Origin of the sequence: Deinococcus sp. AB2017081 (genome assembly GCF_034440735.1) — a bacterium.
GTDB lineage: Bacteria > Deinococcota > Deinococci > Deinococcales > Deinococcaceae > Deinococcus > Deinococcus rufus.
The window spans coordinates 3550618-3605876 of the sequence record NZ_CP140098.1 but is presented as its reverse complement, the minus strand read 5'-3'; the positions used below and the strand labels follow the sequence as shown (position 1 = coordinate 3605876).

Here is a 55259-nt window from a genome sequence, read left to right as displayed (position 1 = left end):
TTGCCGCTGTCGATCTGGTTCGGTTCCGGCATCACGCGGTCGAAGACCTCGGTGGCGAGCCCCACCATGCCAGGGTGCGCGACCCACGTGCCGTCGTGGCCGTTCGTCGCCTCGCGCTCCTTGTCGATCCGCACCTGCTCGAAGGCCGCGGCGTTCTTCGCCTCGTCGCCCTTGACCGGGATGAACGCGCTCATGCCGCCGATCGCGGGCGCGCCGCGTTTGTGGCACGTCTGGATGGCGAGCTTGCTGTAGTTCTGCATCATCGGGACGGCCATCGTGACCTTCGCCCGGTCGGGCAAAATCGCGTTCCCGTCCTCGCGGAACTTCTTGATGTAGCTGAAGATGTAGTCCCAGCGCCCGCAGTTCAGGCCCGCGGAGTGCTCGCGCAGCTCGTACAGGATCTCGTCCATCTCGAAGGCGGCCAGGATCGTCTCGATCAGCACCGTGCCCTTGATCGAGCCGTGCGGAATCCCGACGCGCTGCTCGGCCAGCGTGAACACGTCGTTCCACAGCCGGGCTTCCAGGTGAGATTCCATCTTGGGGAGGTAGAAGTACGGGCCGCTGCCGCGCGACAGCAGTTCCCTGGCGTTGTGCCAGACGTACAGCCCGAAGTCGAAGAACGCGCCGGCCAGCGTCTGCCCGTCCACCGTGACGTGCTTCTCCGGCAGGTGCCACCCGCGCGGGCGCACGAGCAGCACGGCGGTCTTGTCATTCAGCCGGTAGCTCTTGCCGTTCGCCTCCAGTGAAATCGTGCGGCGCACGGCGTCCCGCAGGTTGATCTGCCCCTCCACGCAGTTCTCCCACGTGGGGCTGCTCGCGTCCTCGAAGTCCGCCATGAACACCCGCGCCCCGCTGTTCAGCGCGTTGATGATCATCTTGCGGTCGACCGGCCCGGTGATCTCCACGCGGCGGTCTTTCAGGTCGTCCGGGAGCGGCGCGATTTTCCACTCGCCCTCACGCACGCCCCTCGTGCCCGGCAGGAAGTCCGGTTTCTCGCCGGCGTCCAGGCGCTTCTGCCGGGCCTCGCGGGCGTCGAGCAGGTCGGCGCGGCGGCCCTCGTAGCGGCGGTGCAGTTCCGCCACGAACGCCAGGGCGTCCGGCGTCAGGATCTCCTCGTAGCCGGGCTTCAGGGGGCCGGTGATGGTCATGCCGTCCGGAAGGGTCAGGTGGGGGTGGGTGGGGGTCGTCACGGGGCACTCCTTGCGGCTCGGGCGGGGGGCGACTTCCATCTGGTGAAACTGACTTCCACTGTACGGGAGTAGTTCGCCGGCCGCAATTGTCCGCCGCGAGGTGACAGGGCCACACACGGGCACGCCGGCCCCACGCAGAGGGCCGGCGTGCCGTCCGATCAGACCTCAGCGCAGACGCTCGTCGCCGGGAGCCACCGCGAACACGCCGCCCCATGCGCGGTACGTGCTGGTCACGGTGTCGCGCCGCGTCGGCCCCCCCGGGACGGTCACGGTGCGTGTCACGGCCGCCCGCAGGCCCGCAGCGGGCATGTCGATGCGCCGCGCGCCCCCGGCCTCCAGCTCGCGGTCGACCACGAAACTCGGCTCCGGCGCGGGCCGCCGCCGCGTGACGACCGCCTTCCCGATGCTCACCGTGCGGCCGTCGGCGCGGCCGAACAGCGACACGGTCAGGGCCTCCTTCTTCACGTCCCACGCGGCCTGCACGAGCACCGGGCCGCCCGTGTCGTTGCGCCAGCGCAGATCCTTGGCCGGGGCGTACACGGCCGCGTCCAGGCCGGGGTCGCCGTAGTACGCCACCTGATACGAGTGCGCGTGCCGCTCCGTGATCGGCAGGCCCGCCCGGAACGCCGCGCGGAACACCGTGGTGCTCACCTGGCACAGCCCGCCGCCGTCCTCGGTGCTCAGCGTGTTCCCCGTGACCACGTACCCCGGCCGGAAACCGGTCGCGGCGCTGATCGGGCCGATCAGGGCATTGAAGGAGAAGCCCCTGCCCGCCGCCACCCACGCCCCATGCACCCGCGCCGCCCCCACACGGATGTTGTGCACCCGGAAGTCCGGGCTGCCCGCGAAGCCCGACTCGCCGCTGCCGAGGTGCTGGAGCTTCTCCTGCGCCGCCCAGCGCACGGAACGCGCCGGAGCCTGCAACGTCACGGTCAGCGGACTGGCCGCGGCGTCCCCCCGCAGGGCCGCAAGCAGCGCCGCCCCGCTCGCCGCGCGGTCGACCGTCCAGCCCGTGCGCGCCTCGCCCACCCAGCGTCCGCCCCGCCGCACGAACCGCAGGTCACGCGGCGTGCGCCCCTCGACCGCCGCGTACACCCGCCCGAGCTCCGCCCGGATGGGCTCCAGCGTCCCCGCCGCCCGCACCTGCGCGACCTGCGTGGCCGTCAGCGTCAGGGGCAGTTCGCGGTGCAGCAGGGGGCGCTCGACCGCGCCGCCCACCAGCCGCGGCTCCGGCACCGACCAGCGCAGCGCCACCGTCCGGGACGCGGGGGTGGGGAGTGGAGCCGGATCGGCCGGGCGCGGCGTCGCGGGCGGGGCCGTGGCGGCCGGTGTGGCCGCGGGAGCCGACGCCGCACGCAGCGGTGCGGTGGCGGCCACGCCGAGGCCCAGCAGCGTCAGGGAGAGCGCGGCGAACCGCAGGGAGCGGAGGGGAAGTCTGGGCATGGTGAAAGTCCTGTGGGAGAGAACCGGAAACCGGGGAAGCGAGCGCGCGGCTCCCCTCCCCGGTCACTGTGGTGAGGCGGGAACCTCAGGGCATCAGCACCGTGTCGATCACGTGGATCACGCCGTTGCTGGCGCGGATGTCGGCCTGCGTGACGGTGGAGTCGTTGATCATGACACTGCTGCCCATCATGGAGACGTTCACGTTCGCTCCGTTCACGGTCTTGGCCGTGGTCAGGTTCATGACCTGCGCGGCGGTCACGCGGCCGGGCACCACGTGGTACAGCAGCACGGCGCGCAGCTTCTCGCGGTCGTTCAGCAGGGCGTCGAGATCGGCCTGCGGGATCTTCGCGAAGGCGGCGTTCGTCGGCGCGAAGACCGTGAAGGGGCCAGGGCCGCTCAGGGTCTCGACCAGACCGGCGGCCTGCACGGCGGCGAGCAGCGTGCTGAAGTTCGGGTCGTTCGAGACGACGCCCGCGATGGTCGTGCCGGACGGCACGGTGCTGCCGCCTCCGGCGACGGCGGTACTGGTCAGCAGCAGGGTGATGCAGAGGATGATGTTCTTCATAGTAGACCTCCGGAACAAATAGAGAGACGTCGCAGATTGCCCGACAGGGCTGATCTCCGTTCCTGCGTGATCCCATGTGGTTGACACCGTCTCAGAATGCCTGACCGGACAGGTCTCTCACCTGTTCCGACAGTCCTCTTTATTGACGTGGTCAGCGTAACTGCTGTGAATTGTGTGGTGCGTATGTCGCGGCACAATATGTGGAGCGGTTGAGGACAGGATTGAACTGTACGACCCATCTCGATATCGATCCGGAGCGCGTCGCGTCGGTGGCTGGGTCATGCCGCTGCTCGCTCCCACCCGCCGGTCACCCCAGATTCACCGCGATCAGCCGCAGGTCGTTCAGGTTGTGCCCGCTGGGGCCGGTCACGAGCAGGTCGCCCAGTGCCGCGAAGAACGACGCGGCGTCGTTGCGGTTCAGGAAGGCGGCCGAGTCCAGTCCAGCACGGTCGGCCCGCGTCTGGGTGTCCGGTGTCAGGAACGCCCCGGCCGCGTGGCTGCTGCCGTCCACACCATCCGATCCGGCCGACAGGGCATGCACACCCACACCGTCCAGCTCGCGCAGCAGCCACAGCGCAAATTCCGTGTTGCGTCCGCCCACGCCGTTCCCGCGCACCCGCACGGTCGCCTCGCCGCCCGAGATCAGAACGACTGGCTTGCCAGTGGTCAGGGCGTCACGCACCGCCGCCGCGTGACTCCGGGCCACCTCCTGCACGTCGCCCACGAAGGCGTCGCCCAGAATCACGGCCCGCACGCCGCGCCCCTCCAGATGCGTGCGGGCGGCCTCCAGCAGCAACCGGGTGCTGCCGATCACGGTCGTCGACACGTCCGGCAGGGCCTTCGGCGTCTCGGGCACGTCGCCGCGCAGACCGGCGTGGAGGTGGGCGCGGGTCTCGGGGGCGTCCACGCCGTAGCGATCCAGCACGGCCAGCGCGTCCGCGAAGGTCGAGGGATCGGGCACGGTCGGCCCGCTGGCGATGGTCGCGGGATCGTCGCCCACCACGTCGCTGAGGAGCAGCGCCCGGATATGGGCACGGGTCGCCGCCGCCAGCCGCCCGCCCTTGACCCGCGACAGGTGTTTGCGCACCGTGTTCAGCTCGCGGATGTCGGCTCCGGCCCGCAGCAGTGCCCGGGTCAGCGCTCCCTTCTGTTCCAGCGTCACGCCGTCCGGAGCACACAGCAGCGCACTCCCCCCGCCCGACACCAGCACCAGTACCGTCTGACCGGCCTGGTGCGCGGACAGCCGCTCCAGCGCCCGCTCGGCGGCCCGCACGCTCGCGGTGTCGGGCACCGGATGCGACCCCGCGATCACCTCGGCCCCCGGCACGTCCTCCCACACGGGCGGCACCACCAGCGCGGGCACGCCCGGAAACGCCTCCAGCGCCACCCGCGCCATCGGCACCGCCGCCTTCCCGAAGGCCAGCACGAAATGTGGCCGCGTGCCGGTCAGATGCGGAGCCAGCAGCGCCTCCGGCCGCACGCCGTCCAGCGCGGCACGGTAGGTCTCGCGGAGCAGGGCACGGACGTCCATCCGGTCACTGTAGAGCGGGCCGCAGCAGAGCGGCGACCGGACACGCGGAGTGCCGGTCGCCGTGGGCAGGGAAGATCAGCGGTTGCGGTACTGGGGGAGGTTCTTCCAGGGCGTCAGCAGGTTGGGGTACTGGAGTGCCGTGGCGTTCAGACTGTTGGCGGCGTACTGCCATGACACGGCCGTCGTCGGCTGCGTCGATGCCTTGTACGTGGTCGAGACGCCAGGATTGGTTTCCTGGACTATCAGATTCCAGCCGCGCTTGAGCGCGAAGGTCGTATTGATCGCCCCCAGCCCAGTGCAGTTGCCTGTGTACTTCACGGTCGCTGCCATGTTGGAGAACCACCACGTGCGGTAGTTCAGGTTGGATTTGCTCGGGTCGATTTCGGACACGATGCGCTTATTGGTATCTGTGGTCAGGAAGTTGATCGGATAGACCTTGAGACCAGCCGGCACCGTGGTCTGACTGCTCTCACACAACCCGAAGACATCTGGAACGTTGAATAACAGACTCGCATCCGGTGAGGCCGTCATGGTTGCCACGTTCGGCAGAGCCATATCAAACACGCCCTGATCGCTCACGAGGGCCGTGAGCAGGTTGCCGTTGGAGTCAACAAGGCTGCCGCCCTGCGGATCGCTTGCAGGCTTCCCGTTGCCCTCGTAGACCGAATTCGCGTCTCCGGCCTTGAAGGGCGTGAGCTTGCCCTTGATCAGGCCCGCGACCTCGCTGGGGGTCGGGGTGGGCGTCGGATTCGGGGTGGGGTTCGGTTCGGGCGTGACGGTCACGGTTGCACCGCACGCGGCGAGCAGGACGGTCAGGAGGCCGAGCGACAGGAGCCGGGGCGCGGTACGGAGGGGCGTCATGTTCCTCACCCTGACGGGCCGGCGGTGACATGGGGTGGGGTTTGGCTTCAGTGCGCTGACGTGCTTTTCTCACCTTCCGGTCAGGTGGGCGCGGCGGGCAGGCGTGCGGCAGAATGCGGGAGCTTTCTGGAGGTGAGGTGTGGTGACTGCGAGATTCCCCCGGACGCTGTCCGAGATCAACGCCCTGAGTGCCCAGGACTTCGAGGCCCAGTTCGCGGGCGTGCTGGAGCACTCGCCCCGGTATGCGCGGGTGGTCGCGCAGGCGCGGCCGTTTGCCAGTGCCGAGGCGGTGGCCGCCGCCTTCGCCAGCGCCTTCGATGCCGACTCGCAGGAGGAGCAGGTGGCCCTGATCCGTGCCCACCCCGATCTGGCGGGCAAGGCCGCGCTGGCCGGTGACCTGACCCCCGAGAGTGCCCACGAACAGGCGTCGGCGGGTCTGGATCGCCTCAGCTCCGACGAGTACGCCGAGTTCCACCGGCTTAACGCCGCGTACCACGAGCGCTTCGGCCTGCCGTATGTGGTGTGTGTCCGCGAGCATACGAAGGCCAGCATCTTCGAGGGGGCGCGGCGGCGGCTGGCGAACACGCCCGAGCAGGAGCGGGCGGCGGCCCTGCATGAGATCGGCCGGATCGCCCGGCTGCGGGTGCTGGATCTGATCACGGAGGAGGACGCATGACGGACACGCTGCGGGTGAAGGTGAAGCTGGGCGACAACAACTACGGCAAGGCCGACGTCCAGCTGTTCAAGGTGTTCCGGGACACGCCCCGGCACGAGGTGCGGGATGTGCGCGTGCGGGTCGCCATGACCGGCGACTTCGGGGCGGCCCACGCCGACGGCGACAACGCGGGCCTGCTCGCCACCGATACCGTGCGGAACACCATCTACGCGCTGGCGAAGGAGGGCTTCGCGAGCAGCGTCGAGGAGTTCGGCAAGGAACTCCTGGCCCATTTCGTGCAGACCGGCCCGAGGGTCACCGGGGGCTTTGCAGAATTCACCGAGCACCTGTGGGCACGCCTGCCGGGCGAGGGGGACGCCGGGCACGACCACGGCTTCGTGCGGCAGATGCCCAAGCACACGGTGCGCGTCGAGACTACTGACGGTCAGACGTTTGCCGTCACGAGCGGCATTGATGAGCTATCTGTCCTGAAGACCACCCAGAGCGGCTGGGCCGGGTACGTGCTGGACGAGCGCTTCACGACCCTGCCGGAATCGCACGACCGGATCATGGCGACCGTCGTGACCGCGAAGTGGGAGTACGCCGCTGCCAGCTGTGACTACGACGCCGTGTGGCAGCGGGCATACGATCAGATCCAGCGCACCTTCACCGACCACTACTCGCCCAGCCTCCAGAACACCCTGTACCGCCTGGGCGAGGCCGTGCTGGGCGCATGCCCGGAGATCTCGCGCGTGTGGTTCCAGATGCCCAACCGCCACCACCTGCGGTACAACCTGGAACGCTTCGGCCTGGAGAACGACAACGAGATCTTCCACGTCGATCCCGAGCCCTACGGTCTGATGGAGGCGTGGGTGGAACGGGCATGAACAGAGACTCCGGTGAGCCGAAGGCGAATCCGAGCAGACTCGCAGAGATCCGCAGGAGAGCGAGTCTGAGAGGAATACGGGACAGGAGCGGTGGAAGGACAGGCCGATGTGTCCACGGCCTGTGCTGGAATCGCGGAGGTTCCGGATGACCGGCGGAGGCCTGAGCACACACGTGCTGGACACGGCGCGGGGTCGCCCCGCCCAGGGTGTGCGGGTGGAACTGCACGATGTCACGGGGCACACGCGGCGCAAACTGAACGAGGCCATTACCAACGCCGACGGCCGCACGGACGCCCCGCTGATCGAGCGCGGCACCCTCAGCGCCGGCACGTACGAACTGACCTTCCATGTGGGCGCTTACTACTCCGACTTCGCGGCAGCCTCAACCCCGCCCTTTCTGGATGTGGTCACCCTGCGCTTCACCGTCGCGGACGCGGGCGGGCACTATCACGTGCCGTTGGTCATGACGCCGTGGTCGTACTCGACGTACCGGGGCAGCTGAGCAGGGTTCGCCTCAGTCCATCTGCGCGGGGCGCAGGTCGTGTGTCAGCGTGTCGGCCTTGCCGCGCTTGAACACGGCCCCGAGCAGCACGTACGCCAGCGGTGCGGACAGCAGCAGCATGCCGGCCAGCGTCAGGAAGCCCGTGCCCTCCTCGAGAACCGTGCCGCGCACGGCCAGCAGGATGATCGCGGTGGGCAGCAGCGCCACGAGGATCACGCCGGGCAGGCCGCCGGGAATGCGGAAGGGCCGGGGCATGTCCGGGGCCGTGACGCGCAGGGCGATCAGCGCCAGGAACTGGAGGATCAGCGACACGCCGTACAGCAGTACGGTCGTGACCGCCAGCCGCTCGAACGGCCCGAAGGCCAGCGCGGCGTACACCACCGACACCAGGATGATCGACCGGAACGGCGTGCCGTACACCGGATGCCGTTCCACGTAGCGGGCGGGCAGGTAGTGGTCGGCGGCGAAGATGAAGGGCAGGCGCGAATTCGACAGCACCATCGCGTTGAACAGGCCCATGGCGCAGAACATGCCGCCCAGCGCCACCCACACGCCCAGCCAGCGCCCGCCGATCGCGGCGGCCAGCTCCGGGAAGTTCGCGCTGTCGCCCCAGGTCGTCCAGTCGGCCCCGGCGACCAGCCCGGCCAGCACCGGCAGCAGGTAGCCCAGGATGACCAGCGGCACGGCGATCAGCATGGCGCGGGGCACGACCTTCAGCGGATTGCGGATCTCGCCCAGCACGGTGCTGATGCTGTCCCAGCCCAGGTAGTTGTACATGACGATGAACAGCCCCAGCCCGAAGGCCCCGACCAGACCGGTGTCGGGCGGTGTGAGCGGCTGCCAGAACGGCACGGGATTCGCGGCGTATTTCGCGGCGGCCAGGACGATCATGACGATGAACGGCACGAAGACCATGGCCGCGAAGACCTTGCTGGAGTCGCCGACCGCCTTGGCCCCCCGGATGTTCACCAGCGCGAAGGTGATGATCAGCGCCACCGCGACCAGCCAGCCCGCCAGCGGGTTCTGATCGAGCAGCTCCACCCCGAAGGCGAGGTTCAGGAACGAACTCGTGTAATCGCGGAACAGGGCCGCGAAGGAGGCCGCGATCACCACGCCGTACAGCCATGCCGTCCAGCCCTGGCAGAAGCCCCAGAAGCGGCCCAGTCCACGCTTGACCCACACGTAGTACCCGCCCTCGACCGGCATGGCGGTGGACAGTTCCGTGACCATCAGCACGGTGGGAATGCTCCAGATCAGCGGCGTGACCAGCGTGAGCACCAGCGCCATGCCCGGCGCGGACGACCCGACCAGCCCCTCGATCCCGAAGGCGCCGCCGGCCACGGCGAAATAGATGACCATGACCACACCCCACAGCCCGAGTTTTGACGGGGCGGGTGCGGTGCTCACGGAAGAACTCGGTACGGTCATGGGAACCTCGCGGGGGGAGCGGGGGCACACGGGGCGATGGCCAGGGGTTTCATGAAGCCTAAAGGTCAGGTGCGAACCTCGCCTTATGGTGAAGCTCCAATGCGGGCCTCGGATCGCTGGAGGCAGTTCACCATGCAGTGGCGTAAGCTGGGGCATGCCCCGTGGTCTCCGGAGGTGCCCGTGCGTAACCATGACGCCCTGACGCTGCCGTCGCTGGCCGGCGCGCGTGCGGTGGGAGCCGGCGACATGCAGCGCGAGGTGCGGCTGGCCCATGTGGTTGATGTGCCCGAGACGCCGCGCTGGGTCACGCCCGGCACCTTCCTGCTCACCACCGGGCTGTCGTGGCCCCACACCGGCGCGGCCCTCTCTGCGTTCGGCCATGACCTCGCCGCCTGCGATCCGGCCGCCGTGGTGCTGGCGGTTCCGCACTTCTTCGCCACCTTTCCGCCTGAGGTCGCCGCGCCGCTCGCCGCGCGTGGCATTCCCACGCTGGAACTGCCGTACGACGTCCCCTTCGCGCAGGTGGTGCAGGAAGTCCACGGCCACATCCTGCGGGAGCAGGCCGACGTGCTTCGCCGCAGCGAGCGCATCCACCGGGCCCTGACCCGAGCTGCGCTGGGGGGGAGCGTCACGGACGTGGCGCAGACCCTGGCGGACGGGCTGGGATGCGCGGCGGTGGTGTGCTCGGCTGCCGGCACGCCGCTCACGCCCGGCCCGGCCCCGGACGCGGGCGAGGTGCTGGCCGCCCTGGCGCGCCCCGGCACCGGCCCCCGCAGCCTGGCCGGCGGCACGCTGGTGCCGGTCGTGCTGCGCGGTGCCCGCGAGGGCGGCGTCTGGGTGGCGGGCGGGGGCGGGCGTGAGCGGCCGGACGGTGCCCCCGACGACCTGGCCGTCCGTGCCGCCGAGCACGCCGCGACTGTCGTGGGCCTGCTGCTCCTGGCCCAGCGCGACGCCGAGGTGCGCGAGGCCAGACTGGGCTACGCCTTCGTGGACACCCTGCTGGAGGGCCGCTTCACCGGCGACCCGACCGCGCAGGAACGCGCCGCCCGGCTGGGTTTCGACCCGGACGGCGAGTACGCCGTGGGTCTGCTGGTGCTGCGCGATACCCTGCCCCTGAGCCCGGAGGGCTTCGCCGGGCGCGAGCGGGCCGCCCAGGAGCTGCGGGGCGTGCTGTCGTCCCTGGGCGCGTCGCCGCTGGTCAGCGTGAACCTGAACACGGTGTGGTTCCTGCTGCCGGCGTCGGTGCCCGCCGCGCGCCTGTGGGCCCGTCTGGGCTGGCAGGAGTCGGCCACCGCTGCCGGCGGCATGGTGTACTCCCGCACCCGCGCCGGGGCCGACGCCCTGGCCCAGGGCCGCGCCGAGGCCCTGTCGCTGGCCGCGTATGCCCGCCCCGGGATGCTCCGCTCCTACGCCGAGGTGCTCGTGCCGCGCGCCCTGAGCGGCGACCGGGATGCGCAGACCGACCTGACCCGCGGTCTGCTGGGGCCGCTGCGTGACGTGCGCGGCGCAGATGGTCTGGTCGCCACCATCCGCACCCTGTCCGAGACGGGGTTCTCGCAGGTCGACACGGCCGCCCGGCTGGGCATCCACGCCAACACGCTGCGCTACCGCATGGAGCGGATCGAGGCCCTGACCGGACGGCCCCTGGGGCAGCCGGACACCCGCGCCCTGTGGTGGCTGGCCCTGCAACTGGACGCGCTGACGGGCTGAGGGTTTCGCCCGGCCGGTGGATCACGAGCGGGCCCTCCCGTCTCCCTCCTGTCTTCTCCGCCCCCCATTTTCCCAGGAGCTGCCATGTACCACATCACGCTGGGGCACACGCACGTCTCGTTTCCTGACCTGAAGGCGGTACTGGGCCGCGCCAGTCCGCAGAAGTCCGGTGATGAACTCGCCGGTGTGGCCGCCACCTCTGCCACCGAGCGCGAGGCGGCCCGCGCCGTGCTGGCCGACCTGCCGCTGCGCGTGTTCCTGGACGATCTCCTGATTCCCTACGAGCACGACGAGGTCACGCGCCTGATCGTGGACACGCACGACGCGGCGGCCTTCGCGCCGGTCGCGCATCTCAGTGTGGGTGAATTCCGAGACTGGCTGCTGGGTGACGGTGCGACGGGGGAGAGCCTGGCGGCCCTGGCCCCCGGCCTGACGCCCGAGATGGTCGCGGCGGTCGCCAAGCTGATGCGGAGTCAGGATCTGGTGCTGGTGGCGTCGAAGATCGAGGTGGTCACCCGTTTCCGCAACACCATCGGGGGGCGTGGCACCTTCAGCACGCGGCTGCAGCCCAACCACCCCACCGACGACCCCCGCGGCATCCTGGCCAGCACGCTGGATGGCCTGAGCTACGGAGCCGGGGACGCCGTGATCGGCATCAATCCCGCGCTGGACAGCGTGGACAGCACCGTCACGCTGCTGCATCTGCTGGACGAGTTCCGGCAGCGGACAGGCGTGCCCACGCAGACCTGCGTGCTGACGCACGTGACGAACACCCTGGAGGCCATACAGCGCGGTGCTCCCGTCGATCTGGTGTTCCAGAGCGTGGCGGGCACGCAGGCGGCGAACGCGGGCTTTGGCATCGATCTGGCGCTGCTGGAGGGGGCGCACGCGGCGGCGCTGGAACTGGGACGCGGCACGGTGGGCCACGACGTCATGTACTTCGAGACGGGGCAGGGGAGTGCGCTGTCGGCCGGAGCCCACCACGGGGTCGACCAGGGCACGCTGGAAGCCCGTGCCTACGCGGTGGCGCGGCGGTTCCGGCCCCTGCTGGTGAACACGGTGGTCGGGTTCATCGGCCCGGAGTACCTGCTGGGCGGGCGGCAGATCATCCGGGCGGGGCTGGAGGATCACTTCTGCGGCAAACTGCTGGGCCTCCCGATGGGCTGCGACATCTGCTACACCAACCATGCCGAGGCCGATGGCGACGACATGGACGTCCTGCTGACCATGCTGGGCGCGGCGGGCGTGACCTTCATCATGGGGGTGCCCGGCGCGGACGACATCATGCTGAACTACCAGAGCACCTCCTTCCACGACGCGTGGTACGTGCGCCGCCTCTTTAACCGCCCACCCGCGCCGGAATTCGCCGCGTGGCTGGAGTCGGTGGGCCTGACCCGCGCCGGGGTGCTGGCGAACCCGGACACCCGGCGCGTACAGGCCCTGATGGCCGGGTTGGAGAGAGCGTGACCCCCGCCGACGACCCCTGGGCGATCCTGAAGGACTTCACGGAGGCGCGGGTGGCGCAGGGCCGCGCCGGCACGTCGCTGCCCACCCGCGAACTCCTGAAGTTCACGCAGGCGCACGCGGCAGCACAGGACGCCGTCCACGACGCGGCGGATATCGCGGGGCTGCGGGCCGTGCTCGAAGGGCTGGGCGAGACCGTGCTGGAGGTGCGCAGCCGCGCTTCAGACCGGGCCATCTACCTGCGGCGGCCGGATTTCGGGCGCACCCTGCACCCGGAGTCGGCCGCGCTGCTGTCGGGCCACCGGGCCGGGCCACCGCCCGACATCGCCGTGGTCGTCGCGGACGGCCTGTCGGCGGGGGCGCTGGCGCAGGTGCCGGGCGTGCTCGGGGCGCTGCTGCCGGCGCTGCGTCAGGACGGCTTCACGCTCGCGCCCGTCGTGCTGGCCGTGCAGGCCCGCGTGGCTCTCGGGGACGGGGTGGCGCTCGCCCTGGGGGCACGGCTGGTGCTTGTCCTGATCGGCGAGCGGCCCGGCCTGAGCAGCCCCGACAGCCTGGGCGCGTACCTGACCTTTGGTCCGCAGCCGCTGACCCCGGACTCGGCCCGCAACTGCGTGTCGAACATCCGCCCGGCCGGGCTGGACACCCGTACGGCCGCGTGGCGGCTGCACTGGCTGATCGTCAGTGCCCTGCGCCGGCAGCTCAGCGGCGTGTCCCTCAAGGACGAGAGCGGCGAGGTGCCCCGGCACTTCGCGCCTCATGCCCTGCGGTGATTGGCGATGATCTCTGACAGACAGCGCAGTTCACTGTAGATGGCCTCCGGGGTCGTCTGCGGACGGGGCGGATACGCTGACCCGGTCACATCACCGGAGCACCGCTCACTGGGGCCCAAGGAGGCAGCATGACCATCACCACCACCCGCACCGACGACCTCCTGGCCCTGCGGCAATCGGAGATCCCGCGCGGCATCAGTCTCGCGCATCCCATCGTGGCCGCCCGCGCCGAGGGCGTGAAACTGTGGGACGTCGAGGGCCGCGAGTACCACGACTGGGTCGGCGGGATCGGCGTGCTGAACGTCGGGCACAACCACCCGGCGGTCGTGGCGGCCGTGCACGCGCAGCTCACGAACTTCAGCCACACGTGTTTCCAGGTCACGGCCTACGAGCCGTACCTGCGCCTCGCGCAGCGCCTGAACGCCCGCTTCCCCGCCCCCGGCAAGGCCAAGACGCTGTTCCTCAGCACCGGCGCGGAGGCCACCGAGAATGCCATCAAGATCGCCCGCGCGTTCACGAACCGCCCCGCCGTGATCTCGTTCACGCACTCCTTCCACGGCCGCACCCTGATGGGCATGACCCTGACCGGCAAGAAGGCGTACTACGCGCAGAACTTCGGCCCCTTCGCGCCGGACGTGTACCACGCGCCGTTCCCGTACGAGTACCGCGGCACCACCGTGCAGGCCGCGCTGGAGGGCCTGCGCGAACTGTTCCGCACGACCGTGGACGCGTCCAGGGTGGCCGCGATCATCCTCGAACCCGTCCTGGGCGAGGGCGGCTTCCTGCCCGCCCCGGTGGAGTTCCTGAAAGCCCTGCGCCAGATCTGCGACGAGCACGGCATCGTGTTCATCGCCGACGAGATCCAGAGCGGCGTGGGCCGCACCGGCGACTTCTGGGCCATCGAGGCGAGCGGGGTGCAGCCGGACCTGCTGACCTTCGCCAAGAGCATCGGCGGGGGCCTGCCCATCAGCGGCGTCACCGGCCGCGCCGACATCATGGACGCCCCGCTGACCGGCGGGCTCGGCGGCACGTATGCCGGGAACCCCCTGGCGTGCGCGGCGGGCCTCGCGGTGCTCGACCTGTTCGAGGACGGCACGCTGCTGGAACATGCCCGGCACGTCGGCACCCGCCTGCACGACGCCTTCACGGCCCTCCAGGGCGACATCGGTGCCGTGGGCGACGTGCGCGGCCAGGGCCCCATGATCGCCCTGGAATTCGTCAAAGACCGCGTGAGCCGCGAGCCCGACCCCGACCTGGCCACCCGCGTCGTCGAGGAAGCCCGCACGCGCGGCCTGCTGCTCCTCAAGGCCGGCATGTACGCCAACGTCATCCGCGTCCTCGTGCCCCTCACCGTCACCGACGACGAACTCAGCGAGGGCCTGGAGAAGTTCACGGGCGCGGTGCGCGCGGCAGCGGGCGGCTGAGTCGCGTAGACCCCTCTGCTGCGCAGCTCTGCGAGTCCGCCGCTGCGAGGCACCTCAAGGGAAGGCAACGATGTGCTCTTTGGCTCCCCTTGAGGGGAGCTGGCGGCGAAGCCGACTGAGGGGTTAAACCGAAGCGTCCCCCTCCTCCAACTCATCCACCCAAGGAGTCCCCATGCCGTACATCAAGCTGAACACGCCCATTCCCGGCCCGCAGTCCGTTGCCCTCCAGAAACGCCGCGCCGACGCCGTGTCCAGGGGACTCGGGCAGGCGAACGCCGTGGCGGTGGCGTCCGCGCAGGGGTCGCTCGTGACCGACGTGGACGGCAACACCTTCATCGACCTGGCGTGCGGGATCGGCATGATGGCCGTGGGGCACAACCACCCGCGGGTCGTGCAGGCCCTGCACGAGCAGGTGGCGCAGGCGGTGCATCCGGGCGCGCTGGTCGTGAACTTCGAGGGGTACCCGGCGCTGGCCGAGCGCCTGAACGCGCTGACGCCGGGCGACTTCCCGAAGAAGACGCTGCTGGCGAACGGCGGGGCGGAGGCCGTGGAGAACGCGGTCAAGATCGCGCGGGCGTACACGGGCCGCGCCGGGATCATCGTGTTCGAGGGCGCGTACCACGGGCGCACGAACCTGACCATGTCCATGACCAGCAAGTACGGGCTGTTCAAGAAGGGCTTCGGGCCGTTCGCGAGCGAGGTGTATCGCCTGCCGTTCCCGAACCCGTACCGTCCGCCGGCCGGCATGGACGCGGAAGGCTGGATCGACTGGTGCTGCTGGAACCTCGAGAACGCCCTGGTGGCGCAGATCGACGGCTCCGCCCTGGCGTGCATCGTGATCGAGCCCGTCATGGGTGAGGGCGGCTTTATTCCCACGCCGGCGAAGTTCCTGCGCAAGATCCGCGAGATCTGCGACCGGACGGGCGCGGTGATGATCGCCGACGAGATCCAGAGCGGCAGCGGCCGCACCGGGAAGATGTACGCCATCGAGCACTCGGGCGTGATCCCGGATCTGGTCATCACGGCCAAGAGCCTGGGCGCGGGCGTGCCGGTGAGCGCCGTGACGGGCCGCGCGGAGATCATGGACGCCCCGCACCTGGGCGGCGTGGGCAGCACCTACGGCGGCAGTCCCCTGGCGTGCGCGGCGGCCCTGGCCGTGCTGGACGTGCTGCACGAACCGGGCTTCATGGACCATGCCAAGACGGTGGAGCGCGTGGTGCGCGAGGTGTGGGAGCCCCTGCGCGGCGAACTGCCCATCGGGGACATCCGCGGGATCGGCGCGATGATGGTCGTGGAGTTCGTGAAGGACACGCACACGAAGGAACCGTGGATGGACGTGATCGCCAACGCCGTGCCGCTGGCCGTGAAGCGCGGCGTGCTGCTCATCCGCGCGGGCCTGTACAGCAACTGCATCCGCTTTTTGCCTGCGCTGGACATCCCCGAGGACATGCTGCGCGAGGCGCTGACCGAGGTCGCCGACGCCGTGCGCGAGGCATACGCGGCGCTGCGCGAGAAGGAGGCCGTGACCGCGTGACAGGAGCACGCAGCTTCCTGGGCCGGGACGTGCTCGCCGCCCGTGCCGACGGCCGCTACGTGGTCGTACAGGCCCGTGCGGACGATGCCCCCGCCCTGGAGGCCGTGCAGCGCGCGTGCTTCCCCGACCTCTCCGAGGACGAGATCGCCACGGAGCGGCACTTCCGGTCGCACCAAGCGCACTTCCCGGAGGGGCAGCTGGCCGTGCTGGACGCCCATACAGGTGAACTCGTGGCCTCCAGCAGCGACCTGCGCATGAACGTGGATTTCGCGCACTACGCGCACCCGTACCTGGAGGAAACCGGGGACAACCTGTTCACCACGCACGACCCGCACGGCGAGTGGCTGTACGGCGCGGACATCGGCGTGCACCCGAAGTGCCGGGGGCAGGGCCTCGCCACGCTGCTGTACGGCGCGCGGCACGACCTGATCCGCCGCCTGAACCTGCGCGGTCACATCGCCGGGGCCATGCCCAAGGGCTACGGCGCGGTGGCCGATGTGCTGAGCATCGAGCAGTACGTCATGGAGGTCGTCCGGGGCGAGCGGGCCGACCCGGTGCTCAGCGTGCAGCTCAGGCGCGGGTACGGCGTGTGGGGCATCATCCCGGACTACCTGGAGGACGAGTCCTGCGGGAACTACGGGGTGTGCATCGTGTGGCGCAATAAGGAATTCCGGCCGTGAGCACGCTGTACCACGGCGGCCCGATCCACCCGTGGGCGGACGCCCGGACGGTGGAGGCCCTGCTCGTGCGTGACGGGCGCGTGGTGGCCTCGGGCGCGCTGGATGAACTGGACGCCCGCGGCGCGGCCCGCGTCGATCTGGGTGGGGCACACGCCTTCCCGGGCTTCACGGACGCACACGTGCACGTGTGGAAGGTCGGGCAGCTCCGCACGACGCTGCTCGACCTGCGTGAGGCGACGTCGCTGGACGACCTCGCGGCGAGGGTGGCTGAGCGGCACGCGCAGCTTCCGGAAGGCGCGTGGCTGTGGGGGCGCGGGTGGAACGAGGCGCGGCTGGGCGGGTCGCCCACGCGGGAACTGCTCGACCGGCTCGCGCCGGGGCGGCCGGTGCTGCTCACGCGCACCTGCGCGCACATCCACGCGGTGAACACGCCCGCACTGGAGCGGGCCGGCATCCACGCGGACACGCCCGCCCCGGCCGGCGGCGAGATCGATTACGACAGCGGCATCCTCACCGAGACTGCTTATGGCCTCGTGTACGGCGCGATGCCCGAGCCCACCCAGGCGCAGTTCGAGGCGTGGATCCTGGCGGGGCTGGAGTACCTCCGGGCGCTGGGCTTCACCGCCGCGACCGACCCGGCGGTCGATCCGCCCCTGTACGCCGCGTACCGCGCGCTGGACGCGGCGGGCCGCCTGCCCATGCGCGTCAATCTCCTGTACATCCGCCGGCCGGACGGCGGCGCGGCCACGTACCCCCTGCCGGAGAAGCACGTCTCGCCCACGCTGCGCTGCGACTCGGTCAAGTTCTTCACGGACGGCGGCCTGAGCGGCGCGACCGCCGCGGTCAGCGTGCCGTTCAGGGACACGGGCACGCGCGGCGTGCTGCGCTTCGACACCGCCGAGCTGTACGAGCTGGCCCGCGAGGCGCACGTGGCGGGCTTCCGCATCGGCGCGCACGCCATCGGGGACGTGGCCCTGACACAGCTGCTCGGCGTGTACGCGCGGCTGGCCCGCGAGCACCCCGGCGGGCCCCGCCACCGCATCGAGCACTTCGGCCTGCCGGACGCCGAGCACCTGCGGCTCGCGCGGGAACTCGACGTGATCGCGGTGCCGCAGCCGGTGTTCCTGCACGAGCTGCGCGCCAACTACGACCGCTACGTGCCGGACGAGCTGGCCGGGCAGGTGTTCCCGCTGCGGGCCATGTTTGACGCCGGGCTGGACGTGGCCTTTTCCAGCGACGGGCCGGTCGTGCGGGAACTGCGGCCCCTGTCCGGACTGGCGGCCGCCGTGGCCGAACCGTACGTGCCGGGACAGGCGGTCACGCTCGACCAGGCCCTCGGGGCCTACACGCGCGGCGGCGCGGTCGCGCACGGCGACGAGAACGACCGCGGCACGCTGGAACCCGGACAACGCGCCGACCTCACCATCGTGGAGGGCGACCTCTTCGACACTGCCCCCCAGTCGTGGCCGGACATCCCGGTGCGCGCCGGCCTCGTGGCCGACCTGAGCGCCGACCCCGCCCGAACCCCCTGATCCGACTCCTTTCCCGCCCCCGGAGGCTTCCATGACCACCCTGCTGAACGATCCCGTGACCCGCTCCAAGGCCTACTTCGACGGCGGCTGGCACGCCACCCCGAAGACCTTCGAGGTCATCCACCCCGGCACGCTGGAACCCATCGGTTCGGTCGCCGACTGCACCGCCGACGATGCCCGCCGCGCCATCGACGCCGCCGAGGTCGCCCTGAAGGACTGGCGGAAGGTCAACCCGTACAAGCGCGGCCAGATCCTGCGGAAGTGGCACGACCTGATGTTCGAGCACAAGGAGCAGCTCGCGCGCCTCATGACCCTGGAGATGGGCAAGCCGATCACCGAGACGCGCGGCGAGGTGCACTACGCCGCCAGCTTCATCGAGTGGTGCGCCGAGGAGGCCAGCCGCATCGGCGGAGAACGCGTGCCCAGCCGCTTCGACCACAAGCGCGGCTTCACCAGCAGCGAGCCCGTCGGGATCGTGTACGCCGTCACGCCGTGGAACTTCCCGGCGGGCATGATCACGCGCAAGGCCGCGCCCGCGCTCGCGGCCGGCTGCGTCATGATCCTCAAGCCCGCCGAGCAGAGCCCCATGACGGCCCTATACCTCGCGGAACTGTGGCTGGAGGCCGGCGGCCCCGCGAACACCCTGCAGGTGCTCCCCACCAACGACGCGCCCGCGTTCAGCGCGCCGTTCATGGAGGACGAGCGCGTCCGCAAGCTGACCTTCACCGGCAGCACCGCCGTGGGCCGCCTGCTGTACGGGCAGGCCGCGAAGACCATCAAGCGCGTGTCGCTGGAACTCGGCGGGCACGCCCCTTTCCTGATCTTCGCGGACGCCGACCTGGAGAAGGCCGCGCGGGAGGTCATGGCGAGCAAGTTCCGCAACGCCGGGCAGACGTGCATCAGCACCAACCGCGTGTACGTGCAGCGCGAGGTGGCCGCCGAGTTCACCGCGATCCTCACGCGCCTCACGGGCGACCTCGTGCTCGGCGATCCGCTGCAGGACGGCACGGGCGTCGGCCCGGTCGTCGAGCAGGCGGGCCTGGACAAGGTGCGGGCGCAGGTCGAGGACGCCATCGCCCGCGGCGCGACCGCCACGGTGGGCGGCACGCACAGGGAGGGCCTGTACTTCCACCCCACCGTGCTCACGGACGTCCACCCGGACTCCCTGATCCTGCGCGAGGAGACCTTCGGCCCCGTCGCCCCGGTCGTCGTGTTCGACACCGAGGAGGAGGGCCTCGCCCTGGCGAACGCCAGCGAGTACGGCCTCGCCGCCTACGCGTACACCACCAACCTGTCGCGCGCCTTCCGCGTGGCGGAAGCGCTGGAGTACGGCATCGTCGGCATCAACGACGGCGGCCCCAGCGCCGCCGCGCCGCAGATGCCCTTCGGCGGCATGAAGAACAGCGGCGTGGGCCGCGAGGGCGGGCACTGGGGCCTGGACGAGTACCTGGAGACGAAGTACATCAGCATGGGGATCTGAGGTGTGATGGTGTGCGCCTGCGGCGGGCTCCCCCACCCCCAGCTCCTACCCCAACGGGGCAGGGGAGTAGCGCTGCGCTGGGCAAGAGAGTTTTTCAGCGCGGCGGAGTCCTTATAAGCGTTGACATGTCCTCCCTCGATGCCATGCCCACCCCATCGACAGGCCCGTGCGCTCCGCCCATGAGGGAGTGAGCCTCTGGGAACGAACCAGGAGGAGTGAGGGGCCGACCCCGAACGGATGGAGCCACCTCCCGACGGCCGGTGGCAGCTCGCGGCGAGGTGTGAGGCAGGACGATTCGGGAGACCATTCGTTTTTAACAACAAAGAGCAGAAGAACGGCGTGCCGGTCAGCCTTCTTCTTGCCTCCCCTTGAGGGAAGGTGCCCCGGAGGGGCGGACTCGCGGAGCGCGAAGCGAGAGGTTCGCACGCAGCGCTATCAACGTCAGCATCTTCTAACACTGTGCAGTTGCCTCTGACGCGACCCTCGCCCCACTTGGCCCTGCGCCGGCCCCCGTGATACACTCCCGGAGTTTGCCCCGAGACGGGGCGCGCGTGAAGTCGGCAGGCCCGCCAACTGGCCGCCACGCCGCGAGCAAGGAGAGCAGAGATGAAGCGTACCTACCAGCCCAACGTCCGCAAGCGGGCCAAGACCCACGGTTTCCGCGCCCGCATGAAGACCAAGTCCGGCCGCAACATCCTCGCGCGTCGCCGCGCGAAGGGCCGTCACCAGCTGACCGTCAGCGACGAGTAAGCTCCTCGACCAGGAGCCGGCCATCGCCCACACCCCCACCGCCAGCGCCACCCAGGAACGGCCCCGCCGTCCGGTGGCGCTGGCGTCGTTGACGGGCGACCGGGAGTTCCGCAAGGTCCGCGTGCACGGCGTGGCGGTGCGCGACCCGCTGTTCACGCTGCGCGTCGCGGAGTACCGCCCGCGCCACGGTGAGACGTGGCGGCCCCGCGCCATCATCGGGATCGTGATCAGCAAGAAGACCTTGAAACGGGCGGTGGATCGCAACCGCGCCCGCCGCCGCGTGCGCGAGGCGCTGCGCACCCTGCCGGGCGGCCTGCCGCCGTGCCGGGCGATCCTGCTGCCGAACCCGGCGGTACTCACGGCAGAGTTCGCCCAGGTGCAGGCCGCCCTGATCCGTGCCCTGGCCCGGGCACCGGGCCGTGTGAGGGGGCGGGGCGGGAACTCCGGCGGAACGCGGGCCGTATCTGCCCCTGTGACCCCAGATCCCACCCCAGCCGGAGGCCGGGAATGAGCCTTGCGTCGCGTGGTCTGATCCGGGTCGTCCGGCACTATCAGCGGTCGGTATCGCCGCGCAAGCCTGCGCCCACGTGCCGGTTCACGCCCACGTGCTCGGAGTATGCTGCCCAGGCCATCGAGCGGCACGGTGCGCTGCGGGGCAGCTGGCTTGCCACGTGGCGCATCCTGCGCTGCAACCCCCTGGTGCCCGGCGGCTTCGATCCCGTCCCCGAGACCTTTCCCGCTGTTCCCACAAAGAGAACTCCATGAAAACAAGACACCTGCTTTCCCTGACGGCCGTGGCCGCCGCCCTGCTCCTGACGGGCTGCGGCACCACCGGCCCCCTGCCCACCTTCGGCAAGGCCATCACACCCGAGTGGATCACCGCCGACTTCGACGGCACCCCCGGCGACGAGTACATCGCGACCAGCAACCTGCAGGATGTGGTCTTCAACACGCGCGGCGAGGTGATCGGCTGGTACGTCAAGGGCTACGCCGGCACGCCGTACATCAAGCGGCGCGGTGACGGCACGTGGGATTTCAGTGCCCTGAAAGACCAGAAGGGCATCGTGAACATGGTCGCGGGCCGCAAGGCGCTGGCCGTGCAGGCCGAGGGCCTTAATCCGGCCCAGCCGGCGCAGACCTCGGCTCCCACGGGCCTCACGACCGATGTCGCCGCCAACCGGCAGGATGCCGTGTTCCGCTACACGCAGGGCGGCGCGACGGTCACCAAGACCGTGACCCTGCATCCCCGCAGCTTCAAGATCGACCTGAAGACCGAAATCACAGGCGGCCCTGAGCGCGTGAACATCCTGTTCCCCGGTCTGGGCAAGGCCGACAACCCGCGTGTGCAGGGTTACAGCGTGGGGGGCACCCAGCCTGCCACCGCACAGGGCACCGCCACCCTGACCGTGGAGAACATCCAGTACGCGGCGTTGCAGGAAAACCCCAGCCAGGTCGCGCACGCGCTGATCATCCGCCCGCAGACGGGCACGGCGGGCAGCGCGGCCACGCCCGCCAGCGCGGCTCCGGCCGCCGGACAGGCCATCAGCGCCACCCTGACCGGCGGCGCCCAGGGCCTGATCAGCGCATCGGTACCGGCCAGCAGCAACCTGGAGATCTACGGCGGCAAGAACGAACTGATCCACCTGTACCAGAGCGGTTACACCACGCTGCCGGGTCTGTTCAAGCCGAACTTCTTCGGGGACATCAGCCTGTACATCGTCAAGCTCATGGAGACGCTGTACAAGGCCATCGGCAACTGGGGGCTGGTGCTGGTCGTGCTGACCGTGCTGCTGCGGGCGGTCATGTGGCCGCTGATGCAGGCGCAGGGGCGAACCACCGCGCGCATGCAGGTCATGCAGCCGAAGATCAAGGAGATCCAGGAGAAGTACAAGGAACGCAAGGACATGGACTCGCAGCGGGCCATGCAGGCCGAGATGGCGCAGCTGTACCGCGACTACAACTTCAACCCGGCCGGGTGCTTCTCGACGTTCATTCCCTTCCCGGTGCTGATCGCGCTGTGGTCGACCATCCGGAACTTCGAGTTCGACTCGGGCTTCCTGTGGCTGCCGGATCTCGCCGTGCCCGATCCCTTCTACATCCTGGCCGTGATCTACCTGATCGTGAACGTCGGGCAGCTGTACGTCATGACGCGCAAGAACCCGGACATGTTCCGGCAGCAGGCCATGATCTACATCATCTTCCTGTACTTCGCGCTGACCTTCCCGGCGGGCGTGACCATCTACATCATCCTGTCCACCCTGATCGGGATCGTGCAGCAGGTGATCATCAACAAGCAGGTCGAGCGGGAGACCGCGACCATCGGGGTGAAGGTCGAGAAGGCCCCCTCGCGGCAGGTGGCCCGCGCCAACGCGGCCAAGACCATCGACGCGCCGAAGAAGTAAGCGCGAACCGAAGCGCCCGCCTGAACCGAGTGGTCAGGCGGGCGTTTTTACAACCCATTGGATTCGGTTCAACCGCTGACCAACGTGTAATGTTGCCTATCTTGAAAGACGAAGTGTTCGGCCATCAGGTCACTCGCTCCGAGGTCATTCCGATCCAAAGGTTCTAGCCAGAAATCCCAGGCGTTGTACAGTTCGACTGAAGCGCCAGCACGGAGCGCCACCTCCAAGTATTCGTTGAGCTGAACAAAATTCGGGCGGTTATCCTGGAATTCGGCGAGGTCGGCGGCGGTCGGCTGGTTCCAGTCGGGCTCGAAGGCAAACGGGCACCCGCAGCCCATGTGGGTGCCAACCGCATACACGTGAGGCTGGCTGAGAGCCGTCCGAGCGGCCTCCTCTCGGGCGGTGATGGGGCTGACCGTCAGTCCTGGGTTGTGTTCATCCCAGGCGAGTTCAGCGAGTGGCACATTTGAGGCGAAGAACAGACAGTTGCACACCCATCCACAGTAACCAACAGGTGTTCAGGAATCTGCCACATAGCGCCTGCTAGAGCCGGTTCAGATCGCTCCTGGCCTGCGCGAAGTCGGGGCGCAGGCGCAGCGCCTCGCGGTAGGCAGCCCTCGCCTCGGCGGTGCGGCCCAGGCCGGCCAGGGCGCGGGCCCGCCAGTACTGCGCCTCCTCGTGGGTGGGCACCGAGCGCAGCACCGCGCCGGTGAGTTGCAGCACCTTGCCGTACTGGCCGGTGCGGGTGTAGGCCTCCATGGGGCCGAATTCGTACCACAGGGCACGCCACGCCAGACCGCCCTGCACCCAGCCGGGGCGGGTCGGGTCAAGCGACAGATCCGGCCGTGCCGCCCGTGCCTGATCGAAGGCCTGCGCCGCGCCGGGAGCGTCCCCCAGTTCCAGCCGCGCCTGCCCGAGGTTCAGGTACGACAGCGCGTCGCCAAGGCGTGTGGCCTCGGCCTCGGCCACGCGCAGGGTCTCGGCCTTCGCGGCGGCCGGGTCGGCCCGCGTGCCCAGCAGCTCACGCATCTGCGCGGTCTTCTCGGGCGGGGTCACCACCAGGAAGGTGCGCCCGAAGGCCCGCCACAGGTCGTCGAACTTCGCGTAGCCCATCTTCAGCGGCCCCAAGTACGAGTCCAGGGCGCTGAACTGCTGGGCGCTGTCGTCGTAGCCGGTCAGCAGGCGGTAGTGCCCCATGCCGCCCGAGTCGTGTGTGATGAACCACGTCTCGACGATCACCGGGAAGCCGGCGGCCAGCAGGCCGCGCAGCATGGCCCGGTCGCCGCCCCGTGCCAGATGCACGTCCATGCCCTGCGAGCGGGCATACGCGGCGAGTTCATCCGGCGAGACGTTCACGTCGCCCTTCGACGGCTTGAGCTTCGGGGCGATGTCGTACTGCGTCAGGGTCGAGCCCCAGCGGTTCAGCGCCATGCCGATCGTCACCGGGCCGCAGTTGTTCAGCCGCTGGTACTCGTGCCGGATGTCGGGGACGCTGGCCTGTGCGGGCAGCGGTGCCGGCGTGCTGACCTGGGGCGGCTCCACCGTGGCCGGTTCCGGCTCGGGTGTTGCCACCGGTTCGGCCTCCGGCTCCGGCATCAGGGTGACGGCGGGCGCGGTGTCCTCGGTGGGCGCGGCTGCCACCGTGACCGGTTCCAGCGGCGCGGCGTCGGACAGGGGAGTGGTGCTGGACGCCTGTACGTCCGCCAGCACGGCGGTTCCAGGCACGGCCCGGTTCGCCTGGAACCGCGTCACACCGAACGCCGCCGCGCCGACCAGCAGGCCGGCCGTGAGGAGCAGAGCAGGAACACGCATCCTCTCAGCATCCCCCTCCTTCATGATCTGCCCCTGAGCCGGAAACGTGTCCCAGTCGGGGTTTTATGCCCTCTGCCCTCAGCTCTCTCAGACTGACTCCGCTCTATTCCACCACCACCGGGAAGACACCGGTGGTGGCTCCACGCCGCGAAGCCAGTCTGCTGTTCCTGCTCCCTCTGGTCGGATGGCACCGGTTCTCCGAACCGATGCCATCGGAATCCCCCTCAGTACCCCATGACCTGCCGGATCGCCCGCGCCACGCGCACCGGACTGGGGCGGTACACGTCCTCGACCGCCGTGAAGGGCGGATACGGCGCGTCATAGCCGGTCACGCGCAGGATCGGGGCGCGCAGGTGTTCGATGGCCTCCTCGGCAATCACGGCGCTGATCTCGCTGTGGAAGCCGGCGGTGCGGGGGGCCTCGGTGACCACGACCACGCGGCCGGTCTTCTGCACGCTCTCCAGCACGGTCTCGGTGTCCATGGGCACCAGGGTGCGCAGGTCGATGACCTCCACGCCGATCCCGGCCGCCTTCGCGGCGTCGGCGGCCTTCTGGACGACCTCGACCATGCCGCCGTAGCAGATGACGGTCACGTCGTCGCCCGGCGTGACGATCCGCGCCCGGCCCAGGGGCACGCGCACGTCCCCGGTGGGCACCTCGCCCTTCACACTGCGGTAGAGCTTGATCGCCTCGAAGAAGAACACCGGATCGGGGTCGTCGATGGCGGACAGCAGCAGGCCCCGGGCATCGGCGGGCGTGCTGGGGATCACGACCTTCACGCCGGGCACGTGCGCCAGGATGGCCTCCGGGCTGTCGGCGTGCTGCTCGGGGGTGTGGACGCCGCCGCCGTAGGGCGCCCGGATCACCATGGGCAGGTGGTGGCGGCTGCGCGTGCGGTGCCGGTAGCGGCCCAGGTGTGACAGCACCTGATCCAGTGCCGGGTACAGGAAGCCCGCGAACTGGATCTCGGCCACGGGCTTCAGGCCCGCCAGCCCCATGCCGATGCCCATGCCCACGATGCCTGCCTCGGCCAGGGGAGTGTCAAACACGCGCTCCGGGCCGTACTTCGCCTGGAGGCCGTCGGTGGCGCGGAACACGCCGCCCATCAGGCCCACGTCCTCGCCGAAGATGTGCACCGTGTCGTCGGCACCCAGGGCCACGTCCAGCGCGTCGTTGATCGCAGCGACCATGGTCATGGTGCGCGTGCCGGTCTCGGTGGCGGTCACTGGCTGGCCTCCAGGATGATCTGCTCGCGCTGCTTCCTGAGCTGCGGCGTGGGCTCGGCGAACACGTGATCCAGGATCTCCTCGGGCGTCGGATCCGGGTAGCTGTCGGCCTCGGTCAGAGCGGCCTCGAACTCGGCGGCGATCCCGGCCAGCAGGGCGGCCTCGGACTCCTCGGTCAACAGGCCCGCTTGCAGCAGGTGCGTCCGCAGGCGCAGCACCGGATCTTTGGCGTCCCAGCCGGCGCTGTCGGCGTCGGTGCGGTAGCGGCTGGGATCGTCGGCCACGGTGTGCGGCTTCACGCGGTACGTCACGGTCTCGATCAGGGTGGGGCCGCCGCCGCTGCGGGCCCGCTCCACGGCCTCTGCTGTGACGTGGTACGTCGCCAGGGCGTCGTTGCCGTCCACCCGCACGCCCGGAATCCCGTAGCCCTCGGCGCGGCGGGACAGGTTGGTGGCGCGGGTCTGGGCGCGGGTCGGCACCGAGATCGCCCAGCCGTTGTTCTGGAGGATGAACACGCACGGCGCATCCAGGGCGCCGGCGAAGTTCAGTGCCTCGTGGAAGTCGCCCTCGCTGCTGCCGCCGTCGCCGATGAAGGCCATGGCGATGTTGCGCGTTCCCTTGCGCTTCTCGGCCAGGGCCGCGCCCACCGCGTGCGGGTACTGCGTGGCGATGGGGATGTAGAAGGGCAGCACCTTCAGGTCGTCCGGCATGTGCCACCCGTGGGGGGACGTGCGCCAGTACGCGAGGGCCCGCGCGATCGGCAGGCCCAGCGTCAGGGCCGCGCCGGTGTCGCGGTAGGTGGGGAACAGCCAGTCGTCCTTGGTCAGCGCCGCCGCCGTGCCGACCTGGCTGGCCTCCATCCCGCCGAAGGGCGGAAACACGCCCAGGCGGCCCTGGCGGTACAGCACCCAGCCGCGCTCGTCGAAGTGCCGCGCACGGCGCATCTGCCGGTACAGCTCCAGTCGGATCTCCGGCTCGGGCAGCAGCTCGGGCCGGGCCACCGTGCCGTCGGGCGCGACGATCTGGAACATGTCCTCGGCGGCCTGGGCGGTCTCGTAGGCGGCTCTGGCGGCGTCGTGGGCAGAGGCCGTATCGGCGGACTCACGCGGACTGGGGTCGCGGAGGCCGGAGTCATGGGGGCTGGAGGTGGGCTGGGTCATGGGGGCTCCTGTGCAGCGGGGTCGGGATCGCGGGGGGGCGGGTCTCCGGACGGCGCGTCAGGGTGCCCGCCGCTGGTTCAGCAGGCGGCGCGGTGGGCTGGGCGCGGGGCGCGGCATCATCGGCATCACGGGGCAGGGGTGGGCGCGGCGGCCCATACAGGGAACTGCCCCCCAGCGTAGCAGCGGGAGGGCAGCGAACCAAACGGGCGTTTGATGGGGCGGGGGTGCCGGGGGGCGTCCCACCGGCCTACTCGCCGATGCTCACCTGAAAGTCCTGCGTGTATTCCGTGACATTGCCCGCACCGTCCGAGACCTGCACGGCCACGGTGTGGGAGCCGTTGTCGAGCGCGGTGAAGTACTTGGCGTAGGAGTTGTGGGCGGTCTGGTCCTGCACGAAGGCCTTCCCGTCGATGGTCATGACCACCTGGGCCACGTCCGTGTTGTCACGGGTGGACAGCTGGAAGAACACGTTGCCCGCCTCGCGCAGGGTCTGCGGGAACATCACCATGGTCACCGTGGGGGCCTGGGTGTCGGCGTGCCCGGCGGCATGGACGGTCTGGCCGTCCATCCGGGGCGAGGGCGACTGGGTGCTGCCGCAGCTGGTGGCGAGGCCGATGATCAGAGCAGAGAGGAGGAACGCTTTCATGGGGGACTCCGGGAGTGGTGGGAACACGTCACGGCCCGAACCACGCGGCTACCAGAGGCGCGGGGGTGGTCGGTGTGAACAGGCACTCGGGCCGGCCGGGCGTCGGGCGACACCGGGCTGAGCCTGGGGATGGAACGGGAGGCAGCGGCGCGGCCGGCGGACGGAGCTGTCCGGAACGGGAGGCGCGGCGGGGCCGGGGTAACGCTGACCGGAACGGTCAGGTCACGCGCACGGGCTCACTGCACTCGGGCGTGGCGCCACTCGCCGGTCAGGGCGGGGCAGCTCGGGAGTGGATCTGGGGGAACAGGGGCCGCCGAAGCGTGTCTGTGCATCTGGGAACTCCTCTTGCAGCCGGGGCCGCAGAGTATGGGCCGAACCACCTGCACGGGGCAGACGGTCAGGCAGTCGAAAAGCCGGTCGCACCACTAGCTCCACGCGTCCCAGGTGCCCGAATACAGGACAACGCTTCATCGCTTCTTCCCGCCTGATGTTCTCCAGCGAGGCTTTGATGTTGCCGCAGACCCTCTTACAGCCGTGTGACGGTCAGGAACCGGTTCCTGACCGTCCCGGAATACACGCTTCATGAAGTCCGTAACGGCCATGACGCCAGGGTCGAGTTTTGTCCTCCAGGACATCGGATTTGAGGTCGGCGGCGTCCATGTTCATCTGGGATCGGGTGATCGGCCGGGGCGCCGAAGATAAAGGCACGACCCCTTATGAAGATGCCGGATCGAGCGTCTGTGACAGCGTTGACATTCCGGTCAAGGTGACACCTGAGCTGAATTAATGGAACGGGCAACCACCCGGCCGCACCGGAGCATCCCACGGGGCCGGCAGCCGCTCGAAGTTCGGCGCGAGTTCGCGGTCGTCGTAGCCCCGGTGCCACACGGGCGTGGTGGCGGGCGACACCGGCGGAATCAGCCACGACCAGCGGCCGCGCACCTCTCGCCCGGCGCGGGTCTCATGTGTTTCGAAGCGCGTGAACTGCCGCGAGACCGTGTGGTGATCGACGATCTTCACGCCGGCTGCCGCGAAGGACTCCAGCACCGCCACGTTCAGCTCGACCAGCGCCCGGTCGCGCCACAGCGTCCGCTCGCGGCGGGTGTCCAGGCCCAGCGCCGCCGCCACGCGGGGCAGCAGGTCGTAGCGGTCGTCGTCGGCCAGATTCCGCGCCGCGATCTCGGTCTGCACGTACCAGCCGTTGAACGCACACGCCAGCCGTACGCCGCCCACGTTCAGCGCCATGTCGCTGATCACCGGCAGCGCGTGCCATTTCACGCCCAGGTCACCGATCCCCGGACACTCCGGGTGCGAGATGGGCACCTCCTGCACGGCGTCGGTGGGCAGTGTGAACAGTTCCACGCGCCGCCCGGACTGGATCGCCAGCGGCAGCACATCGAACGCCGTCCCCGGCCCCCCGCCCCACCCGAGCGAGCGCAGATAGTCCGTGAGCGCCACATTGGCCGGATCGCCGGTCACGGTGCCGTCTGCGCTCCGGTACCCGGCGTAGCGGATAAGCTGCGGGTTCAGCACGCGCACGTCCGGCGCGAACACGCTGATCAGGGGGCGGATCGCGCCGCCACCAAAGGCGTCCCGCAGGTGCTCCAGCAGCCGGGCGAACACCTCGGCCGGTTCGGTCACGTGCCGCAGGTCGCGCACCTCCAGCGCCCGCCACGGCAGGCGGCCCACACAGCGCGTGGAGTTGCGCCACGCCACCCGAGCCGCAAAGGCCAGTTCCTCTGGCGTGGGCGTGAAGCCGTGGGCCGCCACGTGGGCCAGCCGGGCCCCCAGGCCCGGCCGCCCGGTCTCGGCGTGGAACTGCGCCAGGAAGTCCGCCGCAGCGGTGTCCGGGGTGGGCAGGGGCAGCGCGGCGGTCATCCCATGACGCTACCGCCGGTCGGCGGGCGGGAATGTCCCCGATCCACGGTGGCCGGGTGCCCTAGCCCCCGCGCGGGTCGCCCCCGGCGCGACTCGCTAGAGTGGCCGCACTGACGGCACCCGCCCGGCGTGGTGCCTTGGAGGAGAACAGCCATGAAGTACGTTTCCACGCGCGGTACGGCGGATCTGGGCCGCTTCTCGGATGTCCTGCTCTCGGGACTGGCCCCGGACGGCGGCCTGGCCATGCCCGAGGCCATTCCCACCTTCAGCCCGGCGGATCTCGAAGCGCTGCGCGGCCTGCCGTATCCCGACCTCGCGTACCGCGTCATGCGCCCCTTCATCGACGACATCCCCGAGGCCGACCTGAAGCGGCTGCTGCACGCCACGTACGCCCCGGAGGTCTTTCACAGCAAGGACATCACGCCGCTCACGCCGCTGGGCACGTCCGGGCTGCACCTGCTGGAACTGTCGAACGGGCCGTCGCTGGCCTTCAAGGACATCGCCATGCAGTTCCTAGGGCACGCCTTCGAGTACGTGCTGGAGCGCCGCGACGAGCGCGTGAACATTCTGGGAGCCACCAGCGGCGACACCGGCAGCGCCGCCGAGTACGCCATGCTGGGCAAGGCCCGCGTGAACGTCTTCATGCTCTCGCCGCATGGCCGCATGAGTGCCTTCCAGCAGGCGCAGATGTTCTCGCTGGACGAGCCGAATATCTTCAACATTGCCCTGGAAGGGGTCTTCGACGACTGCCAGGATCTCGTGAAGGCCGTGAACGCCGACGCCGACTTCAAGGCCCGCCACGACATCGGGGCCGTGAACTCGATCAACTGGGCGCGGGTGCTGGCGCAGGCCGTGTACTACTTCAAGGCGTATTTCGCCCTGAACCTCGCGCCGGGCGCAGAGGCGGATTTCAGCGTGCCGTCGGGCAATTTCGGCAACGTGTTCGCGGGGTTCCTGGCCAAGCGCATGGGCCTGCCGATCGGGCGGCTGCTGGTCGCCACGAACGAGAACGACGTCCTGAACGAGTTCTTCAGCACCGGCGTGTACCACGTGCGCCCGGCAGCCCAGGTCGCGGCGACCTCCAGCCCCAGCATGGACATCGGCAAGGCCAGCAACTTCGAGCGCTACCTGTACGTGATCACCGGCAGCGATGCCCCGCAGACCCACGGGTGGTGGGGCGAGGTCGGGGAAGGTCGCCCCGTCGACCTGCGCGGCAGTGCCCACTGGGACGCCGTGAAGGCCAGCGGCCTGACCTCCGGGCGCAGCACCCACGCCGACCGCCTGGAGACCATCCGCCGCATAGACCAGCAGTACGGCCGCCTGATCGACCCGCACACCGCCGACGGCGTCCTGATCGGTGAGCGCCACCAGCGCCCCGGCGTTCCGATGGTCTGCCTGGAGACCGCCCTGCCCGCCAAATTCGAGGAGACCGTGCAGGAAGCCGTGGGCCGCGTGCCGGAGCGCCCGGAGCGCTTCGAGGGCATCGAGGGCCTGGAGAAGCACTTCGACGTGCTCCCGAACGACGTGGATCGGCTCAAGGCCTACGTGGTGGAGAAGCTGGCGGGGAAGGGTTGAGAAGGCCACACGTCGCCGGGGGTATTGGGCAGATTCGGGTGATGTCCCGCGACTGACCCATCTACACTGAAACCGTGAGCCTGGACACGAAGCGGCTGGTGCAGGATGTACGGGTGCCGGCTCTGCTGCTGCTCTTTCTCGCGTTACAGATGTGTCTGCCAGGTGTGAGTGCAGCGGCGATCGGATGGCTCAATCACGTGTACTTCGGCGTGATGGGGGTCCTGTGTCTGCTGGGTGGCGCGGCGATGTGCTGGATCACCCTCTACCCACTGCTGGATCGTCGTGCCCGCCCCGACCTGTGGCCGCTGGTCGAGGGGACGGTGATCGGCCATGAACTGACCCAGGGAGTGACCGCTTGGTGGTGGCTGGGGCTGCCTGCCCAGGGGGCCTGCGCTGTCCTCCTTCAATTGCCCGATCGCCAGGTTCGCGTCGTGGTGAAGGAGCTGCGTGATATTCAAATAACCAGGCCGCCCAGACTGCGCCTGAAGGACGTGTACGCCGTTGGCGACTCGCTGATTCTGGAGGAGGCTCAGCGTCGGGTCACCCTGGGGATGCTCCTGCCGGTGCGGGTCGCCCCTGGTGGCCCGAAGAGGCCCGGACAGCCCGAGGGGATTCTGCGCTCAGAGGCCCGGCCACCGTCGTGGCACGATCTCCCTCTGCTGCTGTTCGGGCTGGTGCTCCTGGGGATGGGCGGTCTGGGACTGTCTACGTTCCTGCAGAACGTCGCCCGCTGACCGTGGTGTCTACCCCTCTACACTGACCCCACATGGATCGCCGTCGCCTGTACACGCTGCTGGCCCTGATCGCGGGGCTGGTCGGCGTGGGGACGGTGGGCTACCGCGTGCTGGAGGGCTGGAGCTGGCTGGACTGCATGTTCATGACCGTGATGACCCTGACGACCGTGGGCTACGGTTCGCCGGGGCCGCTGCACACGGACGGCAAGGTGTTCAGCACGCTGCTCATGCTGGTGGGCATCGGCCTGATGCTGTACCTGCTCACCCTGCTGGCCGAGACGGTGGTGCGCGGCCTGACCGACCCGGCCTCGGTGCAGCGCCGGAAGGAGCGGAAGTTGATACACCTGAAGGGACATACGGTGGTGTGCGGGTACGGCCAGGTGGGCGAGGCCGTGTGCATGGCCCTGCGGGCGGCGCGGCGCGAGGTGGTGGTGATCGACCACCGGCCCGAGCACCTGGCATGGGCCGAGGCCCAGGGCATTCACACGCTGGTGGGCGACGCGACCGACGAGGACGTGCTGCGCCGGGCGGGGGCCGAGCGGGCCGAGTCGTTGGTGAGCGTGATCAACTCTGACCCCAGCAACCTGTACGTGGTGCTGTCGGCCAGGGGCCTGAATCCGGGGATGCGGGTGATCGCGCGGGCCAGCGACGAGTCGGCAGCCCGCAAGATGCGCCGGGCGGGGGCCGACGAGGTCGTGAACCCCTACCAGCTGAGCGGCAACCGCATCGCGGCGATGATGCTCGCGCCCCGTTTGAGCCGCCTGCTGAGCGGCGACGTGACCAGCGAACACTTCGCCGTGCGCGAGATCGGCGTGCCGGACGCCCTGGTGGGCTGCACGGTGGCTGACCTGGGCCGCGAGACGGGGGCGCTGGTGGTGGCCGTGTGGCGCGGCGGTCAGCCCGTGGTGGGCCGCCCCGGCGAGGTCTTACAGGCTGGCGACGCCGTACTGGTGGCGGGCGCGGTGGCCGAGGTGGAAGCCGTCGAGGGGATGCGGCTGGTGTGATACGAAATTGCGATGATGCGCGAGCATCATCCGAGCAGAGCGAGTAGCAACACGTACGGGATTGCGGCGATGGACGAGCATCCGGCGCTGTCCCGGATGTTCGGGAATCAGAGCCATCCCGTATAAGGCCAGCATGTCTTCAGGCCAGCCGCCGGGCTGCGATCACCCGCACCACCAGCAGCAGGCTGAACGCCACGATGACCATGACCGCCGAGAGGGCCAGTGCGGGCGCGAGGTCGGACTCCATGGCAGCGTAGATGGCGAGGGTGACGGTGCGGGTCGTGCCCTGGAGCGATCCCGCGAACAGGATGGTCGCGCCGAACTCGCCCAGGGCGCGGGCCCACGTGAGCACCAGCCCTTCGAGCAGAAACGTGGCGGCCAGGGGCCACGTGACATGGCGGAACACGGCCCAGCGGCCCGCGCCATCGGTGCGGGCGGCGGCCTCAACCTCCGGGTCGACGGCCTGAAAGCCTGATTTGGCGGCCCGCAGGTAGAAGGGCGCGGACGTGAACATCTGTGCCAGCACCACCGCTGCCGGCGAGAACGCCAGCGTGATGCCCGCGAGTTCCAGCGGCGGCCCCAGCAACCCGTTGCGCCCGAAGGCGAACAGCAGGCCCACGCCCGCCACGACTGGCGGCAGCACGATCGGCAGGTCGAGCAGCGTGTCCAGCACCGCCTTGCCGGGAAAGTCGAAGCGGGCCAGCAGCCACGCGACCGGTGTGACGAACACGACCGTGAGCAGCAGCGTGCAGCCCGTGGTGAGCAGGCTGACCCGCAGGGCGTCCTGCACGACCGCGCCCCCCAGCAGCGGCAGGAAGTCGGCGTTCACGCCGCGCACCAGCAGCGCCAGCGTGGGCAGCAGCAGGAACGCGACCAGCACGAGGCTCAGGGCCACGGGGAGGGCGGGGGGACGGGCGGGGCGGGTCAAGGGGCCTGGAAGCCCCACTTGCGGAGGATCGCCTGCCCTGCCGGCGACAGCACGTATTTCACGAAAGCGTCGGCGGTGGCCGGCTGGGCACTGCCCTTCACGGTGCCGATGGGATAGCGGGCACTCTGGTTGAAGCGGGTGGGCAGGGCGATCACGCGCACCCTCGATTTCAGGGACGGCGTGACGTCGGTGGCGTATACGACGGCGGCGTCCGCCTCGCCCAGCGAGACCTTCAGCGCGACCTGACGCACGTTCGGCTCCTCGCTGACGACATTCTTCAGCGCCCGCGCCGAGAAGTCCCGGCCGTAGGTGCCGCTGGCGTCGATGGCGGCCAGCATCCGGCGCGAGTAGTCGCCGACCGGCACGGCCCTGTCGGCCAGGACGAGTTTCACGCCACCCTTGCCCAGGTCGGCCAGGGTCGTGACCTTCGTGCTGCCGGCGGGCGCGATGATCGCCAGCCGGTTGCGGACAAAGGGCTGCCCGGCACTGACCAGCCCGGACTTCACCAGCGGATCGAACTGCGTGGCATTCGCGCTGGCGTACACGTCGGCCCGCACCCCCTGTTCGAGCTGGGCCCGCAGCGCCTGTGACCCGGCGAAGCTGAAGGTGGTGGTGGTGCCGGTTCGGGCATCGAAGGCCCGGCCGATCTCGGTGAAGGCGTCGGTCAGGGAGGACGCGGCCAGGACGGTCAGGGAGGCCGCGTGGGCCGTGCCGGTCAGCAGCGCGGACAGGAGCAGGAGTCGTCTCATGGTGACCTCGGGGGTGAGGGAAGGGAGGCCCAGACCTCGCCGGCGTGCGTGGGGTCGTAGCCGCCCAGCGCCTGGAGTTCGGCGCGGAAGCCGGGCCGCGCGACGGCGGCGAGCAGTGCCACGATGCCGGGGTGCGCCGCGTGTTCCGCCGGCACGACCAGATCGAAGCGCTCGACCTGCACGGGCACGAACTCCAGGCCCAGTGCCAGCGCCGCCGAGCGCGGGCCGGGAGCCACGTCCGCCGTCCCGGCCGCGACCCGGCCGGCGGCGTCCAGCGGCGTGGTCGCCTCGTCCGCGTAGCCGTTCAGGTGGCGGCGGGCGCGGCGTGTCATGCCCACGCCGTCGAGCCACGCATCGAGCAGCAGGCGGCTGCCCGCCCCGGCCTCCCGGTTCACGAGGCGCAGTTCCGGGCGCGTCAGGTCGGCCGGGCCAGTGATGCCGTGCGGATTGCCCCGCGCCACGATCAGGCCCTGCTCCCACGACCACAGGGTGTACAGCTGCGCGGGGCGGCCCGGCCACTCGCGTTCCACGAAGGGCAGGTTCGATACGCCACTCCCGGCGTCCCACAGGTGGATCCCCGCCGCGTGCGCCTCGCCCCGCGCCACGGCCCGCAGGGCGTCGATGCTGGAGAGGTCATGCATCTGCACGCGCCCGGGCCCCCCCAGCCGCGCGACGTGGGCGGCCAGCAGGCCCAGCGACGGATCACAGCCGGCGACCACGGCGGTGCGGCGGGCCACGTCCAGCGCGTCTGCCGCCGGGCCGAACGGCACCACGTTCACGTGGCCCCCGGCGCGTCCCTGCACCTGGCCGTCGGCGGTCTCGGTCAGGGACGCGCCGGCCAGCGCGAAGGCCAGCAGCTGCCCGTCCACGTCGGCCAGCTGCACCCGGCCCCCGGGCAGGACAGGGCCAACAGGAGCCGCCTCCAGCATGGTCGGGGTCTCGGACAGCGTGAACAGCGCCTCGACCGTGCAGCCCAGCACCTGCGCCAGCCGCAGGGCCGTCAGGGTGCCGGGCACCGTACTGCCGGATTCGATGGCATGCAGCGCCTGCCGCGTGATGCCGGTCAGCCGCGCCACGTCCACGGCCCGGCGGTTCACGGCCTCGCGCCGCTCGCGCACGTGCGAGTGCCACGCTGGATCTGGGCTGGACATGCCTGGAGCGTAGCCCTGACGTGACGCAGCGTCAAGCGGACGCGACAGTCTGCGGACGGCGGCGGAATGGATGAAGTGGCCCTGTGCAGCGGTACCCGGGGGCCTACACTCCGCAGATGTCTGACCACACCGATGTCTTCATCGACTTCCTGTGCCCCTACGCGTGGCGTGGGGTGGAACTGGCCGCGGTGCTGCGGGATCAGGGCGAGACCTTCCGCCTGCGCCACTTCGCCCTGGTCGAGGGCAACCACGCCCAGAACCAGAAGACCCACACTTGGAGCCTCGCCGATCAGCCGCTGGACGCCCCGGACGGTGAAGGGTACATGGCCTACCAGACGCCCAGCCTGCGGTCCTTCCTGGCCGCGACCGCGGCCGCCCGCCAGGGCGAGGAGGCCGCGTGGGCCTTCGCGCTGGCCCTGTTCCGGGCACACCACGAGGAGAAGAAGCCCCTGGACGACCAGACCATCGCGGCCGCCGCGCAGACCGCTGGCCTCGACCAGGGCCGGTTCGCGCAGGATCGCCACGACGAGGCCGCGCTGCGGGACGCCCTGCGCGCCGAGCAGGACGCCGCCCGTGAGATCGGTGTGTTCGGCACCCCCACCTTCGTGCTGCCCGGTGGCGAGGCCGCGTACTACCGCTTCGAGAACCTGACCCGCGACCCGGCCACGGCCCGCGAGTGGTGGAACCTGTACACGACGGTGCTCCGCAGCGATCCCGGCGTGGCGACCATCAAGCGCGCGAGGAACCGACCGGCGAAACGGGTCGCGTAGCGCTCAGCTGCCGCCGTCCAGTCCCAGACGCTGCGCGACCTCACCTGTAGGGCGGGTCAGGCCGCTGCGGACGTCCATGTACTCGCGGTACGGGTCGTCGAAGCTGAGCATCAGCACTGCCATGACGCCGTGTTCCCCGACCTCCAGCCCCTGGAGCCGGAAGCCGGCCCGCAGCTTGGGGATCAGCACGGCGCTGTTCGTGGCGTGGTGGCGGCTGCGGACAAGGTCGTAGCCCTGATCGCGCAGGAATGCCAGGACGACCGGCAGCAGGCGGGTGTACAGGCCTTGGCCCCGGTGGGCGGGCAGAAGGGCGGTGTTCGCCATGTACGCCGTGCGGGTGTCCGCCTGCCGCGAGGCGTGCCAGCCCACGACCTGACCCGCGTGGCCGACCAGCCACGTGTACTGCGGCGCGGCCAGCGGGGGCAGGGGCGCGGGGTGCGGCCAGTCGAAGGAGACCGTGTCGTACACGGCGGCCTCCAGCTGCGCGTAGATGTGGCGGTACGTCGCGTCCGGGACGGCGTGCAGTGCGTAGCCGCTCCCCAGGTCGGTGCCCGGCCCGGCGTCGTCCGGCAGCGCCAGTCCGGGCGGGGGCGGCGCATCCGGACGGGGCAGGGGAGACACCCCCAGCCGCCGGGCGGCCTCGCCATGCGCCTGCTGGAAGCCGCTGCGGACGTGCATCGCGTCCCGGTATGCGCTGTCCAGACTCAGGGTCAGCGCGACGTTCAGGCCGCCCTCGTACAGGTTCAGGCCCTGCACCAGAAATCCGGCCCGCAGCTTGGGAATGATCACGCGGTTGTTGGTGGCGCGGTGGTGGCTGGTGACCAGCGTGTATCCGGCCGCGCGGAAGGTGTCCAGCACGTGCGGCAGCATCCGGGTGTACAGGCCCCGGCCCTGGTGCCCGGGCAGGACGCCGGTGTCGGCCATGGAGACCGTGCGTTCGTCCGTCTGGTGCGAGAACTGCCAGCCGATCAGCTCATCGGCATGGAAGAGCCCCCAGCTGAAGGTCTCGCCCAGCGGCACCGGAACCCTGGTCGGTGGGCCGAAGTCGTACAGCCAGTTCCCGCCGAAGATCTGCCCCTCCAGACGGGCACACGCGGCGCGGTACTCCGCCACGGGGATCGGGCGCAGGGTGTAGCCACCGCCCAGGTCGAGGTCGGTCATGCGGTCACTGTGACACGGGACGTCCGACCCTACCGCACGCGATTCATGTAGACGTTGTACAGCGCCCCCTGCCATTCCGCCCGACCCTGGATGGCGTGGTGGATGTCGGCCAGAGGCACGTTCCGATCTGCCGCGTCCACGAACTGCTCCCCGCCGACGTGCCGCAGCGTCAGCCACGTCTCGATCATCGTCAGGACGCGCCGGTCGTCAAGCAGAATTCGGAAGCTGCTGAAGGCCACCTGCCGCCCGGAACCGACACCCATGGTTCCCACGTATACCTGCCGGTCGGCCGATCCGCACACCGGACAGCGCAGGGGCAGGCCGATCTGCTGCTGGTAGACCGTCCAGCGCCACTTGCAGGCCCGGCACTCCACGATGCAGTCCGGGTGATCCTGCGGCAGCGGCCGGAAGGGGCTCACGGGATCATCCACGGCTGGGCTCAATCCCCACTCCACACCGTCCCGTCCGGCTGCTGCTGCGTGACGCAGTGGAACGACCCGCCGCCCTCGATGATCGCGCGGCTGCTCACGCCGATGACCTCGCGGCCCGGGAACAGCGGCGTCAGGATCTCCAGCGCAGGGGCGTCGTTCGGATCGCCGTACTGCGGCACGACCACGAAGCCGTTGCCGATGTAGAAATTCGCGTAGGTGGGGGGCAACCGGCCCTCGGCCCCCTCCAGATGATCGGCGGGCAGGGGCAACTCTACGATCCGGAAGGGCTGGCCGTGCACGTCGGTCATCCTGCGCAGGGCGATCAGGTTGTGGGCCATGACCTCGTGGTTGGGGTCGTCCTCGTCGGGTTCCACGCTGGTCACGATGGTCGTCTCGTCGGTGAATCGGGTGATGGTGTCGATGTGCCCGTCGGTGTGGTCGTTCTCCAGGCCGCCGTCCAGCCACAGCAGCTTCTGCACGCCCAGGGTGTCCGCGAGCAGCGCCGCGTAGCCCTCCTCGGTCAGGCCGGGGTTGCGGGTGGCCGTCAGGAAGCACGAGCGCGTGGTCAGGCCCACCCCCGCGCCGTTCACCTCCAGGCCGCCGCCCTCCAGCACGAAGGGCAGTGCCCAGCGGTGCATCCCCAGGTGGTTCGCCACGTAGTCCGGCACGCGGTCGTCGTTCTCCCAGTTGAATTTGCCGCCCCACGAGTTGAAGCGCCAGTCGGTCAGGGCCAGCTCGCCCCCCTCGCGGCGCACGAAGATCGGCCCGTTGTCACGCACCCACACGTCATCCAGTGGAACGCGGTGGTATGTCACGTCGGCACCCGCCAGGCGGGCGCGGGCGTCGGTCTCGCTCTCGTCGTCGCGCACCAGCAGCTGCACGGGCTCGAAACGGGCAATCGTGCGGATCAGCGCCGTGAACTCGGCCCGCACGTCCTCCAGATGGCCGAACCACAGGTCGTCATCGGCGGGCCAGCTCATCCACGTGGCCGCGTGGGGTGCCCATTCGGGCGGCATGGCAAAGCCCAGGTCGCGCGGGGTGGGGTCGTGGGGATCGGCGTGGGTCATGCCGGGTATTAGACCAGACCGAAATCGGCAGCGGATTTCAGGATCTGCAGACCATGCCAGGCAATCATGAGTGGCACGACGTACACGGGGTTGGGCCGATCCAGGGTACTGATGCAGCGCAGGGTCACCGAGAGGATGTAGAACACCGTGAGCACCGCCTCCAGCCGGATCACCCAGCCCGGAAGTTGCAGGGCATCGAAGGCGATGACCTGAAGGTAATAGAGCGGTGCCAGTGCGGCGCTCGCCACCACCGTCGTGAAGATCGCCTCGGACAGCTGGGCCAGTGGGCTGGCCGGGGGCGGTGATCGCCACGTCCAGCCCAGCAGACCGGCGACACCGCAGATCAGCGAGACGCCGACGACGGCCCAGAAGTAGATCTCCAGCGCGAGGAGCCACACGCCCCGATTGTTCCATGAAGGTCAGGTCAAGGCGGGCAGGACTGGGGGAGGTCGGAACCGGTGGCTCACGTCGGGCCGTCGGTGAGCGTGACCTGAAGCGGCACGCGCTTGCCGATCTCGACGTCGGAGGCCCAGGTCAGGCCCACGCCGGCCCACGGCCGGGTGGTGGTCTCCGGAAGTTCCAGTGTGAGCAGACGCAGCAGCCGGCCGCGCCGGACGAGCACGGTGGCGGTCAGCTCCCCGGCCCGGATACAGCGGGCATTGATCGGGCAGCGGCTGTCCTGCACGCGCAGCAGCGTGACGGTCTGGTCGCCCAGGTGGCCGGTCTGTCCCGGCGTCAGGGTCACGGTGGCGGCGGCCGCCAGCGAGGAGCAGCCCAGGGTCAACAGGAGCAGGATGCGTCTCATGAGGACAGTGTCCAGCGTGGGCCTGAAGGCCACCTGACGGCGGGGCCTAGCCCAGCAGCGGTGTGTCGTCCGCCCCTGCCAGCGCCTGGAACTGCGCCGCCTTGTCGCTCAGATCCATGGCGGCGTAGCACTCCGCGAGCCGGGCGGCGAAGAACCGGGTTGCCCGCAGATCCTCGCGCTGCTCGGCGCTCTCCAGGCACTCGCGGTAGTGGAGCACGGCGAGGTGATAACGCGCTTCTGCGGCAGCATGCTCGGCACGGCAGTGGCTCATGCGGAGGGACACGATGTCGCGCTGTGCGCTGCTGACGACCTTCATAAACGGCAGTGTAAGCGGTCGGCCGTCCACGTGAATGAAAGATGAAGCAGCATTGGCAGCGTCATACACGCACTTCTTCGGCCCTGAACGAAATGGGGCACACGAATTACTGCAACGCGTCGTGCTGCCCGGCGGCCACACCCACAGATGGGTGGATGACCCGGTGCCGCTCAGACGATCCGCGCCCGGACACCCAAGGTCGGGAGGGTCACACCCTCCAGCACCACGCGCACCTCGCTGCCGAGCGGCGCGGACGAGCTGAGCTGGAGATCCAGCGCCAGTTCCGGGATCAGCAGCGTGGCCTGCGGCCCCCGGCGATCCACGACGATCGCCGTCCACTCGCGCTCCGGGTGGGCCGCCACGTGGCGCAGGGTGTGGTGGCGGCGGCTCAGGCGTTCGGACTGCCGCGTGGCATCGGCATTCAGTGCCGCCTGCGCGATGTGGGACGCCATCACGCGGCCGGGCATGGGATCGGCCCCGGCCAGGAAGGCCCGGAGCTGCTGGTGCACGACCAGATCCAGATAGCGGCGCATGGGGCTCGTGACCTGCACGTACACGTCCAGGCCCATGCCGTGGTGCGGGCCGGGCGACTGCTGGAAGCGCGTGCGGGCCAGAGTGCGGCGGCGGGCCCAGTGGGCGCTCAGGCCCTCGCCGCGCACCTCGCGGGTGGGGTGATCCTGCGTGGCGAAGGGCACCGGAATGCCGTTGTCGTCGGCGAAGATCGCCGCGCCCCAGCCGGCCAGGGTCATGCACTCCTGCACCACGAAGCGCATCTCGGGCTTGGGGGTGGGGGTGATCGTCACGCCGTGCTCGTCGGCCTTGAGGCGCACCTCCGGCAGGTCGATGCTGATGGCCCCCTCGCTCTCGCGCAGCGCACGGCTGGCCCGCGCGAGGCGTGCGAGCGCCACGAAGGCCGGGTCGCCCGCGTCCAGCCGCTGCTGCGCCTGCGTGTAGCTCAGGCGCGTGACCCGCACGGTCGTGAGCTGCACATCCACGGCGTCGGCGTTGCCCTCGGCGTCCAGATCCAGCGACACCGACAGCGCGGGCGAGGTGCCATGCAGGCCCAGGCCCGCCTGCTCGACCAGCGCGTCGGGCAGCATGCCGGTCGTCGAGTCCGGCAGGTACAGCGTCGCGCCGCGCGAGCGGGCCGCCTCGTCCAGTGGGCTGTCCGGGGGCACCAGGGCGGCCACGTCGGCCACGTGCACCCACAGGCGGGTCGCGCCTCCGGGCAGCGCCTCGGAGCCCACAGCATCGTCCGGATCGCGGTTGCCCTCGTCGTCGATGGCCCAGGCCTCCAGATGCGTCAGATCCAGCCGGGGCTCGTCGGGGAAGGGCGGGACGGGCAGGTTCAGGGGCACGGTGGTCGCGTGCAGCCGGTCGGCATAGGGCGTGCGCGACTCGGGCCACAGGCCCAGCCTCAGCAGCAGGGCGTGCGCGGCCTCGGGGGTCTCGCTGTAGCCCAACTCGCGCAGGGTGCGGCTCCTGTCCTGCTTCCCACGGGCCAGCAACTCGATCTCGGTGCGCTGGGCGGGAGTCAGATCCGGCAGGGGGGCAGTCATGTGCGTTCAGGATAGTGGGTCGGTGTCGGATGGGCAGGGTGTAAAGCCAGACTTTCCATCTGCCTGATTCTAGTCGGCCTGGGAGCCACCATGGCGCCGAGCTGTGCCCTTCGAGCCCATATTATCGAAATTAAGGTAGATCAAGTTTGACAATCTATAAAATATATGTTTCTATTTACCCAGGAGGCGAGCATGAGTGACAGTACCCAGCCCGAGGAATTCCGTGCACAGATCGAACGTCTGGTGGCCGATGGCAAACTCACCCCCGAGGAGGGCCAGGGGCTGCTGGAGGGCAGCACGCCCACGGGCAGCGAGTCCGGCCAGTCCCTGCAGTTCCGCGAGGTCGCGGAGGGCACGAACCCTGGCGACGTTCCCCCGGATCTGATCCTGGACGTGAGCGGCTACACCCTGCAGGTCGTGACTGACGGCGGGCTGAGCCAGCCGCAGCTGCACGCCAGCGAGGACGGCCGCGTGATGCTGGCTGCCACGCCGCAGGGCTGGCGCGTCGCCCGACGGCCAGGGCAGCCGCATGGCAGCTGGAACAATGTCCGCGCTGTCCTGAGCGTGCCCTTCGCCCCGCGCCACGTGCGGGCCGAGGTCAGCGGCGGCAACCTGACCCTGCCCGATGTGGGGGGCGAGATGATCGCCGAGGTCAACGGCGGCAATGTCCGCATGGGCCGTGCCGCCAGCCTGAAGGCCGACGTGAACGGCGGCAACCTGACGGCCGCCGAGATGGGCGGCCCCACCCACCTGAACGTCAACGGCGGCAACCTGTCGCTGACGGGTGCCCACAGCGTGAACGCCAGCGTGAACGGCGGCAACCTCAAGTGGGCGGGCGTGCTGTCCGGCGGCGACCACCGCCTGGAGGTCAACGCCGGCAACGCCACCCTGCACCTGAAGCAGGGCTCGTCGCTGCGCGTGGATGCCGACGTGACGGTCGGGGCCTTCAAGGCCGACTTTCCCACCCAGAAGACCGGTTCCTTTGTCACCACGCACCACGCCGGCCAGCTCGGCAGCGGTGAAGCCACCCTGAGCTGCCGTGTCGCGGCCGGTCAGGTCAAGCTCCACACCGCGTAAATCCCCGCCCCGCCGCCCACCCGCCCTCACCCGCCCAGGAGGCTTCATCATGACCACCACTTCCCACCGCAAGCCTGGTTCCCCTGCTGGATGGCGGGTGCGCCGCCGGCTGCCGGACACTGCCCTGCGGCCCATCGTCTCACGCACGGTTCAGCCCGTGCCCGCGCCGTCGGCGTGGCGGCGCCTGTGGGCCGCGCTGTGGAGGCACGAAACGCCCGAACAGCTGTACGCCCGTCATCAGCGCCGCGCGGCCCTGGCCCACCCGCTGGTCATGACGGTCGGCGGCCACCTGGCACTCACTCCGGCCCCGGACATGTCCCGGCCCGTCCGGAGCGTCCAGGCTGACCTGCCGTGACCGTACGCCTCATCCGCCCAAGGACACCCCTATGAAAGAGAAAGTCAAACGCATCCTTGACCTGATCCGGGCCGGCAAGCTCAGCCTGGAGGACGCCGCGCCCCTGCTGGCCGCGCTGAATTCCAGACTGGCCCTGACCGACAGCGACCGCGAATTCGTGGCCTCCCTGCTGGCCCGCGAGGAACTGAACACCGATCAGGTCGCCGAGCACCTGCTGCTGCTGCGTGGCCTGAACGACACGCCACCTGCGCCACCGCCGCCGCCCTATCCGCCCCGCCCGCCGCAGTCCGGCCCGGCCTACAGCTACACCTACGACAGCCGCCGGGGCCGGCGCGGTGGCCTGGATGACCTGGGCGAGCGACTGTCCGCACGGATCGAGCAGGTGGCTGCCCAGTTCGCCGGCCGCGCCGAACGCCTGGGTGAAGACGTGGAGGCCCATATGGAACGCTTTGCCGACGAACTCGAACGTGCCGTCGAGGGCAATGCCCCCCGTGCCGGCCGTGGCCCCTCGGGCCGCATCCTGCGGATTCAGGTCGAGTCCCAGCACGGAGACGAATACAGCGCCAACATCCCCGTGAGCCTCGCGCCGCACCTCGACCGTCTGATCCCGCCCCACGGACAGGCCGCGCTGGAGAGCGCCGGCTTCACCCTGGACGCCCTGCGGCTGCTGATCGAGGCGTCCCCCAGCCCCGGCCCCCTGATCGATGCCGAGGATCAGCACGGCAACGAAGTGCACATCTCGATCAAGTGATGCAGAGAGCTGACAGCAGAGGGCAGAGGGCCAGACATTCGGGGGCTCCGTGCCCTCTGCTCTCTGCTCTCTGCTTACCATGACCCGTATGCGCCCCCTGCCCCTGCCCTTTCCCGACGAGTCCGAGTCGCCGCTGGTCACCGAGCTGCGCTTTCCCACCAGCGGCGTGACCGTGCGCGGCGTGTTCGAGCTGAACGAGTTCGCGGTGCTGACCCCCGACAACCTGGAGTTCCTGCGGCTGTACATCCGCGTGCGCGGCAACCTGAAAGAGGTCGAGCGCGTGCTGGGTGTCAGCTACCCCACGGTGCGGGCCCGCTTCGACACGCTGCTGCGGGCCATCGGCTACGAGCCGGAGCTGGCCGACCCCCATGCCCAGGTGCTGAGCAGCCTGGAACGCGGCGAGATCACACCTGAGGAAGCGGCGAGGAAGCTGCGGCGCTGAGGCTCAGAACACCTTGCTGCCGATCTTCGCCGGCGTCGCCGGAGTCAGGAACGTGGCCTCGCCGCTGGCCGCCCCGGGGAACTGCACACCCAGGATCAGCACCTCAGACATGTTCTCGCCGATCTCGCGGGGCGCGAAGTTCAGCACGCCGACCACCTGCTTGCCCAGCAGCTCGGCCTCTGGATGCCCGGTGAAGCGGCCCACGCTGACGCGCCGTCCGAACTTCCCGAAGTCGATGGTCACGCGGTACGACGCTTTCGGTGCGCCTGGTGCAGGCTGCACGTCCACGACGGTGCCCAGCCGGATGTCCAGTCGGCCCAGGGTCTCCTCAAAGGTCACGGTGTCTTTCAGTTCGGTCGCCATGGATCAGGGTGGCACAGGGCAGCCCTACAGCACGCCCCGGTAGATCTCGTCCAGGGTCAGGCGGCGGCCCAGGCAGGGCAGATCGACCTCGCCCGTGCCCTCCAGATCGCTGAGTTTCCAGTCCTGGCCGTGGTGGCGGTAGGCGTAGACCCGCCGCGAGTGCTGCTCGACGATCAGAGCAGTTGTCCGTATTACAGCATCAGACCAACGGCGTCTGATGCTTCCATTCTTCCAACTGCTCAATGACATTCACTCGCTTCGCTCGGTCACAAAGAACGGATCTTTATGACAAATGCTCCAGGTACGTTTCCAGGCTGGGAATGGCGGTATACATGCCGTATTTGCCGAAGCGGTCATAGCGTGCCCAGAATGTTCGTCCCGATCAGCGTGTGTCGCTTACTGGCCCCGGCCTGGGCGTGCAGCGGATACACGAAGCCGCCCACATACTCCCGCTTATACGGACTCTTCTCCTCCGTCGCGAGGTATTCCTCCACGCTCATCGCTCTGGGCGGCGGCCCCGACATGGGTCTATGGTAACCGGCTCAGCAATGGGCTCAGGTCATCCCAGACCATGCGGATCTCGGTGAGCGGGCCATCGGTCTTTGAGCCGGCTTCCCGTGCGCCCTGCCGGGCGTACCACTGGCGGGTCGGGTTCACGTCCAGCACCCACAGGGCCAGATTGCGTGCGCCGCGGTCGGCCACTGCCTGCGTGACCGCCGCCAGCAGTGCCCGGCCGGTACCGTGGCCCTGAGAGGCCTGCAGACAGTACAGCGTCGTCAGTTCCGCGTCGTGGCCGGGGTGATCGCGGGGCGGCCCGGCCGAGGCGAAGGCGACCACCCTGCCCTCCTGCACGGCGATCCAGACGTCTTCCAGATGGTCTGCGATGGTGCGCTGCCAGTTCGCCTCGCGCCGTGCCCGCATGTCGTCGCTGGTCATGCGATTCAGGAAGTCGTCTGGGATGAGGCCCGCGTAGGTCTCGCGCCAGCTCGTGACATGAATGTGGGCGATACCGGGGGCGTCGGCAGGCGTGGCGGGGCGGATCGTGACGGCCATACGGCAGCATAGAAACAGGCGCGGGCGGGTGCCTGCGCCAGATAGCCTGCCTGCCGTTCAGTTCCCGGCGTCGATATAGCGCCGCAGGGCGTCCATCCGCACCACGATGGGCGTGCGGGCACGGACGATCGCGCCGTCCTGCTTGAGCTTGCCCAGTGAGTGGCTGACCGTCTCGCGGGTCGCGCCGACCATGCGGGCGATGTCCTCCTGATTGAGTTTCAGGTTCAGCTCCACACCCTGGTTGTGGGGGCGGCCAAATTCACGCGCCAGCCGGTACAGCAGGCTGGCGACGCGTTCCGGGGCCGAGTAGGCGTTCACGGTGGCCGTCCACGCCTGGGCCTCGAAGAACCGGGCGGCCATCAGGCGGATCAGTTTCATGGCAAGGTCTGGTTTGGTGTTCAGCAGTTTCTGCAGCTCCGCACGGGGGAGCACGATCAGCACGGTGCGCTCCAGGGCCTCGGCCTGCGTGGGGCGGCGTTCCTCGGGCTGCAGCAGCAGTTCCCCGAAGGTGTCGTGCTGCCCGATGACCCCCAGGATCGCCTCCTTGCCGTTGGGAAAGAGCTTGCTGATCTTCACGAGGCCGCTGCGCACGAAGTACAGGGCGTCGGCCGGGTCATCCATGCGGTAGATGACCTCGCCGGGCTGGAACGAGCGGTACGGCGTGGTGGCAGCCACACGTTCCAGTTCAGCCAGTTCCAGGTCGGCAAACAATTCTGTTCGCTTGAGGTGCCAGACCAGGCTCGGATAGTTCATGATCCGTCACAGGATACCTGAAAAATCCCGGCCCCACGCACGGAAGATCGTTCAACACCGATCGATCCGGGTGGGCGGCCGGTCAGTTGACATGAGTGCCCGGTGAACGGGAGGTGACAGCGGGCAGCCCACCGAGACGGAAGGCCACGTGACTTTCGGTCGAAAAAGTTTTATACTCAGTCCAAATAGTAGTGCGGGGAGGCCACCGTGAGGGTGGGCTGTCCCCATCCAAGGAGGAGCATCCATGCCCACGTACAAGGCCCCCCTGCGCGACATGAAATTCGTCATGACCGAACTGCTCGGCGCCGAGCAGCAGCTCCAGCAGATGCCGTACTATACCGGCAACGAGACCGCCGACGGCGACCTGATGGATCAGGTGCTGGGCGAGGCGGCGCGGTTCGTGGAGGGTGAACTCGTCGCCCTGAACCGTGTCGGTGACCAGGAAGGCTGCGTCCGCCACGACGACGGCGAGGTCACCACCCCCACCGGCTTCAAGGCCGCCTACAAGAAATACCGTGAGGCCGGCTGGACCGCCCTGGATGCCGACCCCGCCTACGGCGGGCAGGGCATGCCGCACCTCGTGAGCAACGCGCTGGTCGAGATGCTCAACTCCGCGAACGTCGCGTGGGGCATGTACCCCGGCCTGTCACACGGCGCGTACACCGCCCTGCATGCGGTCGGCAGCGACGACCTCAAGGATCTGTACCTGCCCAAGCTCGTCAGTGGCGAGTGGACCGGCACCATGTGCCTCACCGAACCCCACGCCGGCACCGACCTGGGCATCATCCGCACGAAGGCCACCGAGAACGGCGACGGCACCTACGCGATCACCGGCACCAAGATCTTCATCTCGGCCGGCGAGCACGACATGGCCGAGAACATCCTTCACCTCGTCTTGGCCCGCCTGGAGGGCAGCCCTCAGGGCACCAAGGGGATCTCGCTGTTCCTCGTGCCCAAGTACCTGCCCACGCCCGAGGGCAGGCCCGGTGAGCGCAACGGCGTCGTGTGCGGCAGCCTGGAGCACAAGATGGGCATCCATGGCAACGCCACCGCCGTCCTGAACTTCGACGGCGCCAAGGGGTTCCTGGTCGGCGAGATCAACAAGGGCATGAACCACATGTTCATCATGATGAACGCCGCCCGTCTGGGCACCGGTCTCCAGGGCCTGGGTCTGGGCGAGGTCGCGTATCAGAACGCCCTGGCCTACGCCAAGGATCGCCTCCAGATGCGCCACGAGCCCCGCGTGACCCCCGCAGAGAACGCCGACCCGATCCTCGTCCACCCGGACGTGCGCCGCATGCTGCTGACCGGCAAGGCCTACACCGAGGCCGGCCGCGCCATGGCCATGTGGCTGGCCCTGAGCATCGACACCGAGCACCACCACCCCGACGAGGGCAAGCGTCAGGAAGCGGCCGATCTGGTCGCCCTGCTGACCCCCATCGCCAAGGCCTTCATGACCGACAACGGCTTCAACGTTGCCGTGCAGAGCCAGCAGGTCTTCGGCGGCCACGGCTACATCCAGGAATGGGGCATGGAGCAGTTCGTCCGCGACGCCCGGATCGGCCAGATCTACGAGGGCACCAACGGCATCCAGGCCCTCGACCTGCTGGGCCGCAAGGTGCTCATGGACGGCGGCAAGAAGCTCCAGAAGCTCGCCGCGACCCTGCAGGAGTTCGTCGAGGAACACGAGGGCGACGAGCACATCGGCGAGTACGTGACCCAGCTCGGCAAGGCGGCGCAGCAGCTCGGCAGCCTGACCATGGTGATCGGCCAGAAGGCCATGGCCGAGGGCGGCGCCGACGAGGTGAACGCTGCCGCCGTGGACTACCTGCGGTTCTTCGGGCACGTCGTGTACGGCTACCTGTGGGCCCGCATGGCGAAGATCGCCCAGGACAACATCGACGCCGGCAACGACAGGGACGGCTTCTACCTGGCCAAGGTGCAGACCGCGAAGTTCTACTTCGCCAAGCTGTTCCCCGAGACCAAGGCCCTGGCCGCGACCATCAAGGCCGGCAACGAGACGCTGGCCGTGGACGACCGCGCCGTGTTCGGCTGGGAACACGGCCTTGTGAACGCGTAAACGTAGAGAGTCCACCCAGAGAACCGAACGCCGCGCCTCCGTCCACATCGGATGGGGGCGCGGTGCTGTCAACCGTGCATCCTGCCCCAGCTGTTCCTATCGTCGCGGGCCGGTATGCTCCCCCCATGGGCGACTTCCAGACGCTGCCGGCCGATCTTCCTGCGCCTGTGGACGACGGGGCCTGTGCCCACCTGACGGGGCAGCGCTGGCCAGCCCTGCCGCTGCCCGGCACGGACGGCCAGCAGCACGACGTGTCAGCGTGGCCGGGCCGCAGTGTGGTGTACGCCTATCCGAAGACCGCGCGGCCTGATCACGCCATGCCCGACGACTGGGACATGCTGCCGGGGGCACGTGGCTGCACGCCGCAGTCCTGTGCGTTCCGGAACCATCACGCCGAACTTGCGGCGGCCGGGGCGCGGGTGGTCGGCCTGAGCGTGCAGGACACCGCGTACCAGCAGGAGGCGGCGGCGCGGCTGCACCTGCCCTTTGCCCTGCTGTCCGACGCGGACATGGCCCTGGCGCAGGCGCTGGCCCTGCCGACTTTTGAGGCGGGCGGCGAGACGCTGCTGTGCCGCGTGACACTGATCGTGCGGGACGGCGTGATCGAGCATGTCTTCTATCCCGTGTTCCCACCAGACCGGAACGCGCAGGATGTCCTCGCGTGGCTGTCGGCCCACCCGGCCTGAGTACCCCCCCGCCGAACCGCAACCCCCCCGCGCTGGTCGGCGTATAAGAGAGTATGACCAAGCCGGTGAAACCCCAGACTGTCATCACGACCCAGCCTGCCGGTGATCTCGCGCCGCGCCGGGTGTCCGGGGGGCACATCGCGCTGGCGACGGGCGGGAGCCTGCTGGGCCTGACCGTGCTGGCGGGCGCGGTCGTGGCGCTGTTCAATGTGGCCCTGACGACCGTGACCATCGTGGCCTTCGGTGTGGCGGTGCTGGCCGTGATCGTCCTGATGCCGGCCCTCCTCCAGGCGCTGAATGCCTCGCGGGTGCGGGCCAGAGAGGCCGTGGCGCGGGCCATGCCGCTGGAGACCCTGATCGGGCAGCGCCAGCAGTTCGAGAACCTGATCACGGCCAAGGCCCAGCAGCTTCAGGAGGCCAACGGGCACCTCGCGGACTTCCGCCGCCTGATCGACGCGAACCGCGCGGACATGGACGCTGCCGACGTGGCCCGCTGGGAGGGCGACCTGCAGGTCAGTAAAGACGCCTTTGCCCGCGCCCAGACCCACCTGACCGACCTGAAGGCCGATCTGGTGGAATTCGACCGGCAGATCCGCAAGGCCCGGATCGACACGCAGCTCGCGCAGGCCAAGGGCAACGTCGCCTCGGCCTTGCAGCAGGCAAACCTGAGCGCGGAAGACCGCCACGTGACGGAATCGGCCCTGTCCGAGATCGCGCGGCGGGCCGGGCGCAACGCCGAACTGCTGGATCAGGCGCTCACGGCCGGTCAGGACAGCAGCCGTGCGGGTCGTGGGGGCACGCCTTGAACCGCTCCCGCGTGATCGGCACGCTGCTCGGCCTGATTCTGGTGGCGTGCGTGGCGGTGATCGTGCTGGATCAGCTCGGAGCCTTCGGCGGTGCCCAGAACGCGACCACCCCCACCCCGGCCTCGCCCAGTGCGCCCGTGGGAACGCCCAGCACCGGCGACGGCTATGGCGACCTGAAATGACCCCTATCTGGAGGACCGACGTGAAAGCACTCGCCCTGACCCTCGCCCTGACGCTCCCCGCCGCGCAGGCCGCCCCCGCCACCTTCCTGAACGTGGCGACCGGCAGCCCGACCGGCACCTACGCGGCCATGTTCAAGAACATCGGCGTGCAGTGCGCCCAGAGCGCGTATCTGAAAGAACGCGGCACCAGCGGCAGCCTGGAGAACATCGACCTGCTCCTGAGCAATCAGGTGTCACTGGCCTTCGTGCAGAGCGACGTCCTGAAGGCCAAGCAGCAGATTGATCAGGATCCCCGCGTGGAGAACATCCGGGCGCTGCTGCCCCTGCACGCCGAGGAAGTCCACCTGTTCGCGAAGCCGGCGGTCGTGAAGAAGAACATCTTCGGCAAGACCACCACGACCGGCGTGACCACCTTCGCTGACCTGAAGGGCAAGCGCGTGGCGGCGTGGGGCGGCAGCCTGATCACCGCCAAGGTGCTGAGCGCCAAGCTGGGCGTGGCCTACACCATCCTGAGCGTGAAAGACCGGGACGCCGCCTTCGCGGCCCTGAACGGCGGCCAGGCCGACGCCGTGCTGGCCGTGGTCGGACAGCCCGCCACGTGGGTTCGGGATCTGAACCCCGCCGCCGTGAATATGGTGCCGGTGCCGTTCAATGCCGCGCTGGACGGGATTTATTCCAGCGCCAAGCTGCTGTACCCGAACCTCGGGGCGGGCAGCGTGCCCACCGTCGCCGTACAGAGCGTCCTGGCCACCCGCGACTTCAAGACGGCCGACAAGAAGAAGATCCTGCTGGACTACCAGAAGTGCGCCATCGCCAAACTGGTGAACCTTCAGGAAGACGAGGGCATGCACCCCAAGTGGCAGGAAGTGACCTTCAAGACCTGGCCGTGGCCGCAGTACAAGTGAGGAGGGGCTGAGGGCTGAGAGCAGACGGCAGACGGCAGACAGAAGAGGGATGAAGGGCGCTTCCGGGTGGGAGCGCCCTGTGCGTCACTCCGCACCGTGGAACGAGCTGAGCGTGTGGGACAGGCTGCGTGGACTGGTGTCGGCTGCGTGGAAGGCCAGGATGGCGAGGGTGCAGGGCTGTCCATTCGGGCTGTGACCCTCCGCATATGCCTCTGCCAGCAGGGCGCTCAGGGCACGGGCAAGGCGCTGATACCGGTCTGGAGAGGGCCAAGGGTCACGCTGTCGAGATGCGCCAGGTGTGCTTCGGGGCTGCGCGAATCCGGTAGGTCGGGCAGCGGTGGTTGCAGGTCTCCTGTAACGAACCCGTACGAGTCCTCCTCGCTGTCGTGCATGAATGTCCATGAACGTTCGTAGGCCGTCAGCAAAGCGGCGCTGGTGGCTGTCACGTCCGCAGCCCCGCTGTTCTCACTGTCCGGTGGCGGGATCAGGGTGCTGGGCACCCGGAACTCCCGCGCCGTGAGCTGGTCGTGCACCTTCCCCTCGCCGCTGTTCGTGCAGCAGGCCCAGGGCGGCCAGTTTCCGGGCGTGGTGGTGGGCCAGGTTCGCAGCCATGCCGGCCGATCCGGCCACGCTGCTGGGCGACTGCGGCTGCACGAACAGGCCCAGGAAGGCGTGGTGCTGGCGCAGGGCGCGGGCCGCGTGGGGGTCGGTGATGCGCCGGGGGTCGTGCAGGGTCATGGCAGGAGTGTGACGCCCCAGATTTCAGTGCGCCATGCCCGCCGCTGAACCTCCTTTTGGACGGTGTGACGACGGACTCAGCCATCGTCAGGTGGCGCGTGGTACCACTACGGCATATGCGTGTTCCGCTTGCCCTGAGTGCCCTGATCCTGCTCCCGCTGGCCGGGCCGGCGCGGGCGGTGCCGGTGGCCGCCGATATCGAGCGGGTGGCGGTGCGGGCGGCGCAGGTGCTGGACGGCGTGCTCCGGGACTGCCCGGCGAGTTTCGTGAAGATCGGCTCCGAGGCCAAGCGCTGCGTGGGCGTGGCCAGCACGGTCGAGGAGGTGCGCGTGACGCTCGGCGCAGCGCTGTCCGGCGACCTGTACGGCGTGTGGCGCAGCCGGGATGGGCAGGTCAGCGTGTTCAACTGGACGAAGACCCCGGCCGGCTACGTGTACCTGCGCGTGCAGCCCGATCCGGACGGACGGGCCCGCACGCTCGTGTACGTGGACGTGCCGCCCGGCAGTGCGCCTGCGTCCGGGACACAGATCGGCAGCGTGACCCTGACGCCCGTGCCCGGCAGTGGGCCGGCAGACGCGCCGGCCACGGCGGGCGCCGTGGCACCGGTGCCATCCACCCCACCGCCCGCCAGCCCAGCACCCGCCACCCCGACGCCGACCACGTCAGCACCGGCCGCAGAGACCGCAGCCCCGGTGCCGTTCCGGCGGGTGCTGGGAGTGGCGACGCCGCGCATGAACGGCTCGGACGTCCTGGCCGTGCAGAACCGGCTGATCAGTCTCATGCGTCCGGCCCGGCCCGGTCGGGGGGACGGGTGGTTCGGGCCGGTCACCGCCGCCACGGTGCGCGCCTTTCAGCAGTCCAATGGCCTGCCCGTCACCGGGCGCGTCGACCAGGCGACGTGGAACCGCCTGTTCTCGGCCAGTGCGCGGCCGTATACACCGCCCAGCACGCCCTGACCGGCACTCCCACCCCCGGCATCCGGACTCACCCACCGTGTGCCCCGGACTGCGGGGAATGGGGCGCGGCTGCGGTCATGGATCTGCATGAAGGCAGATGGTATGAGTGACGTATGTCAGGTTCATTGCGTGTGGCGGTTTCCTGTGTGCTGGCCGCAGGAACTGTGAGGGCGGCCGCTCGCTTCTCACGGGCGGTACCGCAAGAATGGGTGGCCATGAAGGCACCTGCCATCCTGCTCTCATCGGCGCTGCTCCTGGGAGCTGGGTCGGCCCAGACTGGCCTGCCGGCACGGCCGGACGCGGCCGGCAGCCCGGCGCCCCTGACCCTGACCGGGGTACAGAACGCCACCTTCGGCCAGCCCCGCTTCAGCAGTGTGGGCGGCACCACGCGGGTCGTGTTCGATCTTCAGGCTGGCGTGACGTATACGCTGACCCCCACGTTCACCGGCCTGCGGGTGGATGTGCAGGGTGCGCGGGTGCTGCCGTCGGTGGCGGCGCGCACGGGCAGTGTCACCGAGTACCGTGCCGGGGGCGGACAGGTCACGCTGATCACGCCCTTCCCGCTGTCCATGACCGAGGGCTGGCGGGCCAGCGAGGCGACCCTGGCGACCGGCACCCGCGTCCTGATCATGGAGTTCGGTGCATCCCTCAGCGGCGGGGCGTCGGAGGGCCTGCGCGGCGCGGTGCGGGCGGCCGCCCTGCCCAGCACGCCCGAGGCGCAGGCTGTGCTGGAGGCGCCGCTGGGGGGCACACCCTCGGCGGCGGCGGTCACGGCCGGGTCGGCCGCCACGCCAGCGGCGGTGGTCACGCCTGGCCCGGCGGCCCCGGTGGCGGGCAGCGGTCCGGATCTGGTCGACAGCGCCCCGCCCGGCGACTCGGTGGCACCGGCCCGGCCGGGAACCACGCTGCCCCCCGCGCCGGCACTGCCCAGTGCGAACGCGAACCAGCCCAGCGACGTGACCGGACAGGTGGCCGGCCGGGTGGTGCCCGGTGCCCTGCTGGGGGCACCCCGGATTGGCAAGAATCCCGGTCAGACCCGTGTGGTGCTGGATCTGCCGCCCGGCAGCACGTACCACATCATCCCGGGCAGCGTGGGCCTGCGCCTGGAACTGACCGGCGTGGACACCATGGCACAGGCACAGAGCGGGGTCAGCCCGGAACTGCGGTCGTGGCGCTACGAGCGCACCCTGGGCGGCGTGGCGGTCACCTTCGAGACGGGGACGCCCGCCGGCGCGCGCAGTGGGTGGCGCGCGCAGCTGCTGTCGCCGGCCAGCGGCGACCGTTCACGTCTGGTGATCGACCTGTCCCCCGCTCTGGCCGACCTCACGCCGCTGCTGCCCGCTCAGCGCGTGATCGCGGCCGTGCCGCCGGTGCCCGCCACCAGCGGTCTGGCGATCCTGGCCCTCACGCCGTCGTACGTCAGGCCGCGCGTCGTGATCGATCCCGGCCACGGTGGCCGCGATCCGGGGGCAGTGGGCAGCGTCGTCGAGAAGGAGGTGACGCTGAACGTCGCCCTGCGGGTGCGTGACCTGCTCAGCGCCGCCGGCGTGGATGTGGTGCTCACCCGCGACACCGACCGGCAACTGCACGCCACCAAGACGGTGGATCTCCAGCAGCGGGCCGCCCTGGGAACCCCCGGCACGCAGCTGTTCGTGAGCATCCACGTGAACGCCATGGAGGCCAGAACCGCGCTGCGCGGCTACGGGATCGAGACGTGGTGGAATCCCAACCATCCACGCTCGGCGGCGCTGGCCGGGCTGCTCCAGCGCAACATGGTGGCGGTCACCGGGGCCTTCAGCCAGGGCCTGAAGAACAGCCAGTCGCTGTCCGTGCTGCGGAACAGCCGCATTCCGGCCGCGCTGGTCGAGATCGGCTTCGCGAGTCATCCGGTGGATGGTCTGAACCTCAAGGACGCCAACTACCTCGACCGGGTCGCCGTGGGGCTGGCGCAGGGCATCCGCGAGGCGCTGGTGACCGGGGCCACCGCCAGTGGCCGCTGAACCGACGGGTGCAGGCCCGGCCACCTTCCAGGCGCGGGTGCTGGCGCTGGTCGCCCGCATTCCACCCGGCCGCGTGATGACCTACGGCCAACTGGCCCTGCTGGCCGGGGCTCCCGGCGCAGCGCGGCAGGCCGGGCAGGTGCTGAACGGGTTGATGGGCCACACGGAACTGCCGTGGCAGCGGGTGATCAATGCCCAGGGGCGGATCAGTACCTACAAGGTCGGGGTGGGTGAGGTGCAGGAGGGGCTGCTGCGGGCCGAGGGGGTGGCCTTCGACGACACCGGCCGCTGCGATCTGGACACCCTGCAATGGTGGCCAGAGGACGCGCCTG

At 69.8% G+C, this 55259-nt stretch carries 59 protein-coding genes and 1 riboswitch (2 of these 60 only partly in view); of the genes, 31 read left to right on the top strand and 28 right to left on the bottom strand.

Features of this window, described 5'->3' with window-relative positions:
- From aceB to U2P90_RS17585, 5 genes are all read right to left on the bottom strand, one after another.
- Positions 1–1148, bottom strand: partial view of a malate synthase A gene (aceB, locus tag U2P90_RS17605; protein WP_322474721.1) — the 5' portion only. It extends 391 nt beyond the left edge of the window; the window shows 1148 of its 1539 coding nt (coding positions 1–1148); it begins with the start codon at positions 1146–1148; the stop codon falls past the left edge of the window.
- 207 nt (positions 1149–1355) lie between these two features.
- Positions 1356–2633, bottom strand: a complete 1278-nt coding sequence (locus tag U2P90_RS17600) for a VanW family protein (protein WP_322473152.1) — start codon at positions 2631–2633, stop codon at positions 1356–1358.
- Positions 2634–2718: 85 nt separating this feature from the next.
- Positions 2719–3198: a fasciclin domain-containing protein gene (locus U2P90_RS17595; RefSeq protein WP_322473151.1), complete on the bottom strand. Its 480-nt coding sequence runs from the start codon at positions 3196–3198 to the stop codon at positions 2719–2721.
- Between the two features lie 307 nt (positions 3199–3505).
- Positions 3506–4729 carry a glycerate kinase type-2 family protein gene (locus U2P90_RS17590; protein ID WP_322473150.1) on the bottom strand — a complete coding sequence of 408 codons (1224 nt, stop codon included), beginning with the start codon at positions 4727–4729 and terminating at the stop codon, positions 3506–3508.
- 75 nt (positions 4730–4804) lie between these two features.
- Positions 4805–5590 carry a hypothetical protein gene (locus U2P90_RS17585; RefSeq protein ID WP_322473149.1) on the bottom strand — a complete coding sequence of 262 codons (786 nt, stop codon included), beginning with the start codon at positions 5588–5590 and terminating at the stop codon, positions 4805–4807.
- 142 nt (positions 5591–5732) lie between these two features.
- On the opposite strand from U2P90_RS17585, the gene uraD reads away from it, so the two are divergent.
- From uraD to uraH, 3 genes are all read left to right on the top strand, one after another.
- Positions 5733–6266, top strand: a complete 534-nt coding sequence (gene uraD / locus U2P90_RS17580; protein WP_322473148.1) for a 2-oxo-4-hydroxy-4-carboxy-5-ureidoimidazoline decarboxylase — start codon at positions 5733–5735, stop codon at positions 6264–6266.
- Positions 6263–7132 (top strand): factor-independent urate hydroxylase, encoded by an 870-nt coding sequence (gene pucL / locus U2P90_RS17575; RefSeq protein WP_322473147.1) that lies wholly within the window; start codon positions 6263–6265, stop codon positions 7130–7132. Before uraD ends, pucL begins: the two co-directional genes overlap by 4 nt.
- A 145-nt stretch (positions 7133–7277) precedes the next feature.
- Positions 7278–7634, top strand: coding sequence for a hydroxyisourate hydrolase (gene uraH, locus U2P90_RS17570; RefSeq protein ID WP_322473146.1), 357 nt, complete (start codon positions 7278–7280; stop codon positions 7632–7634).
- 12 nt (positions 7635–7646) lie between these two features.
- Here the strand turns inward: uraH and U2P90_RS17565 are convergent, their stop codons facing one another.
- The gene (locus tag U2P90_RS17565; protein WP_322473145.1) at positions 7647–9041 is read right to left on the bottom strand and encodes an APC family permease; all 1395 of its coding nucleotides are present in this window, start codon (positions 9039–9041) and stop codon (positions 7647–7649) included.
- Positions 9042–9242: 201 nt separating this feature from the next.
- Between U2P90_RS17565 and U2P90_RS17560 the strand changes: the two genes are divergently transcribed.
- The 12 genes from U2P90_RS17560 to yidC all read left to right on the top strand — a co-directional run bounded on the left by U2P90_RS17560 (position 9243) and on the right by yidC (position 22808).
- Positions 9243–10772: a PucR family transcriptional regulator gene (locus tag U2P90_RS17560; protein WP_322473144.1), complete on the top strand. Its 1530-nt coding sequence runs from the start codon at positions 9243–9245 to the stop codon at positions 10770–10772.
- Between the two features lie 84 nt (positions 10773–10856).
- Positions 10857–12239 carry an ethanolamine ammonia-lyase subunit EutB gene (locus U2P90_RS17555; RefSeq protein ID WP_322473143.1) on the top strand — a complete coding sequence of 461 codons (1383 nt, stop codon included), beginning with the start codon at positions 10857–10859 and terminating at the stop codon, positions 12237–12239.
- Complete coding sequence (gene eutC / locus U2P90_RS17550) at positions 12236–13006, top strand: ethanolamine ammonia-lyase subunit EutC (protein WP_322473142.1); 771 nt, start codon at positions 12236–12238, stop codon at positions 13004–13006. Before U2P90_RS17555 ends, eutC begins: the two co-directional genes overlap by 4 nt.
- 128 nt (positions 13007–13134) lie before the next feature.
- On the top strand, positions 13135–14430 hold the full coding sequence (gabT, locus tag U2P90_RS17545; RefSeq protein WP_322473141.1) for a 4-aminobutyrate--2-oxoglutarate transaminase: 1296 nt from the start codon (positions 13135–13137) through the stop codon (positions 14428–14430).
- Between the two features lie 172 nt (positions 14431–14602).
- A complete protein-coding gene (locus U2P90_RS17540; RefSeq protein ID WP_322473140.1) occupies positions 14603–15964 on the top strand; it encodes an aspartate aminotransferase family protein in 1362 nt (453 codons plus the stop codon).
- Entirely contained in the window at positions 15961–16644 is a 684-nt protein-coding gene (locus U2P90_RS17535) for a GNAT family N-acetyltransferase (RefSeq protein ID WP_322473139.1), read from the top strand. Before U2P90_RS17540 ends, U2P90_RS17535 begins: the two co-directional genes overlap by 4 nt.
- Entirely contained in the window at positions 16641–18176 is a 1536-nt protein-coding gene (locus tag U2P90_RS17530; RefSeq protein ID WP_322473138.1) for an amidohydrolase, read from the top strand. The genes U2P90_RS17535 and U2P90_RS17530 overlap by 4 nt, the downstream gene beginning before the upstream one ends.
- Positions 18177–18207: 31 nt before the next feature.
- Positions 18208–19656 (top strand): NAD-dependent succinate-semialdehyde dehydrogenase, encoded by a 1449-nt coding sequence (locus U2P90_RS17525; RefSeq protein WP_322473137.1) that lies wholly within the window; start codon positions 18208–18210, stop codon positions 19654–19656.
- 606 nt (positions 19657–20262) lie between these two features.
- The gene (rpmH, locus tag U2P90_RS17520) at positions 20263–20406 is read left to right on the top strand and encodes a 50S ribosomal protein L34 (protein WP_136389664.1); all 144 of its coding nucleotides are present in this window, start codon (positions 20263–20265) and stop codon (positions 20404–20406) included.
- 88 nt (positions 20407–20494) lie between these two features.
- Positions 20495–20917 carry a ribonuclease P protein component gene (gene rnpA, locus U2P90_RS17515; protein ID WP_322473136.1) on the top strand — a complete coding sequence of 141 codons (423 nt, stop codon included), beginning with the start codon at positions 20495–20497 and terminating at the stop codon, positions 20915–20917.
- Positions 20914–21171: a membrane protein insertion efficiency factor YidD gene (gene yidD / locus U2P90_RS17510; protein WP_322473135.1), complete on the top strand. Its 258-nt coding sequence runs from the start codon at positions 20914–20916 to the stop codon at positions 21169–21171. Before rnpA ends, yidD begins: the two co-directional genes overlap by 4 nt.
- Positions 21168–22808, top strand: coding sequence for a membrane protein insertase YidC (gene yidC / locus U2P90_RS17505; protein WP_322473134.1), 1641 nt, complete (start codon positions 21168–21170; stop codon positions 22806–22808). The genes yidD and yidC overlap by 4 nt, the downstream gene beginning before the upstream one ends.
- Before the next feature lie 68 nt (positions 22809–22876).
- Here the strand turns inward: yidC and U2P90_RS17500 are convergent, their stop codons facing one another.
- The 6 genes from U2P90_RS17500 to U2P90_RS17475 form a co-directional block, all read right to left on the bottom strand.
- Positions 22877–23272 carry a hypothetical protein gene (locus U2P90_RS17500; RefSeq protein ID WP_322473133.1) on the bottom strand — a complete coding sequence of 132 codons (396 nt, stop codon included), beginning with the start codon at positions 23270–23272 and terminating at the stop codon, positions 22877–22879.
- Between the two features lie 79 nt (positions 23273–23351).
- A complete protein-coding gene (locus U2P90_RS17495) occupies positions 23352–24620 on the bottom strand; it encodes a C39 family peptidase (RefSeq protein WP_322473132.1) in 1269 nt (422 codons plus the stop codon).
- A 224-nt stretch (positions 24621–24844) separates the two neighbouring features.
- The gene (locus tag U2P90_RS17490) at positions 24845–25810 is read right to left on the bottom strand and encodes an alpha-ketoacid dehydrogenase subunit beta (RefSeq protein WP_380101211.1); all 966 of its coding nucleotides are present in this window, start codon (positions 25808–25810) and stop codon (positions 24845–24847) included.
- 32 nt (positions 25811–25842) lie between these two features.
- Positions 25843–26877, bottom strand: a complete 1035-nt coding sequence (pdhA, locus tag U2P90_RS17485) for a pyruvate dehydrogenase (acetyl-transferring) E1 component subunit alpha (protein ID WP_322474720.1) — start codon at positions 26875–26877, stop codon at positions 25843–25845.
- A gap of 376 nt (positions 26878–27253) precedes the next feature.
- Positions 27254–27652, bottom strand: coding sequence for an Ig-like domain-containing protein (locus U2P90_RS17480; RefSeq protein ID WP_322473130.1), 399 nt, complete (start codon positions 27650–27652; stop codon positions 27254–27256).
- A 402-nt stretch (positions 27653–28054) separates the two neighbouring features.
- A riboswitch (cyclic di-GMP riboswitch) is annotated at positions 28055–28139 on the bottom strand.
- 296 nt (positions 28140–28435) lie between these two features.
- The gene (locus U2P90_RS17475) at positions 28436–29530 is read right to left on the bottom strand and encodes a nitric oxide synthase oxygenase (RefSeq protein WP_322473129.1); all 1095 of its coding nucleotides are present in this window, start codon (positions 29528–29530) and stop codon (positions 28436–28438) included.
- A 153-nt stretch (positions 29531–29683) separates the two neighbouring features.
- Between U2P90_RS17475 and thrC the strand changes: the two genes are divergently transcribed.
- The 3 genes from thrC (at position 29684) to U2P90_RS17460 (ending at position 32843) form a co-directional block, all read left to right on the top strand.
- Complete coding sequence (gene thrC, locus U2P90_RS17470) at positions 29684–31105, top strand: threonine synthase (protein ID WP_322473128.1); 1422 nt, start codon at positions 29684–29686, stop codon at positions 31103–31105.
- 74 nt (positions 31106–31179) lie between these two features.
- The gene (locus tag U2P90_RS17465; protein WP_322473127.1) at positions 31180–31839 is read left to right on the top strand and encodes a hypothetical protein; all 660 of its coding nucleotides are present in this window, start codon (positions 31180–31182) and stop codon (positions 31837–31839) included.
- Between the two features lie 32 nt (positions 31840–31871).
- On the top strand, positions 31872–32843 hold the full coding sequence (locus tag U2P90_RS17460; RefSeq protein ID WP_322473126.1) for a potassium channel family protein: 972 nt from the start codon (positions 31872–31874) through the stop codon (positions 32841–32843).
- A gap of 139 nt (positions 32844–32982) precedes the next feature.
- On the opposite strand, the gene U2P90_RS17455 is transcribed toward U2P90_RS17460, so the two are convergent.
- From U2P90_RS17455 to U2P90_RS17445, 3 genes are read right to left on the bottom strand one after another with little or no spacing between them, the layout of a single operon-like run.
- Positions 32983–33771, bottom strand: coding sequence for an ABC transporter permease (locus U2P90_RS17455; RefSeq protein WP_322473125.1), 789 nt, complete (start codon positions 33769–33771; stop codon positions 32983–32985).
- The gene (modA, locus tag U2P90_RS17450; protein ID WP_295819612.1) at positions 33768–34520 is read right to left on the bottom strand and encodes a molybdate ABC transporter substrate-binding protein; all 753 of its coding nucleotides are present in this window, start codon (positions 34518–34520) and stop codon (positions 33768–33770) included. Before modA ends, U2P90_RS17455 begins: the two co-directional genes overlap by 4 nt.
- Complete coding sequence (locus U2P90_RS17445; protein ID WP_322473124.1) at positions 34517–35671, bottom strand: substrate-binding domain-containing protein; 1155 nt, start codon at positions 35669–35671, stop codon at positions 34517–34519. Before U2P90_RS17445 ends, modA begins: the two co-directional genes overlap by 4 nt.
- 116 nt (positions 35672–35787) lie before the next feature.
- Between U2P90_RS17445 and U2P90_RS17440 the strand changes: the two genes are divergently transcribed.
- Positions 35788–36441 carry a DsbA family oxidoreductase gene (locus tag U2P90_RS17440; RefSeq protein WP_322473123.1) on the top strand — a complete coding sequence of 218 codons (654 nt, stop codon included), beginning with the start codon at positions 35788–35790 and terminating at the stop codon, positions 36439–36441.
- Positions 36442–36444: 3 nt separating this feature from the next.
- Here U2P90_RS17440 and U2P90_RS17435 read toward each other — a convergent pair whose 3' ends face one another.
- The 7 genes from U2P90_RS17435 to U2P90_RS17405 form a co-directional block, all read right to left on the bottom strand.
- Positions 36445–37602, bottom strand: a complete 1158-nt coding sequence (locus U2P90_RS17435; RefSeq protein WP_322473122.1) for a GNAT family N-acetyltransferase — start codon at positions 37600–37602, stop codon at positions 36445–36447.
- A gap of 29 nt (positions 37603–37631) precedes the next feature.
- Entirely contained in the window at positions 37632–38033 is a 402-nt protein-coding gene (locus tag U2P90_RS17430) for a hypothetical protein (protein ID WP_322473121.1), read from the bottom strand.
- 8 nt (positions 38034–38041) lie between these two features.
- The gene (locus U2P90_RS17425) at positions 38042–39100 is read right to left on the bottom strand and encodes an agmatine deiminase family protein (RefSeq protein WP_322473120.1); all 1059 of its coding nucleotides are present in this window, start codon (positions 39098–39100) and stop codon (positions 38042–38044) included.
- Positions 39101–39108: 8 nt separating this feature from the next.
- A complete protein-coding gene (locus tag U2P90_RS17420) occupies positions 39109–39498 on the bottom strand; it encodes a hypothetical protein (protein WP_322473119.1) in 390 nt (129 codons plus the stop codon).
- A 65-nt stretch (positions 39499–39563) separates the two neighbouring features.
- On the bottom strand, positions 39564–39905 hold the full coding sequence (locus U2P90_RS17415) for a hypothetical protein (RefSeq protein ID WP_295819627.1): 342 nt from the start codon (positions 39903–39905) through the stop codon (positions 39564–39566).
- Between the two features lie 46 nt (positions 39906–39951).
- Complete coding sequence (locus tag U2P90_RS17410) at positions 39952–40221, bottom strand: hypothetical protein (protein WP_295819630.1); 270 nt, start codon at positions 40219–40221, stop codon at positions 39952–39954.
- Positions 40222–40391: 170 nt separating this feature from the next.
- Positions 40392–41780, bottom strand: coding sequence for an RNB domain-containing ribonuclease (locus U2P90_RS17405; RefSeq protein WP_322473118.1), 1389 nt, complete (start codon positions 41778–41780; stop codon positions 40392–40394).
- Positions 41781–41972: 192 nt separating this feature from the next.
- Here U2P90_RS17405 and U2P90_RS17400 point away from each other — a divergent pair, with 192 nt between their 5' ends.
- The 4 genes from U2P90_RS17400 to U2P90_RS17385 all read left to right on the top strand — a co-directional run bounded on the left by U2P90_RS17400 (position 41973) and on the right by U2P90_RS17385 (position 44405).
- Complete coding sequence (locus tag U2P90_RS17400; RefSeq protein ID WP_322473117.1) at positions 41973–42857, top strand: hypothetical protein; 885 nt, start codon at positions 41973–41975, stop codon at positions 42855–42857.
- Between the two features lie 49 nt (positions 42858–42906).
- Entirely contained in the window at positions 42907–43212 is a 306-nt protein-coding gene (locus U2P90_RS17395) for a hypothetical protein (protein ID WP_322473116.1), read from the top strand.
- A 31-nt stretch (positions 43213–43243) separates the two neighbouring features.
- Positions 43244–43963, top strand: a complete 720-nt coding sequence (locus tag U2P90_RS17390) for an SHOCT-like domain-containing protein (protein ID WP_295819639.1) — start codon at positions 43244–43246, stop codon at positions 43961–43963.
- Between the two features lie 88 nt (positions 43964–44051).
- Positions 44052–44405 carry a DUF2089 domain-containing protein gene (locus U2P90_RS17385; protein ID WP_295819642.1) on the top strand — a complete coding sequence of 118 codons (354 nt, stop codon included), beginning with the start codon at positions 44052–44054 and terminating at the stop codon, positions 44403–44405.
- Positions 44406–44408: 3 nt separating this feature from the next.
- On the opposite strand, the gene U2P90_RS17380 is transcribed toward U2P90_RS17385, so the two are convergent.
- The 5 genes from U2P90_RS17380 to U2P90_RS17360 form a co-directional block, all read right to left on the bottom strand.
- Positions 44409–44768, bottom strand: coding sequence for a tRNA-binding protein (locus tag U2P90_RS17380; RefSeq protein ID WP_295819645.1), 360 nt, complete (start codon positions 44766–44768; stop codon positions 44409–44411).
- Between the two features lie 24 nt (positions 44769–44792).
- Complete coding sequence (locus U2P90_RS17375) at positions 44793–45017, bottom strand: hypothetical protein (protein WP_322473115.1); 225 nt, start codon at positions 45015–45017, stop codon at positions 44793–44795.
- 104 nt (positions 45018–45121) lie between these two features.
- Positions 45122–45292 carry a hypothetical protein gene (locus U2P90_RS17370; protein ID WP_322473114.1) on the bottom strand — a complete coding sequence of 57 codons (171 nt, stop codon included), beginning with the start codon at positions 45290–45292 and terminating at the stop codon, positions 45122–45124.
- Positions 45293–45296: 4 nt separating this feature from the next.
- A complete protein-coding gene (locus tag U2P90_RS17365) occupies positions 45297–45821 on the bottom strand; it encodes a GNAT family N-acetyltransferase (protein WP_322473113.1) in 525 nt (174 codons plus the stop codon).
- A 57-nt stretch (positions 45822–45878) separates the two neighbouring features.
- Entirely contained in the window at positions 45879–46574 is a 696-nt protein-coding gene (locus U2P90_RS17360) for a Crp/Fnr family transcriptional regulator (protein ID WP_295819651.1), read from the bottom strand.
- A 244-nt stretch (positions 46575–46818) separates the two neighbouring features.
- On the opposite strand from U2P90_RS17360, the gene U2P90_RS17355 reads away from it, so the two are divergent.
- The 5 genes from U2P90_RS17355 (at position 46819) to U2P90_RS17335 (ending at position 51233) form a co-directional block, all read left to right on the top strand.
- Positions 46819–48654 (top strand): acyl-CoA dehydrogenase C-terminal domain-containing protein, encoded by a 1836-nt coding sequence (locus tag U2P90_RS17355; RefSeq protein ID WP_322473112.1) that lies wholly within the window; start codon positions 46819–46821, stop codon positions 48652–48654.
- A 125-nt stretch (positions 48655–48779) separates the two neighbouring features.
- The gene (locus U2P90_RS17350) at positions 48780–49340 is read left to right on the top strand and encodes a peroxiredoxin (protein ID WP_322473111.1); all 561 of its coding nucleotides are present in this window, start codon (positions 48780–48782) and stop codon (positions 49338–49340) included.
- Between the two features lie 53 nt (positions 49341–49393).
- A complete protein-coding gene (locus U2P90_RS17345) occupies positions 49394–50146 on the top strand; it encodes a hypothetical protein (protein WP_322473110.1) in 753 nt (250 codons plus the stop codon).
- A complete protein-coding gene (locus U2P90_RS17340) occupies positions 50143–50328 on the top strand; it encodes a hypothetical protein (protein ID WP_322473109.1) in 186 nt (61 codons plus the stop codon). Before U2P90_RS17345 ends, U2P90_RS17340 begins: the two co-directional genes overlap by 4 nt.
- Before the next feature lie 20 nt (positions 50329–50348).
- Positions 50349–51233 carry a TAXI family TRAP transporter solute-binding subunit gene (locus U2P90_RS17335; protein WP_295819663.1) on the top strand — a complete coding sequence of 295 codons (885 nt, stop codon included), beginning with the start codon at positions 50349–50351 and terminating at the stop codon, positions 51231–51233.
- 465 nt (positions 51234–51698) lie between these two features.
- Here the strand turns inward: U2P90_RS17335 and U2P90_RS17330 are convergent, their stop codons facing one another.
- Positions 51699–51971: a hypothetical protein gene (locus U2P90_RS17330; protein WP_322473108.1), complete on the bottom strand. Its 273-nt coding sequence runs from the start codon at positions 51969–51971 to the stop codon at positions 51699–51701.
- Positions 51972–52087: 116 nt separating this feature from the next.
- Here U2P90_RS17330 and U2P90_RS17325 point away from each other — a divergent pair, with 116 nt between their 5' ends.
- From U2P90_RS17325 to U2P90_RS17315, 3 genes are all read left to right on the top strand, one after another.
- Positions 52088–52927 carry a peptidoglycan-binding domain-containing protein gene (locus U2P90_RS17325; protein WP_322473107.1) on the top strand — a complete coding sequence of 280 codons (840 nt, stop codon included), beginning with the start codon at positions 52088–52090 and terminating at the stop codon, positions 52925–52927.
- A 215-nt stretch (positions 52928–53142) separates the two neighbouring features.
- Positions 53143–54927 carry an N-acetylmuramoyl-L-alanine amidase gene (locus U2P90_RS17320; protein ID WP_322473106.1) on the top strand — a complete coding sequence of 595 codons (1785 nt, stop codon included), beginning with the start codon at positions 53143–53145 and terminating at the stop codon, positions 54925–54927.
- Positions 54917–55259, top strand: the 5' portion of a protein-coding gene (locus tag U2P90_RS17315) for an MGMT family protein (protein ID WP_295821753.1). 32 nt of this gene lie beyond the right edge of the window; 343 of the gene's 375 nt are visible here — the first part of the coding sequence; the start codon lies at positions 54917–54919; the stop codon falls past the right edge of the window. The genes U2P90_RS17320 and U2P90_RS17315 overlap by 11 nt, the downstream gene beginning before the upstream one ends.

Excerpts from the sequence above, each read along its gene's own strand:
- U2P90_RS17600 (WP_322473152.1), bottom strand. The coding sequence starts at position 2,633 with ATGCCCAGACTTCCCCTCCGCTCCCTGCGGTTCGCCGCGCTCTCCCTG.
- U2P90_RS17595 (WP_322473151.1), bottom strand. The coding sequence starts at position 3,198 with ATGAAGAACATCATCCTCTGCATCACCCTGCTGCTGACCAGTACCGCC.
- U2P90_RS17590 (WP_322473150.1), bottom strand. The coding sequence starts at position 4,729 with ATGGACGTCCGTGCCCTGCTCCGCGAGACCTACCGTGCCGCGCTGGAC.
- U2P90_RS17585 (WP_322473149.1), bottom strand. The coding sequence starts at position 5,590 with ATGACGCCCCTCCGTACCGCGCCCCGGCTCCTGTCGCTCGGCCTCCTG.
- pucL (WP_322473147.1), top strand. The coding sequence starts at position 6,263 with ATGACGGACACGCTGCGGGTGAAGGTGAAGCTGGGCGACAACAACTAC.
- uraH (WP_322473146.1), top strand. The coding sequence starts at position 7,278 with ATGACCGGCGGAGGCCTGAGCACACACGTGCTGGACACGGCGCGGGGT.
- U2P90_RS17555 (WP_322473143.1), top strand. The coding sequence starts at position 10,857 with ATGTACCACATCACGCTGGGGCACACGCACGTCTCGTTTCCTGACCTG.
- gabT (WP_322473141.1), top strand. The coding sequence starts at position 13,135 with ATGACCATCACCACCACCCGCACCGACGACCTCCTGGCCCTGCGGCAA.
- U2P90_RS17540 (WP_322473140.1), top strand. The coding sequence starts at position 14,603 with ATGCCGTACATCAAGCTGAACACGCCCATTCCCGGCCCGCAGTCCGTT.
- U2P90_RS17525 (WP_322473137.1), top strand. The coding sequence starts at position 18,208 with ATGACCACCCTGCTGAACGATCCCGTGACCCGCTCCAAGGCCTACTTC.
- rpmH (WP_136389664.1), top strand. The coding sequence starts at position 20,263 with ATGAAGCGTACCTACCAGCCCAACGTCCGCAAGCGGGCCAAGACCCAC.
- yidD (WP_322473135.1), top strand. The coding sequence starts at position 20,914 with ATGAGCCTTGCGTCGCGTGGTCTGATCCGGGTCGTCCGGCACTATCAG.
- yidC (WP_322473134.1), top strand. The coding sequence starts at position 21,168 with ATGAAAACAAGACACCTGCTTTCCCTGACGGCCGTGGCCGCCGCCCTG.
- U2P90_RS17495 (WP_322473132.1), bottom strand. The coding sequence starts at position 24,620 with ATGCGTGTTCCTGCTCTGCTCCTCACGGCCGGCCTGCTGGTCGGCGCG.
- U2P90_RS17490 (WP_380101211.1), bottom strand. The coding sequence starts at position 25,810 with ATGGTCGCTGCGATCAACGACGCGCTGGACGTGGCCCTGGGTGCCGAC.
- pdhA (WP_322474720.1), bottom strand. The coding sequence starts at position 26,877 with ATGTTCCAGATCGTCGCGCCCGACGGCACGGTGGCCCGGCCCGAGCTG.
- U2P90_RS17480 (WP_322473130.1), bottom strand. The coding sequence starts at position 27,652 with ATGAAAGCGTTCCTCCTCTCTGCTCTGATCATCGGCCTCGCCACCAGC.
- U2P90_RS17475 (WP_322473129.1), bottom strand. The coding sequence starts at position 29,530 with ATGACCGCCGCGCTGCCCCTGCCCACCCCGGACACCGCTGCGGCGGAC.
- thrC (WP_322473128.1), top strand. The coding sequence starts at position 29,684 with ATGAAGTACGTTTCCACGCGCGGTACGGCGGATCTGGGCCGCTTCTCG.
- U2P90_RS17460 (WP_322473126.1), top strand. The coding sequence starts at position 31,872 with ATGGATCGCCGTCGCCTGTACACGCTGCTGGCCCTGATCGCGGGGCTG.
- modA (WP_295819612.1), bottom strand. The coding sequence starts at position 34,520 with ATGAGACGACTCCTGCTCCTGTCCGCGCTGCTGACCGGCACGGCCCAC.
- U2P90_RS17445 (WP_322473124.1), bottom strand. The coding sequence starts at position 35,671 with ATGTCCAGCCCAGATCCAGCGTGGCACTCGCACGTGCGCGAGCGGCGC.
- U2P90_RS17440 (WP_322473123.1), top strand. The coding sequence starts at position 35,788 with ATGTCTGACCACACCGATGTCTTCATCGACTTCCTGTGCCCCTACGCG.
- U2P90_RS17435 (WP_322473122.1), bottom strand. The coding sequence starts at position 37,602 with ATGACCGACCTCGACCTGGGCGGTGGCTACACCCTGCGCCCGATCCCC.
- U2P90_RS17425 (WP_322473120.1), bottom strand. The coding sequence starts at position 39,100 with ATGACCCACGCCGATCCCCACGACCCCACCCCGCGCGACCTGGGCTTT.
- U2P90_RS17415 (WP_295819627.1), bottom strand. The coding sequence starts at position 39,905 with ATGAGACGCATCCTGCTCCTGTTGACCCTGGGCTGCTCCTCGCTGGCG.
- U2P90_RS17410 (WP_295819630.1), bottom strand. The coding sequence starts at position 40,221 with ATGAAGGTCGTCAGCAGCGCACAGCGCGACATCGTGTCCCTCCGCATG.
- U2P90_RS17405 (WP_322473118.1), bottom strand. The coding sequence starts at position 41,780 with ATGACTGCCCCCCTGCCGGATCTGACTCCCGCCCAGCGCACCGAGATC.
- U2P90_RS17400 (WP_322473117.1), top strand. The coding sequence starts at position 41,973 with ATGAGTGACAGTACCCAGCCCGAGGAATTCCGTGCACAGATCGAACGT.
- U2P90_RS17395 (WP_322473116.1), top strand. The coding sequence starts at position 42,907 with ATGACCACCACTTCCCACCGCAAGCCTGGTTCCCCTGCTGGATGGCGG.
- U2P90_RS17390 (WP_295819639.1), top strand. The coding sequence starts at position 43,244 with ATGAAAGAGAAAGTCAAACGCATCCTTGACCTGATCCGGGCCGGCAAG.
- U2P90_RS17385 (WP_295819642.1), top strand. The coding sequence starts at position 44,052 with ATGCGCCCCCTGCCCCTGCCCTTTCCCGACGAGTCCGAGTCGCCGCTG.
- U2P90_RS17380 (WP_295819645.1), bottom strand. The coding sequence starts at position 44,768 with ATGGCGACCGAACTGAAAGACACCGTGACCTTTGAGGAGACCCTGGGC.
- U2P90_RS17375 (WP_322473115.1), bottom strand. The coding sequence starts at position 45,017 with ATGTCATTGAGCAGTTGGAAGAATGGAAGCATCAGACGCCGTTGGTCT.
- U2P90_RS17370 (WP_322473114.1), bottom strand. The coding sequence starts at position 45,292 with ATGTCGGGGCCGCCGCCCAGAGCGATGAGCGTGGAGGAATACCTCGCG.
- U2P90_RS17365 (WP_322473113.1), bottom strand. The coding sequence starts at position 45,821 with ATGGCCGTCACGATCCGCCCCGCCACGCCTGCCGACGCCCCCGGTATC.
- U2P90_RS17360 (WP_295819651.1), bottom strand. The coding sequence starts at position 46,574 with ATGAACTATCCGAGCCTGGTCTGGCACCTCAAGCGAACAGAATTGTTT.
- U2P90_RS17355 (WP_322473112.1), top strand. The coding sequence starts at position 46,819 with ATGCCCACGTACAAGGCCCCCCTGCGCGACATGAAATTCGTCATGACC.
- U2P90_RS17350 (WP_322473111.1), top strand. The coding sequence starts at position 48,780 with ATGGGCGACTTCCAGACGCTGCCGGCCGATCTTCCTGCGCCTGTGGAC.
- U2P90_RS17345 (WP_322473110.1), top strand. The coding sequence starts at position 49,394 with ATGACCAAGCCGGTGAAACCCCAGACTGTCATCACGACCCAGCCTGCC.
- U2P90_RS17330 (WP_322473108.1), bottom strand. The coding sequence starts at position 51,971 with ATGACCCTGCACGACCCCCGGCGCATCACCGACCCCCACGCGGCCCGC.
- U2P90_RS17325 (WP_322473107.1), top strand. The coding sequence starts at position 52,088 with ATGCGTGTTCCGCTTGCCCTGAGTGCCCTGATCCTGCTCCCGCTGGCC.
- U2P90_RS17320 (WP_322473106.1), top strand. The coding sequence starts at position 53,143 with ATGAAGGCACCTGCCATCCTGCTCTCATCGGCGCTGCTCCTGGGAGCT.